Below are 57,671 nucleotides of genomic sequence, written 5' to 3'. Positions count from 1 at the left end.
ACAGTGTGAAGATATGAATACGGCATCGGGTATGCAGTTTCAATTGTAACGGATTCGGATGTGATACCTGTCGGCAGGCAGAGGGAGGAAAGAGTAGAAACGGAGAAAACGTGTAATACGTAAAAAGCGAGAAATTACTGCGAGTTACCGTTGGGCAAGTTTCAGCGGTTTGTTGTGCGAGGTTGGTCGAACCGGGGTGGCCAGAACGAAATGCCGCTCAGAAAGAGCGGCATCTCGCATGTCCTGTTATGAATGTGGTTATTTAACCACCTTCATGCAGCGCACGTTATCGGATGCCATCCAGCAATCCGCGTCCGCAGGACAGGCCATGGAAGTCGGAATCTGCTCTGAGCCCGGAGGGCAGGCGGCCGGCATCGGAGCCGGCGCACAGCAACCTGCGAGGACCAGTGCACAAATAATTCCGGTTAAGTACTTTGCTGGAGTGAAATTCATCCCCTAACTCCTTTCCGTTGATGTCAGTCAATAGCATAGACAATAAAACGTCACCTGTTTGGTGTGCTTTGTAAAAATCTTTTCTACAAACATACCGCCCAATGGAGTGTAATAGGCGCGCGGTTAAAATAGCCGCCAAGGGGCAATTGGGGATAAAACAGCCGCCACTTTGTCACAGGAAAAAGTCTGTATACGTAGCGTCTGGCGCCATTTCAGGATTTTTTTGAGTTTGTATTGGGCGGGCTGTTACTTCAGTAAAGTGAGAAAAAATTTTTTTTCTTGCCGGGGAATAAATTTCTGGCGGGTCAAGCGACGTTTCGTGTGATGCGCAAACAGTACGGGGCGTAAAATTTTTCAACCGAGGGCAAAATCCGGGTTGAATTGTGCGGCTAATTTTTGCTCATCGGCGATGGGGGAGTCTCCGGCAGGGCAGGGTACCTGCCGGAACGGAATAAAAGGGCAGGCAAATGATATCCAGATTACTGCCCGCTGGGTTGTAAAAACTCGCCAAATGCCCGGGCGATGGCCTCTGATCGTTCCGGGTTACGCAGGGTTTCCAGGAGTACATTGCGCAGCTGTGGCAGGAACAGGAGATCTGTCAGCAGCAGGTTGAAAGTTTGTTGAGGCTGACTTTCACTGAGGTTCTGTAACCACAGTTCAGCCAGTTCGGGAATCAGCAGGTCGTCGCAACAGCGGCTGCCGATTGCAGCCAGCACCTCGCCGTTGGCGGCCGCGGGAGACTCCAGCAGCTTCAGCAGAAAGTCCTGCCGCAGGTGGGCCTCGGTACTGTGAGAGATGCCCCGGACGATCGCCGTCAACAGGGCAAGGTCTGCAGGCGCCAGTGACTCCCGGTCGCCCGGTGCGGCATCAATATTTGTTAGTACGGTATCAGCACGCCGGATCAGCGCTCTGGTGAGCGTGCCGTCAACCGGCTCGCCTTCCAGGCACTGGCACAGGCTGATGAGAAACGGTGCGGGGTATTCACCGGTGTGTTTCACCAGGGTGGGTTTTACCTCCTGCCAGCGCACTGCCAGGTCGGCGATGCCCTGTAATGCCAGGTGTTGCCAGGCGGTGTGGTCGGGTTGTTCTGCGAATTTTTGCGCCGCGGGCCAGTGGCTGCTGGGCGGGTGTTTGAGGCGCTGGGCCGCTTTTGCGTGGAATACTGCGCGACGCTCGTCCGGCGGCGTATACGTCAGTCCGCTGTCGTCCAGTGCGCGCTGCAGGCGCGCCGCCGGATCTGAATTCTGCTGGTCGGTGGCACCGGCGATGGGCTTGAGGGCGTCATCCAGTTGTCGCAGGAAGCGGTCGCGGACGGGTAACAGGAGTTTGCCCTGTTCGTCCAATGGCAGGCGCAGGAACCATGCCACGGGTGCTCCATCCGTGTCGGCCTTCGGCCACAGTAACAGTCCGCACCAGGCGTGACGCAGGTAAGGGTGCGGCCAGGGTGTTTCGCCGGCTTCAAACTGTTCGGCGGTTTCGGTATGGATCTCGCGCACCCGGCGGCCGAGATCAAACCAGCGCAGCCGGAAGTTGGCAGCGGCAATCAACCCGGACAGTGTTGTGGGGGCGGGGTTTGAAGGCGTGTCGTTACTTTGCTTGCTCACGGTGCTCGCTCACGGTCATACCGGGGTGTTGGCAGGGAGCGCCGGGCGCTCCCTGTTGTGTTCAGGATGTGGATGAGAAGGTAGAAGGTTATTGCGCGGGAGCCTCTTCCGCTACCGGCAATACGTCCTGTTTGCCCAGCGGCATCTGCTTGAAGTGCAGCCAGCCGTAGGCAATGGCCAGCAGCGGGCACAGCAAATTGAACAGCGCGAAGGGCGCATACGTGAAGGTGGCAATACCGAGGGTCGCGCTCATGTAGGCGCCGCAGGTATTCCAGGGGATCAGCACCGAAGTGATGGTGCCGGAGTCTTCCAGTGTGCGAGACAGGTTCAGCCCGTGCAGGCCTTTGTCTTCGAACGCCTCGCGGAACATGCGCCCGGGAATGATGATGGCCATATATTGGTCGCCGGCCGCGGCATTCATGCCAAAGCAGGTGAATACGGTAGTGGTCACCAGGCCACCGACGGTCTTCACGCCAGACAGTGCCCAGTTGACGATACGATCCAGGAAGCCGGCGCGCTCCATCACCCCGCCGAAAGCCATCGCCGAGATGATCAGCCAGATGGTGTTGAGCATACTGCTCATTCCGCCCTTGGACAGGAGGGAAGCTACCGCTTCATTGCTGGAGGTGGATTTGTAACCATCGAACAGCGCGTGCCAGGCACCTTTCACCAGGCTCAGTGGGCCTTCACCGCCGGCAAGCTGGCGGGTGGCATTGGGCTCGAAGAGTATCGCAATCACGCAGCCCACCAGTGCGCCAATCATCAGCGTCGGGTAGGCGGGGACCTTTTTCCACGCCATGGCGAGCAGCAGCACCAGCGGCAGCAGGCTCACAATGGAAATATGGAACTCGTCCCGCAGGGCGGAAAGCAGTTGTTGGATGTCGCTGGCGGATGCGTGGCCGGTTTTGCTGGTGAGGCCGATGATGGAAAAAATGATCAGTGCGATGACAAATGCGGGAATGGTGGTCCACAGCATATGGCGGATATGCAGGAACAGGTCGTTGGAGGTAACCGCAGCTGCGACGTTGGTGGTATCGGACAGCGGCGACATCTTGTCACCGAAGTAGGCGCCGGAGATGACCGCACCGGCAGTGATAGCCGGATTCAGGCCCAATGCACCGGCGATGCCCATGAGGGCCACGCCCAGGGTGCCGGCGGTGGTCCAGCTGGAGCCGATACTGAGGCCCACCACCGCGCAAATGATACAGCTGGCGGCGTAGAACCACTGGGGCGACAGGATCTGTACGCCGTAATAGATCATTGATGGTACCGTGCCAGCGAGGATCCAGCTGCCGATCAGGGAACCCACCGCCAGCAGGATCAGGATGGCACCGAAGACCAGGCCAATGCCGTGCAGCATCCCGCTTTCCATCTGACTCCAGCTGAAACCGTTTTTCATCCCCATCAGGGCGGCTACGCCGGCACAGAGCAGCAGCGCGATCTGGTTGGGGCCGTAGGACGAGTCTGCGCCGTAGAAGAAGACAGAGAGCGAGAGCAGGGCAATCAGGATCAGGAGAGGGATGAGGGCATCCAGGAGGCTGGGTGTGTGGTGTTCAGTATCAGGTTGACTGGACGCGGTCTGGCTCAAAGCGTTCTCCTGCTTTTCTTGGCGGCGGTGCCGGGGTGACCGGGCGCCTGGAAACGTTGTTATCGTTCTGATGCGGGCGGATAGGCCCGGTAGACGCCCAATCGTTAGCGGGCGGCAAAGCGGTCTATTTTCCGGGCAGCCCAGACAGATGTCTATAGCGATGGCTCGCACTTTGCTAATCGGCACCGTGTTCGGTTGGAATCGCGGTGGCGATCTGTGCTCCACTTCCGGCTTCGCAAGCGGCGAATACTGGCAGTTCGCGGCTGCATCCGGTATGTTCTGCGCCGGTTTTTGTTCGGGGTGTTCGCCCCGGGCCAAAATAAGAACGAGCCAGTGCGCAGCCGCGTTAGTTGGCGCGCCGATGTTGGCAGGTAAATGAGCTCCATGAGTAAAGAGAAATTGGATCCCAGTCAGTTTGATGATATCCGCCCCTACCGGGATGATGAGGTGCGTCCGGTCCTGCGCCGCCTGGTGGAAGACCCGGAGATGTCCCGCATTGTGGCGCATTTCCTGCTGCCCGGTGCTGCGAGCAAACTTGAGCGCCCGCTGGCCTGGCTGGTGCGTCAGTTCGTGCGTTTTGAATTCCGCAAGGCGAAAGACGTGCGCGGGGTGCAGGATGTCATCGCCAAATATACGGAACGCGTAGTCAATCGTACCAGCTGCGGCCTGACCATCTCCGGACTGGATACCCTGCCCAAGGATCGCGCCTGCCTGTTCGTCGCCAATCACCGGGATATCGCCATGGATCCTGCGTTGGCGATCCTCTCAATGTACAAAGAGGGTCACGAAACCTCCCGCATCGCCATCGGCGACAACCTGCTGTCCAAGCAATTCGCCACCGACATCATGAAGCTGAACAAGTGCTTCGTGGTCAAACGCAGCTCCGGCAGCCGCCGGGAAAAGCTGAATGCGGCGATCACCCTTTCCCGCTACATCCACCATTCCATTGTCAATGACAACGAGCACGTGTGGATTGCCCAGCGCGCCGGTCGTGCGAAGGACGGCCTGGATCGCACGAATCCGGCACTGGCGGCGATGTTTGCGATGGCGAAACCGAAGGAGCAGCCGTTTGCGGACTTCTGGCGGGAGCTGCACATCGTACCGTTGTCGATTTCCTATGAGTGGGATCCGTGTGACCGCTACAAGGCCCGGGAACTGTATATCACCGAGCATCAGGACGAGTACGAAAAACAGGCACACGAGGATCTGGCGAGCATCGGCAAGGGGGTGGTGGGCCAGAAGGGCCACGTGCATGCGGCCTTTGGTACGCCGATTGAGGGGGATTTCTCCGATGTGGGCGCGCTGGCGGACGAGATTGATCGCCAGATTATCAGCGACTATGTCCTGCACCCCACCAACCTGATCGCTTATCAGATGATTTATGGCGAGGCACCGGCGCTGCCAGTGGGCTATCCGGCCAAGCCCTGGCACCCGGATGAGCACCAGGAAATTCGTGAGAAGTTCGAACAGCGCATGGCCGCCATCGACGAGCGCTGGCGGGACAAGGCCATCCGTGCCTACGCCAATCCGGTGGTCTCCCGGCTGGCGTTTGAGCAGTAAAACGAATACTCAATGCTTTGACGCCACTGAGCGATGAAAATTGGCTATACCCTGACCAAGCGTGGATAATGCCCGGCTGATTTAACTCTTCTTGCAATTCAGCCGGTTCCCAGTGCTCAGCGACAAAGACAAAGAATCCATTCAAGGCGCCTATCGTCAGTTTCTCAACGGCCGCGAGCTCAAAGCCCGCTATGGCCAGAAGCTGATGATTGCCGCCATCGCCCGCGGTCTCGGCGGCATTGAGCGCAATGGCGCCGGTGAGCGCGATCACGGCAAAACCGATGGCGAGCATATCTGTGTGGTGGAGGCGGGCACCGGTACCGGTAAAACGGTGTCCTATCTGCTGGCCGCCATTCCCCTCGCAATCTCCCACGGCAAGACCCTGGTCGTCTCCACCGCCACCGTCGCCCTGCAGGAACAGATCATCTACAAGGACCTGCCCGAACTGATCCGCCACAGCGGGCTCAAGTTTGATGTCAGCCTCGCCAAGGGGCGCGGCCGCTACCTGTGTCTGTCCAAGCTCGACCAGCTGCTCACCGAGCTGACTTCCAGCGGCGTGGGCACCTCCCTGGCACTTTACGAAGACGAAAAACCCCAGGTGGACGAGGTTGGCATCAAGCTGTATCGGGAAATGGCCGACCAACTGGCCACCGGCAGCTGGGACGGTGACCGCGACAACTGGAAAGACACCATTGAACCCGAAGACTGGAGCCGGGTGACTACCGACCACCGCCAGTGCAGTGGCCGCCGCTGTCCGCACGTTTCCAGCTGCAGCTTCTTTCGCGCCCGCGAGCGCCTAGGCAAGAGCCAGGTGATTGTCGCCAATCACGACCTGCTGTTGGCGGACCTCGCCCTCGGTGGCGGTGCGATCCTGCCAGCACCGGAAGAGTCCATCTATGTGCTGGACGAAGCGCACCATCTGCCGGACAAAGCGCTGAACCACTTTGCCCAGCACAGCCGGGTTGGGGCCACCACCAACTGGCTGGATCAGGCCAACAAGAACCTCGGCCAGCTGTTGAGTGAAATCGGTGATGGCGGCGAGCTGGATCGCGCCGGTGAAGACCTGCCCGGGCTGTTCACCAGCGCTAAACAGAAACTGGAAATGGCCTGGCCATTACTGGAAGACCTGTGCGACTTTGACCAGGACCGCGCTCGTTCCGGCAAGGAGAACGGCGGGCAGGGCTACGGGGGACAAAGCAGTCGACACCGCTTTGAAGGTGGAGAGGTCCCCGAGTCGTTGATGCAACTCGCGGAGCAACTGCGTGAAGATTTTGACGAACTGGAAGCGCTGCTTGGCAAAATGGTGCAATCGGCGCAGCGGATGATGGAAGATGCCCACAGCCCCGTCCCGGTGGTGGATCTGGAGCGCTGGTATCCGATTCTGGGCGGCTGGCACGGTCGCGCCGAAGCCAATCTTGAACTGTGGGCCAACTACTCCCGTGTTGATACCGGATCAGTGCCCCACGCCCGCTGGGTGACCCTGGTGGACTGGGGTGGCTCGTTTGATTTTGAAGTGTGCAGCTCTCCCATCCTTGCCGGCAAGACGCTCGAGTACGGCCTGTGGCGCCGCTGTTACGGCGCTGTCCTCACCTCTGCCACACTGACGGCGTTGGGGCGTTTCGACCGGCTCAAGATGCGCGCGGGCACGCCCGACAACGCCAGCTACGAAGTGGTCCCCAGTCCGTTCGATTTTTCCCGCGCGACGTTGCGGGTACCGAAGGATGCCGTGGAAGCCAACAACGCCGATCTGCACACCAGTGCCGTGATCGACGCACTGCCGGAAATATTGGATGGCGTCGACGGCGGTGCACTGGTGCTGTTTGCCTCTCGCCGGCAGATGGAAACCGTGTACGAATCCCTGCCCGGTACCTGGCGCAACCGGATTCTGATGCAGGGGCAGCAGTCCCGGCAGCAGTTGCTCGACAGCCATCGCCACAGTGTCGATAACGGCGGGCGCAGCGTGTTGTTCGGGCTCGCCAGTTTTGCCGAGGGGCTCGACCTGCCCGGTGATTACTGCCAGCACGTCGTTATCGCCAAGTTGCCGTTCGCGGTGCCGGATGACCCCATCGAGGCCGCACTGGCGGAGTGGATCGAAGTGAAGGGCGGCAATCCGTTTATGCAGATTACCGTACCCGACGCAGCGCTCAAACTGGTTCAGGCCTGCGGGCGCCTGCTGCGTACCGAGTCCGATACCGGCACCATAACGCTGCTGGATCGGCGTATTGTCACCAAGCGCTACGGCAGGGCGATGCTCGACTCCCTGCCGCCATTTCGCCGTGAGATCGGATAAGCGCAGCCCGGCTGCGGGCCGTCATCATATACCGGGCGCGCCCGGATTCTCTGTAACGTATTCTGGAAACTGAACTAAATTGCCATCATGAAGTCGATCTATCCCGAAATCGCCACCCTGTTGCTGGAGCTCGAAGGAGAGTTGCGTCGTCTCGGGGAGTGGCAGGCTGAACCGCCCTCTGCGGAAGCCCTGGCCAGCACCCAGCCGTTTTGCGTAGACACGCTCAGCCTGCCGCAGTGGCTGCAATTTGTTTTTCTGCCGCGTATGCGCCAGCTGGTGGAGTCCGAGCTGCCGTTGCCTGCCAAATGTGGCATCGCACCCATGGCGGAAGAGTTTTTCCGCGGCAGCGATTTGCCGGCGCAGGGATTGGTCAGTAAGTTACTCGCGATCGATGAATGTCTGGAGCGGGGGTACTACTGAAGAACGCGAAGTTCGTCTCCCTGTTGATTGTGGTGGCGCTTGAATGATTGTGACCGGTTGGTAGTATGCAGTCTCTCTAGCGGTCACCCCTGAAGGGGAGAGCCGCTCGAGGTTTCTTTCGCAGGTAGTCCATACTGCCGTCGTAGAATGGATGGTGCAGGCCGGATAAGGTAGTATCCGGCCTTTGTTTTTGGGGCCGAAGGACTGGCCTGCGTCGTGATACCGCCTGAATTTAACCCGATAAACATCGCACAGGGCTGGCGAGTCGGCCCTAAGGTAGTCATAAGAACAATGCGGTTTTTGCCTTTAGTATCCCTGTTGCTGATCACCCAGTGGCTGACCGGCTGCGAGCTTTTTTCGCGCCCTGCGTCACAATCCCCCGCGACGACCGAGCCCGAGACACCGGTGGAGGCGACAGACCCGAGCCAGTGCCCGCCGATAGAGACGGTGGTCTGCGCCGAGCCGGAAGTCAAAGTGGTAGAACGGGTGATTGAGCGCAACTATGAAAAAGTGGTTGAAGTACCGGTTGCGAAAGATCGTATGGTGCTCGGCTCGGAAGAGTCCGTTACCGTTGAGCCCGGCGGCCTCACCCTGCGCGCCCTGATTGACACTGGTGCGGCCACCAGTTCGCTCAGCGTACTGGAAATGGTGCCCTTCGAGCGCGATGGTAACCAGTGGGTCCGCTTCCAGCTCTCTGCGGGAGAAGAGGCCAAACCCGTAAAGATTGAGTTACCCATCAAGCGCCATGTGCGTGTGTCGCGCCCGGGCTTTGATCGTCAACGCCGCCCGGTGGTGGATATGAGCCTTACGGTGGGCGAAGTGACCCATATGGTGGAGGTCAACTTGATTCAGCGGGACGAGTTTGAATTTCCGCTGCTGGTAGGGCGCAATTTCCTCAAAGACGCCGCGGTGGTGGATGTCAGCCGCAAAGGCGTACAGGGCAAACCACAGCTTCCTTCGTTCAGTAAATAAATGCCTTTACGGGCAAGTTCCGGAAAACGGGACTGTGCACTGGCGCACGGAAGCTGATCGGGCAAAAATAGCGAAAAGCTGTACTGATACTTACACGGGGATCGGCGAATGTCGCCACGGGCTCAGGTCTATATTCTCGCCGCGCTGCTCGCTGTCATGGGCGCCGGCCTTACCATCTACAAACATTTTGAACTGGGCTTTCCACTGTTGCCCGGTGAATACCGTACCGTATGGACCATCGAAGCCAAGGTCGGCTTTACTGCCGATGACGGTCCGGTCAAAGTCGCCCTGACGCTGCCTCGCGCCCAGCGCAATATGGAAGTGTTGGGGGAAACTTTCAGCTCCTCCGGCTACGGCTTCAACGTCATTCGTGAAGACGATGAGTACCGCGCGATATGGGCGCGTCGCTCCGCGACCGGTGCCCAATCGCTTTTCTATCAGCTGGATGTGCACCAGACGCCGGGGGCACCGCTCGAGCAGCCCCTGGACCTCAGTACTGAAGTCACCAAGCCATTCCTCGGGGCCCGCGAGCAGGAAGCGGTACGCCTCGCCATCTACTCTCTGGTGGACAACGCCCGCGAACGCTCTTCCGATACCCGCACTTTCACTTCTGAATTGCTGACGGCTCTCAATGACAATCGCAATCAGGATCGCAACCTGATTTTCGGTTATTACAAAGACAAGTCCCTGGTGGATATGGCACTGCTGGTGCTGGCGGTAGCGGACATTCCCGCGCACCGCATTCGCGGTCTCTATCTGGAAGATGATCGCCGTCGGTTGGCTCCGGAAGATCTGCTGGAAATATTCGATGGCAAGCGCTGGGTGGTGTTCGAGCCCACCAGTGCATCACCGGGCGTGCCGAAAAACTTCTTTATCTGGCAGCGCGGTGGCAAAAGCCTGTTGGACGTAGAGGGCGGGCGCAACTCCAAGGTCACCTTCTCGGTCATTTCCAATGACGTGCCGGCGCGCGATGTGGCCATGCTCAGTACCATCGAGGGCAAAGAGGCGCTGGTGGACTTTTCCATCTACAGCCTTCCCATCGAACAGCAGAGCATCTTCAAATTGATCCTGTTGGTACCGGTGGGGGCACTGGTGGTGGTTCTGTTGCGGGTGTTCGTGGGCCTGCGCACTTCCGGCACTTTCATGCCGGTGCTGCTGGCGATTGCGTTTATCGAGACCCAGCTGTTTACCGGTCTCGCCATTTTCGTTTTGATCCTGATCCTGGGTCTGTGGATACGGTTCTACCTCAGCAGGCTTAACCTGCTCCTTGTGGCGAGGATCGCCGCCGTGGTGGTGACGGTGGTGATATTGATGGGGGCCATCAGCGTGGTCAGTTACAAACTCGGTATCGAGCAGGCGCTGACGGTGACCTTCTTCCCCATGATCATTCTTGCCTGGACCATCGAGCGGATGTCCATTGTGTGGGAAGAAGACGGCCCCTATGAAGTGGTGGTGCAGGCCGGAGGCAGTCTGCTGGTGGCGGTGATCGCCTGGTGGGTGATGACCAACCGCTATATCGAGCACTGGACGTTCAACTTCCCCGAGCTGCTGCTGGTATTACTGGGCTTCATCATGATCGTCGGTAACTATACCGGCTACCGTCTCGGAGAGCTGGCGCGGTTCCGCCAGCTGGAGAACTGATGCAGTTACCCTCGTTTCTCCGTGGCGGCCTGGTATCGCCATTTAGGTTGCGCAAGCTCGGCGTGCTGGGAATGAATGCGCGCAACGTGCATTACATTGCCCAATACAACGATCGCGACAAGTACCCGATCGTTGATGACAAGCTCAATACCAAGCGGGCCGCGAAACGCTGTGGTATTTCCGTTCCGGAACTGATCGCCGCCTTTGAAACCCAGCCCAGCCGCAAGCGGGTGATGGAAGTGATCGAACCGCTGGAAAAGTTTGTGATCAAGCCTGCACGGGGTTCCGGTGGCAAAGGGATCCTGGTGATTGTCGGGCGCGATGGCGACGACTATCTCAAGCCTTCCGGCAGCAAAGTGACGGCGTTGGATATCCAGCGCCACGTGAGCAATATCCACAGTGGCCTGTACAGTCTCGGCGGTAAACCGGACCGGGTGATGATTGAAGCCCTGGTAGATTTCGATCCGATTTTCGACAACTACTCCTTTGAAGGTGTGCCGGATATCCGCGTGATTGTATTCCGCGGCTTTCCGGTAATGGCCATGTTGCGCTGCTCCACCCACTCGTCTGACGGCAAGGCGAATCTGCACCAGGGTGCCGTGGGGGTTGGCGTGGACCTCGCCAGCGGCAAAAGCTGTCACGCGGTCCAGCACGGCCTGCGTATTGATAAGCACCCGGATACCGAAAAACCGTTTGCTGACCTGGAAGTGCCGGGTTGGCAGGAACTGGTGCGCCTTGCAGCCAGTTGCTATGAGATGACAGGTCTCGGGTACCTCGGCTGCGATATCGTGCTCGACCGACAGCGCGGCCCCCTGTTGCTGGAAGCCAATGCACGGCCGGGGCTTGCGATCCAGATTGCCAATGGTGTTGGTTTGCGCACCCGTCTCGAGCATATCGAATCGATGGATCTCGAACAGCTGGAAAAGAACGTGGACGAGCGGGTTGCGTATTCCATGGATTATTTCGCTGCGGACGCCACTATTTAATATTCATCCGTTAATATTCGCCCGCAAACATTCACCCATTAAGTTCGCCCGTTCATCGGGCATTTCTCCGGAGCCTTGTATGCGCGCACTACTGCGCACTTGTCTGATCGGTGCCAGCATCCTGATCTCCCCGTACGCCCTCGCGGACGATACCGCCGTCGATGCCCGCGATTCTTCCCGGTTGGAGACCGTGACCGTAACCGAGAGCCGTATGCTGCGCGAAACCGCGTATTCCAGCGTCAGTATTTCCCGTATCGATGAAGACACTGTTCGCCAGCGCGCGGCGGTACACCCCAGTGAGCTGATTACTGCCCCCGGGGTCTGGATCAGTCGCGGCAATGGCCAGGAGCATCTCACTGCCATTCGCTCCCCGGTACTGACCGGCGCCGGGAGTTGTGGTGCCTTTGCGGTGGTGGAGGAGGGCGTACCGGTACGGGGCACCGGCTTTTGCAATGTGAATCAACTGTTCGACAGTAACCTGGCACAGGCCGGCGGGGTGGAGGTACTGCGCGGACCGGGTACCGTGTTATATGGCTCCGATGCCCAGCACGGTGTGATCAATATTCTGAGCCGGGTACCGGAGCGCAACCTCGACAGTCTGGCGCTGGAGGCGGGCGCGAACGATTACCAGCGGATAAAAGTGGCGCACAGCCGCACCGCAGAAACACAGACGGATGCGGCCCGGACGAAAGGTTTCCGTGTCAGCTTTAACGGTGCCCGTGACGGTGGCTACAAGCACGACTCCGGATACGATCAACAGAAGCTGACATTCCGCCATGACTGGCACAGCGGCGAAGTGAGTGCTCAGACACTGGTAAACCTGAGTAACCTCAACCAGGAGACCGCGGGTTATGTGTCCGGCAAAGGCGCGTACAAGGATGCCGCGCGCAAGCGGGAAAACCCCAACCCCGAAGCATTCCGGGATACCCGGTCTGCCCGGGCGCAGACCCGCATCGAGATCGCGACCGGGGAGGACAGTCAGTGGGTGATCACTCCCTACGCGCGCGCGACGGATATGGCTTTCCTGATGCACTTCCTGCCGGGAACGCCGCTGGAAGAAAATGGACAGACAGGTGCTGGCGTGCAAACCGCCCACCACCGTCAATTGAGCGAATCCATATCACTGATCAGTGGTGTAGACCTGGAGTTGACAGATGCCTGGTTACGACAGACCCAGGACGGCGGCTTTTCGTCTTTCCCGGCGGGGAAGCAGTACGATTACAGCGTAACTGCCATGGTTGGCGCCGCTTATTCCAGTGTGGATTGGCAACTCTCCCAGGCAACGGGCGCATCCCTGGGTGCGCGTTTTGAAACCCTGCACTACGACTACGACAACCGGATGCGCAGTGGCGATACCGCGGAAGATGGCAGCATCTGTATCAACGGTTATACCGGTGTCGAGGGGTGTCGCTACACCCGGCCGGAAGATCGCTCGGACCAGTTTGAAAACCTCTCGCTCAACCTCAGCCTGCACCATCAGTTCTCCAGAAGCCTGAGTGGGGTCGCACGGCTCGCCCGTGGATTTCGCGCGCCGCAGGCAACGGAGCTGTACCGTTTGCAGAACGGACAGATGCAGGCGGGGTTGGACTCTGAGGCCGTCGACAGCCTGGAGCTCGGTCTGCGCGGCGGCTCCAGTGCGGTGCGCTGGAACCTCACCGGCTATTACATGGAAAAAGACAATGTCATTTTCCAGTCTTCCGAGCGCCTCAACCTCAGTGACGGGAAGACCCGGCATTACGGGCTGGAATACGAGTTTGGCTGGCTACCGGTGGACAACTGGGAAGTCGCGGTCGGTGGCAACCTCTCCCGTCACCGTTACACCAACAATGTATCTGCGCCCGGCAGTGATTTGCTGATCAAAACGCGCGGCAATGATATCGACACCGCGCCGCGACGTCAGCACAACCTGTCACTCAGCTGGATTCCGGTTGAAGAAACCCGTGTGACAATGCAATGGCAGTCTCTGGGGCGCTATTACACGGATATTGAAAACGCCCACGAGTATCCGGGGCACGACCTGTTGAATCTGAGCTTGCGGCACTCGCTATCAGAAACGGTGGCGGTCGGCCTGCGGGTACGCAATCTAATGAACGTGGATTACGCGGAGCGGGCCGATTACTCGAGCCTGGGTGGTGGCGATCGATATTTTATCGGCGAGCCACGTAGCGTATACGGAAATGTGCGCGTGACGTTCTGATTGAGTCAGAAGCGTGCGTTACTGGTCCTGGCTGTATAGCCCGTCGACCATCAGGGTAATACTGAGGCGCAAATGCCGTTCCAGCTCGGGCAACTGTTCGGCCATCAACTGGTCGATCAATGCCTGCCGTTCCTCTCGGCTCAGCCGTGTATCATCTTCAGGCTCTTCAGGTGTGCCCGGCTCCAGCTCTACAGCAGTCGATGAAGGGGCGCCCTCTGGAGCTGCTTTTTCTACTGTTTCTGTAGGCTTAGGTTCTGTACGCGGGATCCTGCCGCCGGTCAGTCGCGCGCGAATATGCGGCGGCAGGAAAGGGTTTTCACTGGCTGCTGCCCGCTTCTCGGCGTTCGGAGCCGTGGCCGGATCTGGCCTTGCAGCTTGAGATCCCGGTTCTCCCTCCTCTTCACCCTCGTCCTTGCTTCCGCCTTTATTGCCAAACAGCTCCGGTTGAACCTCTTTCCTTGCCTGAAGCGCAACAGGGGTCTGCGTCGGATCGGATTCGCCGGTGTCCTGTGGGGCGTTGGCGGGCTGGGCCGCGGTATCTGTAAGCGTCTCTTCCCCGAGGGTCTGTCCCCGCAGCGGTTGCTGAGGTTCCGGGCCGCGCGGTAGTGCTTGTAGTGGGCGCAACAGCGCCCGGTCGGCATCGCTCAGCTCCGCGCTGAACGCTTCTTCGGGCTCTTCGTCCACCGGTGAAAACAGGATCGGCAGGTCGGCCTCTTCCAGTGGGCGCGGCGGTTGGGTGGGTTGTTGCGGTGGTCGTCCGTCGGCTGGGGGGGCATCGGCAACCTGATCGAGCAGGGGAATGTCCGCTTCCGCCTCTTCACTGCCGAGCAGCTCCCGCAGCGAGTTGAGCTCGTTGAGTAGCTCGTGGGGAGGCTGGCTGCGATGGTGCTTTCTGTTTTTCTTTCGACCGGACATGGCAGCGGGTTCTGTGACGGCTCAGTTGGGAATTTTGTGAGATTGTAACGGATATCCGCGATCGCGAAAGTGACTGTATCGCGTTCTGGAGCGGGCGAGGGAATCCGGGTGCTGGCAGACGATTTCGGCGAGTCGTTCAAAGCGGCTGAACCAGGCGGGAATGTCGCTGCACAGGTTGATGAGCAGGCCGTGGTGTTGGCCGGGGTCTTCGCCGTGGTTGATCTCGATGGCGGCTTGCTGGTCTTTGTCTTGGGGTGCGTGGGGCAGGAAGCTGTCTTCGCGGTAGGTCCACAGCAGGTTGTCGAATTTTTGTGCGTGCTCGTTACTGTCTACGGCAATCAGCACCCGCAGGCCGTTACGGAAGGCTTTTTCCGCGAGGCGACAGGCGAAGTTGTCGATTTCCTCCGGGTTTTCGGAGGGTAGGACATAGAAATCTATTCGGGTCATGAAGTGTTGTTTGTTGCTCGAAAGGCGGGAGTTAAGGCGGCGATACCCGGTACAACCTTGCGAGACCTTCAAAAACAGGATGTTTTTGCAGAGCCCCCATGGATGGGTTCACGGCGTGTCTCGCAAGGTTGTACCGGGTAGCGCCGCCGCCCAAGCATTGGTTCGGTGCTTCGTAACCGGTGCTGGGGCGGTGGATACAGCGGTGACGATTCGCGAGACACGAGCTAGGCGCCCCCCCGTAAACCCATCCCTGGGGGCTCGGCTGCGGCCGGTCCGGCCGCTTCAACGCGGCGCCTTCGGCCCTGCCGCAGACGGTCTCGCGAATCGTCCCCGCTGCCTCCACCTTCGCTCTGGCGTTATCTCTTCGTTGCTACCTGATGTAAATATCGCTTACTTCTTGTTCAGAATGTATTGCATCAACAGCGGTACCGGGCGTCCAGTTGCGCCCTTGGCGGCACCGGAGTTCCAGGCGCTGCCGGCGATGTCCAGGTGCGCCCAGTTGTACTCTTCAGTGAACCGCGCCAGGAAGCAGGCGGCCGTGACGGAGCCCGCTTCGCGGCCACCGATGTTCTGCATGTCGGCGAAGTTGGAGTTCAGCATCGGCTGGTACTCGTCCCACAGCGGCATGCGCCAGGCGCGGTCGCCAGTGGTCTCGCCGGCACCAATCAGGTCTTCCGCCAGCTTGTCCTGATTCGCGTACAGGCCAGTGGCATGGCTGCCCAGGGCAATGACGCAGGCGCCGGTCAGGGTGGCAACGTCGATCACCACGCTGGGCTTGAACTTGCCCGCGTATGTAAGCGCATCGCACAGTACCAGACGGCCCTCGGCGTCGGTGTTGAGGATCTCAATGGTCTTGCCAGACATGGAGGTGACAACGTCACCGGGCTTGCTGGCGCGGCCGCTGGGCATGTTCTCGGCGGCGGCGACGATACCCACCACATTCACCGGGGCTTCCATTGTCACCAGGGCGTTCATTACCCCGAACACGCTGGCAGCACCACACATGTCGAACTTCATCTCATCCATAGCCGCGCCGGGCTTGAGGCTGATACCGCCGGTGTCGAAGGTGATGCCTTTGCCCACCAGGACGATCGGCTTCTGGCTCGTTTTGCCGCCCTTGTAGTTCATGGCGATCATGGCCGCTGGCTCGTCGCTGCCCTTGGCCACGCTCATGAATGCACCCATGCCCATGGATTCCATTTTCTTGTTATCCAGCACGGTGGTGGTGAGCTTGGTATGTTTTTTAGCCAGGGCCTTGGCTTCACTGACGAGGTAGTTGGGCGTGCAGATGTTGCCGGGCAGGTTGCCCAGCTCGCGGGCGACGTTGCTGCCCTGGGCCTGAGCGGCACCCACCGCGGCGCCTTTCTGTGCCGCTTTGAGTTGCTTTTTGTCGATGCCGTGAACAGTGAACTTTGCCAGGGGGTGTTCCTTACTGTCGCTCAGGCAGCGGGTAAACTTGTAGCTGGCCAGGCCTGCGGCAAGGGCGGTCTGTTGTGCCTTCCACTGGATATCGGCGTCAGTGACTGTCAGTTCGGTGAGGTAGCTGCTGGCATCTTTCAGGTCTTTGACCGCGTTGGCACTGGCGGTGGCAAGTTTGCGGAACTCCGCCTGGCTGATCGGGGCATTACTGCTGCGGACCATCAGAACGCGATCTGCGCCGCCTTCAACCTGTGGGATCATCAGGGTGCTGCCGGCGGACTTGCCCAGGTCGCCCCGCTTGAGCAGCTTGCTGAGGCCGCCGTCATTTGCTTTGTCGAGGGCGGCGCCGCTATCGGTGAAGCGGTTTTTGCTGTCGACGGCAACGATGGCACAGGCACTGCGCTGCTTGCAGATATCGGTGACCTTGGCATTGAACTGCATAGTGGTATTTCCTTCCTTTCCCGTGAATGAATCGGGATTTAATGATTTAGGCGCGAGATTGCCGAATCTGATGTATTCGAAGTGTGTTCGCGCTGGCGATTTGTCGGGCTGCCGGCCAGACTTCCGGATCGTGTTGCTGAACTTCCCCGCCGCAACAGCGGTCTGATGGGAGGCCATACGGTAGCAGGGATTGTGCCTGCCCCGGGCAACAATCTTTCAGGGGCCGGTTGCCAACCCAGTGCCTGTTGGCTCATCTCAGGTTTTCCTGGGCAGGTCAACCGAGACAACGCCGGGCTTTTTAGTGATAATGCGCCGCACAAGTTTAACCCGACTGGGACCGGATTGCTTGAATGACCTATCTTCAATCTGGAATCTACGCATTTTCTCACCAATAAATTCAGACGCAATCAGGGAAACTGGTCGTTAAGTGATTATTTTCCGCTATCTCTGTCGCGAACTTTTAGGCGCGACGTTGGCCGTTAGCGCGGTGCTATTGCTGATGGTCGTCAGTGGCCGTTTTGTGAAGTACCTGGCAGATGCGGCTGCGGGCGACATGTCTGCCGGAATTCTGTTTTCCCTGATGGGATACCGCCTGCCGGGTTTTCTCGAGCTGGTGATTCCGCTCGGATTTTTCGTCGGTATTCTGCTGGCCTACGGTCGCCTCTACATCGAAAGTGAAATGACGGTGCTGCACGCCTGTGGTTTCAGTGAGCGTCAGCTGCTGCGCTATACCCTGATCCCCGCAGTGGCGGTGGCATTGCTGGTGGCAGCCATGAGTCTGTTCCTGACGCCTATCGGCATTGAGCGCACGTCCCAGTTATTGACCGCCGACAAGACGCGCAACGAGTTCGATCACCTGGTGCCAAGGAAGTTTATCGCCACCGAAGGGGATCGCGCGGTGTATTACGCCGATTCGCTCAGTGACGACCGCTCCACCATGCACGATGTGTTTCTTGCCGAGCTCGGTTCCTCGCGGGGCGAGACGGAGTCGGACCACCAGATCGTTACCGTGGCGCGGGAAGGGGTGCAGCAGATTGACCCGGAAACGGGGCTGCGCTACCTGGTGCTGCGCGACGGATACCGTTACGAGGGGATCCCCGGCCAGCGCGACTATCGCCAGATGGCCTTCGCCAGTTACGAAGTGCTGTTGGAAATCCCGCGCCTGCGCACCAAAGCCGGTGAGCGGATACAGTCCATGTCTACCGCATCGCTGCTGAAGAGCGATAACCCCCAGGAGCGCGGCAACCTGCATTACCGTTTCAGCCTGCCCGTGCTGGTGCTGGTGGTGGCGATACTCGCGGTACCGCTGAGCCGCACCAACCCCCGGCAGGGACGTTACGCGAAAATGATCCCAGCGGTATTACTGTACATTATTTATCTGGTGGCACTGCAGGGCGTCCGCGGGGCGATTGAGGACGGCAAGATTGAGCAGCCGTGGGCGATCTGGCTTGTGCATCCGCCGTTCCTGATTCTCGGGCTGTTGATGCTCGGCGGACGCCGGCTCCGCAAGCCGCGCAAACGGATGGCGCCGGAGGGAGGTGACGATGTCCAAGCTTGATCGCTATATCGGGCGCGCGGTGCTGTTCGCGATACTCGCCGTATTAATGGTGATTCTCGGTCTGGACGTCATTTCCGCGATCGTCGACGAACTTGGCGACCTGGGCGGTGATTACCAGTTCTCCGATCTGTTGAAATATGTACTGTGGACGCTGCCCAGCCGAATTTATGATCAGCTCGGATTTTCCGCGCTGGTGGGCTGTATGGTGGGGCTGGGTACCCTGGCCAGTACCAGTGAGCTGACGGTAATGCGCGCAGCGGGAGTCTCCATCGGACGCATCACCTGGGCGGTCATGAAACCGGTACTTGCGCTGATCGTATGCGGGCTGCTGTTGGCGGAGCTGGTCATTCCGGTGACCAACCAGCAGGCGGAGAGCCTGAAAGCGGTCGCTCAGGGCGACCTGAAAGCCGTCGGGCTGGAAAAGGGCCTCTGGTTCCAGGACCGGGGCGAGTTTGTGCACTTCAATGCGGCGTTGCCCGGCGGCACCTTGTTTGGGATCACCCGCTATCGGTTCGATAAGGATCACCAGTTGCAGCGGGTGGTGTTTTCCGAACGGGGGCATTTCGATGATGGTCGCTGGGAGCTGCAGAACAGCCGCGAAACCCGCCTGACCCCGGAGCGTGCGACCAGCGATGCGAGCACTACCAGCTATTGGGAATCAGACATTTCACCAGACCTGTTTGAGCTGGTGGTGCCGATGCCTTCGGACCTTTCGCCGCGCAGCCTCTGGTCCTATAGCAATTTCCTTGATCGCAAGGGAGAGGAGTCGGGGCACTACTGGCTGGCGTTCTGGAAGAAGGTCCTGCAACCGCTGACCATTGCGGGGCTGGTGATGATGGCCATTTCCTTCATCTTCGGGCCGCTGCGCGAGGTGACCACCGGGCTGCGGGTATTTACCGGGGTGATTGTGGGCGTGGTATTCCAGACCGTGCAGGATATGCTGGGGCCATCTTCGGTGGTATTCGGCTTTCCACCGTTTATCGCAGTCATCCTGCCGATTCTTGCCAGCTTCCTGCTGGGGTGGGTGCTGCTGAAGCGGGCGCGTTGACGTTTTATCCCTGCTGTAGTGGCGGCGGCGCTAGCGGGTACAACCTCGCGAGACACGCCGTAAACCCATCCGTGGGGGCTCTTCTGCGAGGTGGCCCGGCCGCTCCAGGTATTCACGGCGCCTTCGGCCCCTCTCGCAGAAGGTCTCGCAAGGTTGTACCCGCTAGCGCCGCCTTCGCCCAAAGCTTACAGGGACAATGAGTCACCAGATTTCTTTATTTCTTCTTTCCCTTCTTTGGTAGGACTCTAACCTCTGAATCCGATGCCAGATCGTGCCAGGTGGCGCGATCCTGGCGGAAGTAGCCCCAGAAAAAGCCCAGTCCGAGACATGCCAGTGATGCCGGCGCCACCAGCGCCCGGATCGTGCACTGGTACCAGCTTAGTTGCATGCCATTGTTGTTGGCCACCATCATCCGCCAGGCGCGCATGCCGATGGTCTGCCCTGCCGCCCGCCAGGACCAGAAAAAGTAGCCCGCAGTCACCGCCAGCAGCCCCAGCTGATACAGGGGGCCGCCGACACAGGGGGTGTAATCGAGTGCTTCCGGGTGGCACTGCAGGCTACCGAAGGTGGAGGTGATCAGCATGGCGAGAAACCCGTAGACCATCCACAGTCCGGCAATGATCAGTGCGTCATACACTAGTGCCATCAGGCGACGAGCGGGGCCGGCGATCGGGAGTTGATTGAATGCGGTGGGGGTGGATACGGGCTTGGGCACGGGAATCTCCGCCATTGGCCATTGAAAGTGGCGGAGATTCTATGCGATAGGCAGTGTGAGTTAAAACTCGTACTCGAAGGAGACCTTGAACTTGTCTCCAGAGAGGCGCACGTCGTAGTCCAGCGCGCTGTTGAACTGACCATGGCTCTTGGTGTAACGCAGCAGCGGGTGTTGCTGGTTGCGCTTGTGCTGCTCCATATAGGTTTTAAACCCCATTTTCAGGATTTCGTTCACGGCGCGCCCGCCGGTGATGGTCTCTGTCTCTTCCGGATTGGTATGCAGCTGAAGCCATTGGTGATTCAGGCGGCGGTGGACCATGCCCATGGAGTTGTTGCGCAGGTTTTCGGCGGACTCGTAAAGGGCTTGGTTGTCCATACCGAAGGCGCTATCAATAAAGAAGGCATTGTCGGCCTGGAGGTTGAGGCCGCTGGTGGAGTCGGGAATGAAAATGTCGTCAGCGAGCGCACCGGAGGAAGCGGGAAGCAAAAGAAGACCAAGCACTGCGGAAAAGTGCTTTCGGGTACGAAACTGAGTACTGCGAGTTTCCATGGGTCTACCCTGGGTGTTTAGTCTGTGGCTGGCAGCTGCTTGATCAATATCTGAACAGCTACTGAATTTATTATGGCTCACCCTTTAGTAACTGATGTATCTCATAAATCCGGACACTTTGCCATGTCCAGTCGTGAATTTTGGTTTGTATTTGGTCATATTTCTGTACGCCCCGTCACAGCTGGATATCCACAGTGTTGCCGATAATCTGGAACCCGGGGTGAGGATTCCGCCAATGTTTTTTCATATCAGAACCCTTTGGTCGAACCCGCGCATATAAAAAATTCGTCTAGTTCATCCACTGGTCAGACATTAGAGGGGCGAAATTGGCGAAAGCAGATTGCTAAGTGTTGTGCCAGAAAGCAGAGTAGGGAAGTGCAGAGCGCCGAAAAGCTGAGTGCCAGTGCTTCTTGCATTTTTTGAGGTGCTTTGGGGAGCATTTGTTGACAGCGCTGTCTTTTTCGATATGGTAGAAAACCCGGTCGTCAGAAACCGGTGCATACTGGTGGCCCACCTATTACCTTGAGTTAGTTGTCAGGAGGGCGCTACGGATTGAATACGGATATAACAAGAGAAACTCCATGAATCGGCTCCCCCTGTTTGCCAGTTTGGCCTTGTCTTCCCTGATTGCTGCCTGTGGCAAGCCCTCGCCAGAAGCGAATGCAGCAAGCTCTGCAGAGCGTATCGCAGAACACTTTGCAGTAACCCAGGAAGTGCTCACCAACTTTCAGGGGGTGGATCAACCGTTGCGGTCCCAGTGCAAAGCAGCGGGTGGCAGTGGCGCCGCATGCTTTACTTACCGGATCAGCTTGATCAATGAAGGCCCGGCGATCGCGGCGGATGAGCGCGACTGGAAGCTGTATTTCCATAGCGTGCGCCGTACCTTCAAGCTGCTCAATAGCGAGGCGTTTACCCTCGAGCGGGTCAACGGCGATCTGCACCGCCTCATCCCCAATGAAAAATTTGCCGGTATCGGTGCTGGTGAAACTCTGCCTCTGGAGTTTCTGGCGGAGAGCTGGATCCAGTTCGAATCCGACTTCCAGCCACGCCTGTTTGTAGTCGATGGCGCCGGTGAGGCACATGTGATCGCCAGTACCGATACCGACGATCTGGACGGCATGGTGTTGCCGATCAATAAGAATCACCCGGACAATTGGAAGCGCACCGCTTCTGATGCCAATACCCTGGCCACAGCGGCCAGCCGCCATCAGCGTTATACCGCCGAGACCGATCCCGAAGCGGGAGAAGGGTGGCGCAGTCGCATTATTCCCAAGCCCCTGTCCGTGCAGTCTGTTGCAGACGCACCGGTGGTTCTGGAGGCTGGGCTTTCCATTACCGGCGGCGGCCTGTCAGAGGGCAGTCTGTCGGCAGTGGCGCTGCGCCTTGAACAGCTGGGCCTGGCCGGGGCTGAAGGCGCTTACCCGGTGCAGACTACATTGGCCGCGGATAAATTCAGTGATATGCCCGCCGGTGCCTACCGACTGCGTGTAGGCGTGCAGGGTGCCGAGGTGACCGCCGCCGACGAGCAGGGCGTTTTTTACGGGGTGCAATCACTCCTTGCGCTGGTGGATCTGGAGAGTCGCGCTTTGCCGCAGGTGGAGGTGGAGGACGCCCCGCGCTTTGACCACCGCGGTCTGTTCCTGGATGTGGGGCGCAACTTTCACAGTAAAGAGGTGGTACTGAAACTGCTGGACCAGATGGCCGCCTACAAACTCAACCGTTTTCATTTTCACCTGTCAGACGATGAAGGCTGGCGCCTGGAGATCCCGGGACTGCCGGAGCTGACAGAAATTGGCGCCAAACGCTGTTTTGACTTGGAAGAAAACCGCTGCCTGTTACCGCAGCTGGGTTCCGGCCCTAACACCGATAACAACGGCAGCGGCTTTTTCTCTGTCGACGACTATATAGAGATAGTGCGCTATGCCGCCGATCGCCAGATCGAAGTGGTTCCGGAATTTGATATGCCGGCCCACGCCCGCTCCGCGGTGGTGGCGATGGAAGCGCGCTATCGCAAGTACAAGGATTCCGATCCGGCCAGGGCGGAAGCCTATCGTCTGATTGATCCGGAAGACGATACAAGGTATCTGTCGGTGCAGTTTTATGACGACAGCTATATCAACCCCTGTGTCGACTCCACTTATCATTTTGTGGACAAGCTGATTGGTGAGGTGCAGGCCATGCACCAGGCTGCCGGTCAGCCATTAAAGACCTGGCATTTCGGCGGTGACGAGGCGGTGAATATTCTCGCCGGTGACGGGTTTGAAGTCGGCCCGGGGGAGGATCCGGAAAAGGGCGATGTGACCGCGGATGTGCGCAGCAAGCCCTGGACCAACTCCCCCCAGTGCCAGAAGTTGATCGACGAGGGCATCGTAGAGTCTCTCGATGAGATGGGTGAGCTCTATGCCCGTCGCGTGAGTAAATTGGTGGCGGATGCCGGTATCGGCACCATGGCGGCGTGGAACGATGGTGTGAAGCGGATTGAGAGCGCGCAGCAGGAGCTGGCAACCGAGCGCAGTTATGTGAACTCCTGGGCGCCACTGTTCTGGGGTGGTGGTGATGAGAGCGTGCACTTTGCGGAAACCGGTTTTGATCTGGTGCAGTCGCACTCCGACTACCTCTACTTCGATATGCCGCAGGAAGTACACCCGGAAGAGCGCGGCTATTACTGGGCGTCCCGTTACACCGATACCCGCAAGACCTTCAGCTACGCGCCGTTGAATACTGCGCAGTTGGCGGAAATTTACCCCAACCGCGATGGCAACGGCTGGTCCGCCACCAGTCCGGCAGCGGATTTTGCCGACAGTGTGAAAGGTATTCAGGGGCAGCTGTGGAGCGAGGTGGTACGCACGGACGATGCGGTGGAATACCAGATGTTCCCACGTCTGCTCGCCCTGGCCGAGCGCGCCTGGCACCAGGCCGAGTGGGAGCTGCCCATTGAAGAGGGGCAGACGTTCTCCGCGGAAACCGGGTTCGTCGACAAAGCCGCCTTGGCGAAAGACTGGGCCGAGTTCTCTGCGGCGGTGGGCCGGAAGGAACTGCTTAAACTGGATCGCGCTGGGATCAATTACCGTATTCCGGTACCGGGGGCGATTGTCCGCGGTACGACCGTAGACGCTGCGCTGCCGTTGCCGGGGCTCCCGCTCGAGTATTTCGATGGTGAGCAGTGGCAACCGCTGGATCAGAATGCGGCGCCGCAAGCGGTGCAGTCCCTCCGCGCCCGCAGCGCCGATGGGGCGCGGGCCGGGCGCGCAACCAGCCTGGCGCCGGAGAATACCGTCGGTAGCCGTTAACGGATACTGTCTTTTTCTCGACTTTTAAAGCCCCCGACCTGTTCGGGGGCTTTTTCGTTGTGACGCGAAATTTCTCCGGGGCGATTGCCGGGTTTCGCCTTCTACAATTGCTGCTTCGTAGTAAACTGGTAAAACCTGCCCGGAACACAGCAAAGGAAGGCGCCGATGGCGAAAACCCTGGTATACGACTATGTCATCGTTGGTGGCGGCTCTGCCGGTTGCGTACTGGCGAACCGGCTCAGTGCCGATGAGCACAACCGGGTGTGTCTGCTGGAGGCGGGACCTTCCGACCACAACCTGCTGTTGCAAATGCCGGCAGGGATCGGCTACCTGGTACCGGGCAAGCGTTTTAACCTGCACCATTACACCGAAGCGCAGACAGCGTTGAATAATCGGCGACTGTTCTGGCCGCGGGGCCGGGTGCTCGGCGGTAGCAGTGCCATCAACGCGATGATTTATACCCGGGGCAATGGAGCGGATTACGATGCCTGGAAGCAGGCGGGTAACCCGGGTTGGGGGTGGGATGACATCCTGCCCTATTTTCTGGTGGCGGAGGGGAATCAGCGGGGCAGTGATGCCTTTCACAGTGGCTACGGGCCACTGGCCGTTTCTGACCTGAAATGGAAGTCGCCAGCGGGCCGGGCTTTTGTGCGTGCGGCGCAGGAAGCGGGGCATCGCCTCAATCACGATTTTAACGGTCACCAGCAAAATGGTGTCGGCTTTTACCAGGTCACCCAGAAGCATGGTCGCCGCTGCTCGGCCGCCACAGCCTACCTCTATCCGGTAAAAAATCGCCCCAACCTCAGTATCTTTACCCGCGCGCAGGCCGCGGCGATTGATATGAAGGGAGATCGCGCCGCGGCGGTCCGCTTGCTGGATGGCCGCAGAATCATCGCCAACAAAGAGATCATTCTCAGTGCCGGTGCCATTCAGTCCCCCCAACTTTTGATGCTTTCCGGCATCGGGCCAGAGGGGGAGTTGAGAAAGCTCGGTATTGTGCCCCAGGCACACCTGCCCGGCGTTGGGCAGAACCTGCAGGACCATCTGGATATTACCCAGGTTGTGGCCGCAAAAGGTGCGGTGGGCTTCAATGATGCCTTTGGTGCGAAGCTGAAGGCCGCGCTGCAGATGCCGAACTACCTGCTGTTAAACCGCGGCATGCTCACCAACAATGTCGCCGAAGCCGGTGGTTTTGCCAGTTCCAGCCTGGCGGGGAGTCACCCCGACATCCAGTTTCATTTGAGTGCGGCACCGCTATTCAATCACGGCCTGAAAAAACTGCCGGGCTACGGCTTCTCCCTGCACGCCTGCGCACTGCGTCCGAAAAGTCGCGGAACTATTACCCTCGCGTCCAGCGACCCCAGAGCGATGCCCCAACTACAGCCCAACTATCTCAGCGCACCGGAAGATCTGGAGGTGCTGGTAGAGGGGTACAAAATGGCGCAGGAAATCATCGAGCAACCCGGCATGAAGGAGATTCATAAAAACTGGTGGCTGCCGGAAAAACCGCTGACGAAACGCAAAGCCATTGTCGAGTTTATCCGGCAGTACGCGGAGACCATTTATCATCCGGTGGGCACCTGCAAGATGGGCAATGATGAGCTGTCCGTAGTGGATCATGAGTTGCGGGTCCACGGTGTGGATGGACTGCGGGTAGTGGATGCCTCCATAATGCCGACCCTTGTCAGCGGCAATACCAATGCACCAGTGATTGCCATTGCTGAAAAAGCAGCCGATATGATTCTGCAATCGTCCTCCGTCAAACCAATTCGAGAAGTCAGCCACAGCCCATGATCTGGCAGTGCCCCCATTGCGAGCAGCCCCTACGGCAACAGGAGAACCAGTGGCGGTGCGATACCGGCCACAGTTTTGACCGCGCGCGGGAAGGTTACGTCAACCTCCTGCCCGCCAATCGTAAACGCAGCCGCGAGCCCGGTGATTCTGCAGAAATGTTGCAGGCCCGGCGCCAGTTTCTGGAGGCGGGATATTATCGTCCGCTGGCGGATGCCATTTGCGCGCAGTTGCCCGCGCGGGAAGGTGCCCGATTGCTGGACCTGGGCTGCGGTGAGGGTTACTACGCCCGCCAGTTATCAGTAAAGGGATGGTCTGAGCAGGCCATTACCGGTGTGGATATCGCCAAGTCCGGCGTGCGCCTGGCGGCCAAGCGCATGCCTTCCGCAGAGTTCGGAGTGGCGAGCAGCTTTCATCTACCGCTACTGCCTGAAAGTCACGACGCCGTACTGCGGGTGTTTGCGCCCGGGCCGGCAGCGGAAATTGCGCGGGTGTTGAAGCCCGACGGGGAACTGCTGGATATCACGCCGGGGCCGGAGCACCTGTGGAGTCTGAAGCAGCGGCTTTACCGCGAACCCCGCCCTCACCGCACTCCGGACGATCTGGAAGGGTTTTCACTGATTGCGGAAATGCGGTGCTGTTTTGCACTCCACTTGAAAAGCCGTGAGCACATCGCAGATTTTCTCGCCATGACTCCCTTTGCCTGGACCGCAGCCAGAAAAGGGCAGGATGCCGCGCGTGAGGCGCTGTCAGAGCTTGATAGCCTGCAGTTGGAAGCGGATTTCTTACTGCGGCGCTGGAAAAAGGTTAGCCGTTGAAAGCCGGTCTATCGGTGGATGTAGCTGCCGCGGCAAGTGTTGGATCATTAAAAGCAGAGAGTAAGGAAGTGGCGACACCACGGGATTTTATGTTTATGCAGCGGGCGCTGGCGCTTGCTGAAGAGGGGGCCAAACTCGGCGAGGTGCCCGTGGGTGCCGTGGTGGTGCGCGATGGAGAAGTCATCGGTGAAGGGTTTAATCAACCCATCAGTGCCGCCGACCCCAGTGCACATGCCGAAGTGGTAGCGCTGCGCGATGCGGCCCGGCGCGCGCAGAACTATCGCTTACCCGGGGCCACGCTGTACGTCACTATCGAGCCCTGCACCATGTGCTTTGGTACCCTGATTCACGCCCGCATTGAACGGCTGGTATATGGTGCTGCCGAGCCCCGTGCCGGCGTGGTAGCCAGTCAGTTAAAATTGCCGGATCAGACGTTTTTCAATCACAAGATTCAGGTGGAAGGGGGTGTGTTACAAGATCAGGCGGGGGGGCTGGTAAAAGAGTTTTTTCAGAGAAGGCGCTGACATGCTCATTCCCTTATTGATCAACGGATTTCTCGTCGCCTTTGCGGTGTTGATCCATCACGAAGTGCTAAACGGCCTTTTCAAACTGGGACAAAAGCTCAAGCTGCATCGAAATATGGGGGTTTTGATGGGGGTTTTCGGTGCTCTGATTGGCCATGTCATCGAAATCTGGATGTTCGCGTTTGGCTATTTCTTTATGTACAACTCGCCATATTTCGGCACGCTGACCGGCAATTTCAATGGCAGCCTGACTGACTGCGCCTACTTTTCCTTTACCACCTACACCTCTCTGGGCTTCGGCGATATAGAGCCTCATGGCGATTTGCGCTTTACTGCGGGGCTGGAAGCTTTGACGGGCCTGGTGCTGATCACCTGGACCGCTTCATTCCTGTTCCTGAAAATGCAGCGCTACTGGCATCGCGACGAAGTCAAAAACTGATACCGGGCGCAGGCCGCCCGGTATTGGCACTGGGTTTTAAGTGCAGGGGTAAGCGCTGGGAATAAGCGCGCGGACAATCGACTACTGCTGGATCGCAGCGACAGTCTGCTCTACCACGGCTTTGAGCTGGGTTGCCATGCCCTCATCCACCAGTTTGCCCTCGGCATCAAATACATTCATTGAGCCGGGTACCGCCAGCATGGTGGGCGTAATCCAGGTGCCCAGTGGTTGCAGAATGTCCCGCAGGTGGTTCAGACCGCGCATTCCGCCCAGTCCGCCGGGAGAGGTGGCGAACAGTGCCGCCTTGCGGCCCTTGAAAAGCTCTGCAGGCGCAAACTGCCCGTCCGGGCGGGATACCCAGTCGATCAGGTTTTTCAGTGCCGCGGTCACAGAGCCGTTATATTCGGGGTTGGCGATCAGCAGGCCGTCGGCGGTGGCGAACAGGTCTTTCAGCGCGCGTACGTTTTCCGGCACGCCCTGGGCTTCTACGTCTTCGTCAAACATTGGCAGTGGGTAGTCGCGCAGGTTCACTTCTACTACTTCCGCGCCGGCCGCACGGGCCATCTCGGCGGCGTTGGCTGCCAGGTGGCGGTTGTAGGAGTTCTGGCGCAGACTGCCGGCGAATGCCAGCAGGCGGGGTTTACGTTGTTCGCTCATAAGGGATTACCTCGATATTGCGTTCCGGTCACTCCATGTGCCCGGATTGTGTTTCAGTGGTTGTTTGATCAGTGCTGGCTTGATCAATGCTGTTTGCTTCAATGGAGGGAATTCTGCCGGATCCGGCGCCGGACAAAAATGCAATGTACGCAAACTTATTGTGCAAATTTGCACAGAAGTCCCTTCGCGCCTACAGTGACGCAAACGGTGGGACGGTGAGCCCGAAGCGATAGCCTCGAGGATTGGGAATTGGTGGTAAAAGACTGGAACAACCTGCATTACGCGCTGGCAGTGGCCCGTGCCGGCACCCTGTCTGGTGCGGCTCTGGAACTGGAGGTGTCCCACTCCACGGTTCTGCGGCGGATAGATGCGCTGGAGAAGGCGCTGGATACCCGCCTGTTCCATCGCCACGCGCGGGGATATGTGCCTACAGAGGCAGGGCGTCTGCTGATGAGTGCGGCGGAGAATATGCAGGACCAACTGGATCAGCTGGTAGGGCGGGTCCAGGGGGTAGACGAGCAGCTGAGCGGAACCCTGGTCATCACCACCGTGCCCAATCTGGTGCCCCAGTTGATGCCGATCATGCGCGGCTTCCAGCGGCAGAACCCCCAGGTACGCCTGCAGGTGGTTTCCGAACGGCGGCAGCTGCGCCTGGAGCACGGCGAGGCGCATATCGGCATTCGGCCCGGGGCTCGCCCAACGGCACCGGATTATGTGGTTCAGGCGGGCATTACCATGCAGAACACCCTCTACGCTTCCGAAGGATATATCCGGGAGTGCGGCCTGATGAACAGCCTGGACGATATCGAGGGCCACCGCTTTATTTCCTCGGTTGAAGATATGCCTTTTATCCCCTATATCGATTGGGTCTCGCGTACGGTGCCGGAGACACAGGTGGTCTTCCGCTGTAACGAATTCGGTCCCTTCGAGGAGGCTGCCCGATGCGGAGTGGGCATTGCCGCCATGCATTGCTGGAGCGGAGAGAGCAATCCAGATCTGCGGCGGATGTTGCCGCCGCCGGAAGGCTGGCGCACAGACTTGTGGCTGGTGACACACCGGGACATGCACCGTACTCGCAAGGTACAGTTGTTTCTCGACTGGTTGAAGCAGGCGCTGGCGGAGCTGCCACCGGAAATTGGCATTGTTAGTTGATAGCAATACGTACGAAATCAGGAACCTCGCAATGAATAAACGGAACGTTTCAGCGGAAAAATCTAATGGCAGGTTCACCCTATTGGGCCTGTTGCTTGCCGCATTACTGATCACTGCCTGCGGCAAAAGTGGGGAGCAGCAGGATTCTTCTGCGGACACGACCAGCGAGGGCGATGCTGTGGCCACTGCCCGGCAGGCGGGCGAGGGTGCGGAAGCAAAAAACGGGGAGCCTGATACCGATCAGGCCTCGGATCCGGGCAGTATCCTCGACAGTATTGCGGAACAATACGTGCAACTGGTGCTGGCCTTGGGTAACCATGACAAAAGTTATGTGGACGCCTACTACGGACCTGCGGACTGGAAAGCGTCCGCAGAGCAAGACCCGGCTTCCGCCGCCGAGTTGGCCAACCGGGCCGAGCAGCTACTGGCGCAACTGCCGGAAACCGTTGAGCCGGGAGATGATCTGGAGACGTTGCGCATCCACTACCTGAAAACCCAATTGCGCGCGGTGGCCTATCACGCGCATCACCTGGGGGATGCGGGCTTTCGCGATTTCGACCGCGAGGCAAAAGCGCTCTACGACACCGAGCCCCCGGTGCAGACTTTTGATGAATTTGAACCGGTCTTGGCGCAGCTCGAACAGGAATTGCCCGGAGAAGACCCCCTGTATCTGCGGGTCAAAGCATTCCAGGATCAGTTTGTGATTCCCGAAGACAAGATGCCCGCGGTGTTTGATGCTGCAATTGAGGCCTGTCGCGAACGCACCAAACAGCATGTGGATCTCCCGCAAGCGGAAAGTTTCAAACTGGAGTATGTGCAGGACAAGCCCTGGAGTGGCTACAACTGGTATCAGGGCAATGCCCACAGCCTGATCCAGATCAATACCGAACTGCCGGTGCATATCGATCGCGCCATCGATCTCGGGTGCCACGAAGGCTATCCCGGGCACCACACCTACAATGCGCTGCTGGAGCAGACGCTGGTGGAGGACAAAGGGTGGCGGGAATACAGCGTCTACCCGCTGTTCAGTCCCCAGTCCCTGATTGCCGAGGGCAGTGCGAACTACGGTATCGAGCTGGCCTTTCCCGGTGGTGAGAAAGCCGAGTTTGAAAAAGAAACCCTGTATCCGCTGGCGGGGCTCAATCCCGCACGGGCGGAGAAGTATGACCGTGTGCTGGCGCTGAAGGAAAAGCTCAGTTTTGCCGAAAACATCGTTGCCCGACAGTACATCAATGGCAAAATTGATCGCGACCGCGCCGTAGAACTGTTCCAGCAATATGCGGTGATGAGCCCCGAGAAGGCCAGACAGCAAGTCCGTTTCGTGGACACCTACGGTGCCTACGTGATCAATTACAACTGGGGCAAGCAGTTGGTCAAGAACTACGTGGAAGAGGGCGCGCAGTCTCAGGATGCCCGTTGGCAGCGTTTTGCCAAACTGCTCTCTTCTCCGCGGCTACCATCGTCTCTGAACTGGTAGACTAGTGCGCTCACAGATTGAATCAGGAGTATCCGTGGAAGAGTTTATCGTTGATGTAACCGCCCAGAACGCCCAGCAGGTGCTGATAGAAGAGTCCATGAAACGTCCGGTGGTGGTGGATGTATGGGCTGAATGGTGTGAACCCTGTAAACAGCTGATGCCGGTACTGGAAAAGCTGGCGAATGAATACGCCGGTCAGTTTCTGCTGGCCAAGTTGAACGCGGATACCGAACAGGCGCTCGCTGGCCAGCTGGGGGTGCGCAGCCTGCCCACGGTGATGGTACTGAAAGACGGCCAGCCGGTGGACGGTTTTGCCGGTGCCCAGCCAGAGAAAGAAATTCGCGAGATGTTGGACAAGTATCTGCCCAAGCCCTGGGATCTCAAGCTGCAGCAGGCACAGCAGTTGGTCGCAGACGGCAACCTCGACGAAGCGCTACCGATGCTCCGTCAGGCCTACGGTGAATCCGACGAGCGCGTGGATATTGCCAAGCAATATGCGGCCATTTTGCTGGAGAAAAACCGGGTCAAGGACGCGGAGACCGTTCTGGGCAAGATCCTGATGGCCGATCAGGACAGCGACTATCAGCAGCTGATGGCGCAGCTGGAGCTGAAACAGCAGGCGGCGGACTCTCCGGAGATCAAGGCGCTGCAGGAAGCGGTCAATGCCAACCCGGAGGATACCGAGGCTGCCTATAAACTGGCGGTGCAGTTGACCCAGAGTGAGCGCCATGAAGAGGCGTTGGAGATTCTGCTGAAACTCCTGCGCTCGGATATGGGCTTTGCGGACGGTGCGGCCAAGCAGGCGTACCTGGATATCGTCAAGGCCCTGGGGGCGGGTGATCCGCTGGCGGCCAAGTACCAGCGCAAACTGATGACGTTGATGTTCTGAATATGTTCAAGCTCTGTGTGTTTATTCCCGAGTCTCACTTGGAGCCGGTTAAACAGGCGCTGTTTGATGCCGGCGCGGGGCGCATTGGCGATTACGATCGCTGCTGTTGGCAGGTGAAGGGGCAAGGGCAATTCCGGCCCCTGGACGGCAGTCAGCCGTTTATCGGGCAGACCGGCCAGGTGGAGCAGGTTTCCGAGTACCGGGTGGAGATGGTATGTGCCGACGAAGTCGTGGACGATGTAATCTCGGCCATGCGTGCAGCGCACCCCTTTGAGGAGCCGGCTTTCGACCTGTGGCGGCTGGACGACCGCTGTGGGTAGCGTTAACCCTGTGCGGTCCAGGTTATTTTAGCGGCCTGTGGCGGCAAAGCACTGGGTATCCGTTTTCAAAACCGCTGTGAATACATCCATGTACGCTGCGTCAGCGACGTCCCTGTCGCTGACGCTTTTGAAAACGGATCCCCAGCACTTTACCTTCGCTTCAGCTTCTGAGCTTCGAATAAAATTTCCTCCGCGGTGCTTTGCCACCACTGAGCGGGTTCAAACTTAACAAGGGGTCAGATCAGAGCTTCCGCTCAATAACCCCTCGGTGTAGTTTAAATATTCCTTCCTTGCGATCAGCAAAGTAATGTTGGATGGTCTCCGTCATGATCGGAAAGGCCATATCGTCCCAGGGGATTTCGTCTTCGTGGAACAATTCCACTTCCAGCGATTCCGGGCCGGGGCCGAAGTCGGTATCCGTGAGTTCGCCGCGGTAAATCAGATACACCTGATTGATATGCGGAATATCGTAAACGCAATACAGGTCATCGGTGCGGACCCGCGCCAGGGCCTCTTCCCAGCACTCGCGTAGCGCGCCCTCCTCGCTGCTCTCCCCATTTTCCATAAACCCCGCGGGCAGGGTCCACAGCCCCAAACGCGGCTCGATGGCGCGCTTGCACAACAGGATCTGATCTCCAAGATAGGGCACCACGCCCACAATTACCCGCGGGTTCACATAGTGGATGGCGCCACAGTCGTGGCACAGGTGTCTGGGGCGGTCGTCGCCCATCGGGATTTCAAACGCGACCGTATGGCCACAATGGCTACAGAATTTCATCGCGCCAGTATACGCGCAGTCGTCAAATGCGTCAGCTTTGCTCGGGATCGCCGGGTGAGGCAGATACTTGAGACGCGGGTAAGCGTACCAGTTTGAAGCCGGTGAATCCGTAGAGCACACTGAGCAGCGGACTGGCGATATTGAACAGGCAAAATGGAAGATACAGTAGCGTCGGTACGCCGAGCACGGCCGCCATGAAAGCGCCGCAGGAATTCCACGGCACCAACGGAGAGGTCACGGTTCCGCAATCCGCTGCCAACCGGGACAGGTTTTGCGGCGCAAGGCCGCGCTTTTGGAATTCGGCGCGATAGATGCGCGTCGGCAGCACCAATGCTATGTACTGGTCTCCGGCGACGATGTTCAATCCGAATGCGCTGGCAAATACCGTCAGGAAAAGTCCGCCTATGGATTTTGCACGGTATATCAAGGGATTGATCAGCCTTGTGATCAGTCCGAATTCGTCCAACAGCGCACCGAAGGTTACCGCGCCCATAATCAACCACAGTGTATTCAGCATGCTGGCCATCCCACCGCGAGACAGCAGCCGGTCGACATCGGCTATGCCGGATTCCATCGAAAAGCCACCGGCCATCGCCTGCCACACCGCTTTTACGCCACCGGCAACATTGAGGCTTTCCTGACCGATAAAACCGGCGTATACCGCGGGCTGCAGGAATGCACCCAGTACACCGGCAAAGATTGCCGACAGCAGGAGCGATAGGGATGCCGGGTATTTGCGGATGGACATGAAAACCAACAACCCTAGAGGCAGCAGATTCCAGGCGGTGATCCGATAGATGCCGTTGAGTGAATCCAGTTCCACGACTTTTTGCAGCTCGGTTTGCCCCTCGATATCAACCCGACCGAGGCCGAGTAGTGTGAAGATCGCGGCGGCCAATAAGAATGCGGGTACGGATGTCCAGGCCTGGTTGCGGATATGTGTGTATACATCCACCTTGACCATCTGCGCGGAGAGGATTGTCGTTTCCGAAAGTGGTGAGAGTTTGTCACCAAGGTAGGCCCCAGAGATCACAGCACCCGCCGTGATCGCTGTAGAGACTTCCAGCATGGTGGCGATGCCCACGAGGCCGACGCCGATGGTGCCGGCGGTGGTCCATGAACTGCCGATGGACATGGCGATAGCGCCGCAGATCGCCGCACTGGCGACGTAATACCAGGTGGGGGAAAGGGCCTGGATACCGTAGTAAACCAACGTTGGAATAGTGCCGGACAGGTTCCAGGTGCCGATCAGGGCGCCTACTGCCAGCAGTATGAAGATGGCACCGGTAATGGAAGCCAGTGCCCCCTGTCCCGCCTGTTGAATGGCGGACCAGGAGTGACCATTTTTCATCGCAATCAGTGCCGCGACCATGCAGCAGACGATCATTGCTGTCTGAATCGGCCCGCTCAGCGCGTCCATGCCGAAAATCATCAGAGAGCTGCCGATCAGCAGCGCCAGTGTCAGCAGTGGGATCAGTGCATCGGAAAGCGAAGGTTCCCTGGTCATTCTGGATTGGTCGCGTTCAGACATCGCGATGCTATCTCTTCACGGGGCCAGTATTGACCGCGCTAGCGCACAAGCAAGGGCTTTGGTGCACTGACTCTTTCAGAAGTCCACCGGGTCGCGAACAATGGGGCAGGTCATGCAATGACCACCGCCACGGCCGCGACCGAGTTCGGCGCCCACGATGGTGATGACTTCGATACCCTCTTTACGCAGCTGGGTATTGGTGTAGGTATTGCGATCGTAGGCAAACACCACCCCGGGCTTGGCGGCAACCAGATTGTTGCCACTATCCCACTGCTGGCGCTCGGAGGCGTAGTGATCCCCGCCGGTCTCCACCACGCGAATCTTTTTCAGGTTCAGTGCTTTGGCGACAACATCGACAAATGGCTTTTCTTCCATGGTGATGTGGAGATCCTCTCCCTTGTCGCCCGGACGAAGAACCAGCGTATGTACTTGATCCATAATCTCCGGATACAGGGTGACCACATCGCGATCGGCAAAAGTAAATACTGTGTCCAGGTGCATGGCGGATCGAAGCTTCGGCATCGCGGCGACAATGACTTTTTCCGCAGCGCCTTTTTCGAACAGAGCCGCGGCAAGCTGGGAAATCCCCTGTCGGGAAGTGCGCTCGCTCATACCAATCAGTATTGTGCCGTTGCCCACCGGCATCACATCGCCACCTTCTACCGTGGCGAGCCCATAGTTGGTATCCGGGTCGCCCCACCAGACCTCGAACTTCTCGCCGGTGAAGCTTGGATGGAATTTGTAGATTGCGGTGGTGAGGAAGGTCTCTTCCTTGCGGGCCGGCCAGTAAAGGGGATTCAGGGTGACCCCGCCGTAAAGCCAGCAGGTTGTATCGCGCGTGTAGAGGGTATTTGGTAGTGGCGGCAACAAATACTCTGTTGCGCCGTGGGCTTCGCGGGCGAGCTCCATAAAGTCTGACTTGGAGAAATTGTCCGGCAAATCGATCACAGACAAACCGCCAATCAAATATTCCGCCAGATGCCGCGGCTCCAGACTCTCCAGATATGCCCGCGTGTCTGCCATCAGTCCCGGCCCAACATTATTTGGTGTAACCTTTCGGTCCAGAAGCCACTTGCGTGCTTCTGGAATCGCCACCGTTTCGGCGAGGAGGTTGTGCATTTCCACCACTTCGATATCGAAGTCACGCATTTTGGTCATGAAGTCAAAGTGGTCGCGCTTGGCATTCTGTACCCAGAGCACATCGTCAAACAACAAGTCATCGCAATTGGTTGGGGTCAGGCGAGTATGTGCGAGGCTGGGGGCACAAACCATCACCTTGTGTAGTTGTCCAACCTCGGAATGTACACCCAGGGTGGCCCCGGATTTTGACCTGGTTTTAGCCATAACAGCTCTCTCTAAAGCGCTTTGCAACTAAAGAACGATGGCACCTGTGATCAGTGAATAGATACCGATGATGGCGCCGATAACAATCAGGGAGAAAAGAATCAGTTCCCGGGCAGTGAACGTCCGCAGGTTCAGCTCGCGACGGGCGAAGATAAACAGCAGTGTGCCCGGTGCGAAAAGAATGCAGGAAAGCAGTACGTGATCGAGGCCACCGGCAATAATCATAAAAATGGTATACAGGGTAGCAACAATGCCGACGGTCAGTTCGCGAGTGCGTAACCGGGCCGGGTCGGATTCATACGTCTCCTTGGTGAATGCCAGTTTGAGCCCGTATCCAGCAACCAGGAGATATGGAATCAGGGTCATAGAACTTGTGAGTTCCAGTGTAAGATCAAATGCATATTGAGCAAAAATGGTCAGTATCAGGAATATCTGCACCAGGATGTTGGTGAGCCAGAGTGCCGTAGAGGGCACGCCATTCTGGTTCTCACGACCGAATACCTTGGGAACCAGATCGTATTTGGAGGCGGTAAACAACGCCTCGGCACACAACAGTGTCCAAGCGAGATATGCCCCCAGTACAGACACAATCAACCCCGCGCTGACAAAAACTGCCCCCCAGGTGCCGACAATCGCCTGTAGCACTCCGGCCATAGAGGGTTGGCGCATTTCGGCAACCTCTGGACGCAACAGAACACCGTAAGGCAGCAGCGTGACAAGAATCATCAGGCACAGAACGCCGAGAAACCCCATGACTGTGGCCCAGCCTACATCGGCCCTATTTTTCGCGTAGCGGGAAAATACACTTGCCCCTTCAACACCGATAAAAACAAACACGGTTACCAACATAGTGCGGCGAACCTGGCTCATGACATCACTGAAGTTGTAGTTACCGCCACCCCAGAAGTTATCTACAAAAAGGTCCTTCTTGAAGGCAACGGCCACAATAATGATGAACAGAATAATGGGAACCAGCTTTGCCACGGTCACCACTTTGTTTATCACGGCCGCCTGTTTGACACCACGTAATATCATAAAGTGAATGGACCACAATATGACAGAGGAGACCGCCACAGCGGGAATGGTGTTGCCCTCACCAAATAGGGGAACTGCAGCGCCGAGGGTGGATTTGATCAGTACGAAGTAGGTGGTATTGCCTAGGCAGCTCCCGGCCCAAAAGCCGAATGCAGCCATGAAACCGATATAGTTACCAAACCCGTCTTGGGCATACGTAAAAATACCGGCATCCAGATCCGGCTTGCGGATAGCAAGAGATTGAAAGACAAACGCCAGCATCAGCATACCGGTGCCGGCAATCGCCCACGCGATCAGCGCCCCAAATGGGCCAGTGGCATTGGCGAAGGTGGTGGGCAAGGAGAAAATTCCGGCGCCGACCATTGAGCCGACCACCATCCCCATCATAGTTGTGCGGGTTAAATTGCGCTCAGTCGTCATCGACATTCACCGGTGAAAAGCATTACTTCCAGTGTAGACGTGCGTTTCAACCATGCAGATGCCGATTTGTTAGCTAATAACGCTATATCTTTCGATAAAATAATTCGAAATATGCTTAAGGGCACCTCTACCCATGAACTCTGTTCTTATCAACTGTGCTCACAGGAGCTTTTCCTGCTGCATGCGGAGTTGCCGGAGAGCAACGATCGCATATACCCCATAGAGACCAAGCATGGATACCGTATATGCAATTGCAGCACCTGTTGCCTCCAATCTCGGTACCAGCATTACCAGAAGGGTAATTTGGAGGACTGCGCTTGCCGTCACGGTGGAAAACACAACTCTATATTGCCTTCTGTATTTCAAATATATGGGAGCTGTGGCGAGAAGCACCGTGGTAGAGCTCGTGATGACCAGTAGCCGAAAAGACGTGGAACCTTCTGCGACAAACTCCGGGTGGAACAGAGCAAGTATCTTTTCTGTAAACAGCATGGTCAGTAAAACAAAGCCCACCAATACCGGGAGTAGCCACTGCAAACGCTGTATGCGTAGGCGGTTAAGAGCCTGGTAGTCTCCCATCTCCATCAGTACGGACAACTCTCTCGCATATATACGGTTGGTGGATACCGCCAATACTGAAGCCAAGGTTGCCGTAGACATCGCCGCAGCATAGGCACCAACGGCTGCGGCAGAGGGCTGTAGCCAGTCCAGTACCAGCACCGCAACTTGAGCGATTACGCCCATGGAGAGGCGGTACAGCCAGAATGGCAGGGTTTCCATTCTCCAGGAGATCGTACTTAGTTCGCTCGAGTTTGATTCATAACCATCTGATTCATAAACACTTGATTCAAAAGCGCTTGATGCGGCGGTAGCTTTCCCTTTGGGATGAGGCCAAGCTTTTCTAACCCTGCTGGCTGAGAGAAAAAAGCCGATACACCAAGCGATTGCCCAGCAGGCGATTCCCTTGGCCCCACTCAGATCGGCAGGAGAGATAATTAAGAGCGCTATCAGTAGTAGTGCCAATGCGGGCACGATCAGTAACGTCACCGCGGCAGCTCTGACACAATCGCCGGTGGCGCTGAGTACGGCGCATTGGTAATACGTCAGTACGCCAACTGGTAACGCTAACAAGCTCAAATGTACCGCTCTCAGAGTCTGAGGTGAAAAATCACGAATCTCATGCGCCCAGAACAACGCCAGTAGGGCCACCAGAATTGAGCCGCCTGCCAGGCGGCTGAGAGCGAATCGCATAAAGTCGCTTGATCGATCCCACTGCCGTTTCTCAAATTTTGCCGGAAGGAAGCGAAGAGTGTATTTATCCACCCCCTGAGCAGCGATGGCCTGTAAAAACAGAAAAAGAGCGGCGGCAACGACGTAGTCCTCGTAGGCGGTCACCGCGAGATTTCGCGCCAGTATCAGGTTGATAGAAAATACGATTGACTGTCCGATAATGGCGATCGCGACAATTTTTCGTATTTCTTTAAAATGTGCTTTTCGGGATAGACTCACTGTCAATTCCGGCGTGAATACGAGACTCTTTGCCCGTACATAATAGAAACAATGCGCAAAAGTTGAGCGTTTTCCATCCCGCGCGGTGAAACTACTGAAATTCTTCATTATCTCTACCGTTTTGACGCCCTAAAGAACACAGCGACAGTTCGTCCAATGTGCACCATCTATAGTTGAGACATGAGTAGTGGCGCAACTGGCTGTGTGTATTCGCGGATGTTGAAGTTAATTGGTCTGGCGTATTTTGTTGGAGCATCTGTGTTGCTTTTTGTGGGTGGCTGTGCCGATAAAAAGCAGGAAGCGCCTGCATCCAAGCCACCTCCGGTGGAAGTACTCGCGGTGCGCGCACATCAAGTGGTGCCGCGTTATGAATATGTCGGTCGCGTAGAGTCTACCGATGAGGTGCAAGTGCGCTCGCGCGTAGAGGGGTATATAGATAGCCGGAATTTTGTTGAGGGGCAGCTGGTAAGGCAGGGCGAGCTGCTTTATGTCATCGACCCCAAACCCTTTGTGGCAACGCTGGAAAATCAGCGTGCCAATCTTGCCCAGGCGCGTTCTGCGCTGACCATCGCCGAGCGCAACTATCGCCGCGGCCTTGAACTTGTAAGTACGGGGGCGATCAGTCAGGTGCAGATGGACGAGCTGACAGGCACCTTCGAGTCGGCCCAATCCCAGGTTGAGGCGATGGAAGCCAATGTGGAGTCCGCACAGTTAAACCTGAATTTCACAGAGATCCGCGCATCCCTGACCGGTATTATCGGTCGCAACCGGTTCACCAATGGCTCTCTGGTGGGGCCTAGCTCCGAGCCACTCACTTCCATTGTCCGTATGGATCCCATTTTCGTGAATTTCGAGGTGCCGGAAAACCGGCTCTTTGCGGTGCAGGAAGAAGCCGAGCGCCGCCGTCAGAGTGGGCAGGCGCCGGTGCATCGCGAGGTTCGGATCAAACAACCGAATGATGAGCTTTATCCGTACCCCGGGCTGATTGTATTTGTGGATAACCAGATCGATCCCGCCACGGGTTCCGCGTTGGTGCGCGCACGCTTCCCGAATCCGGAACGCCTGCTGGTGCAGGGGCAGTTTGTGAGAGTAGAGATCAGCGTTTTTTCCGGAAAAGACGCTATCAAGCCGCTGATTCCGCAAGCGTCGGTGCAGGAAGATATGCAGGGACGGTTTGTCTACGTGATTGATGACAAGAATATTGCCCACAAGCGTTACCTGGAATTGGGGCAGAGAGAGGGGGAGCTCTGGGCCGTAAAGGACGGTCTGAAAGCCGGAGAACGGCTGGTGGTTAACGGGTTACAGCGGGTGACGGCAGGTAAACCGGTGACGCCTCAGAACTCTGCTTTGGATCCTTATAAAGGTCTGAAAACTCTCAAGCCACCACAACAGACCAGCCCGGTTGAACAACTCCGCGAAGGCGAGGTGACGCCAGAGGAGCGCGCGGAATCCGGCGCCGCCGGTACCGATGGTGCAACCGAACTGCGCGAGATTGATTCTGGTATGGAAGGTGGGCGTGGACCATCTCGGGACTCGACAGATCCGAATCGGGACAGGGAGCCGGATGCGTATTTTGACGGTAAATAGCCCGCGTCATTGGCTTGAGCGGAGAGCAGGGGGCGGCGGATGATCAGTGCCCCGTTTATCCGTCGGCCACGCTTCGCTATGGTCATTTCCATACTGATCACCCTGGCTGGCGTTCTGGCTTTGCCTTTGCTGCCCATTGCGCAGTTTCCCGACATCAGCCCGCCCACGGTGGTGGTGAGTGCCTCCTATTCCGGCGCCAGTGCCGAAGTGATGCGCGACAGTGTCGCGGTGCCGATTGAATCCCAGGTGAACGGCGTGGAAGGCATGCAGTACATGTCTTCCACCAGCAGCAGTGATGGCACCTACAGCCTTACCGTCACCTTCGAGAGTGGTTACGACGGGGATATCGCACAGGTCAATGTGCAGAACCGGGTGCAACAGGCCACACCGAGCCTGCCTGAAGAGGTGACACGCAGTGGCGTCACGGTGGAGAAGAAATCCAATACCATCCTGCTGGTAGTGAACCTGCTGTCGCCGGAAAACAAGTTCGATACCCTGTTTCTGGCCAACTACGCGGAAATCTTTATCCGCGATGAACTGGCGCGTATTAATGGCATCAGCGATGTGCAGATTCTCGGTGCGCAAGATTATTCCATGCGCCTGTGGCTCAATCCGGACCGGATGGCTGCGCTCGATGTTACCGCCGGCGATGTGATCGCTGCGGTGCGGTCGCAGAATATGCAGGTGGCGGCCGGCAGTATTGGTGCACCGCCCATTCAGAAAGAGCAGCAGTTTCAGTACAGCATTATCGCCCGGGGCCGCCTCGAAAGCGTCGAGGAGTTCTCCAACATCAGTATCCGCTCCAAGCCGGATGGCGCTATCGTGCGACTGAGCGATGTCGCGCGGGTAGAGCTGGGTAGCTTGAGTTATAGCGCCTTTGGTGAGCTGGACAACAAACCTTCGGCGGTGATTGCGGTGTATCAGTCGCCGGATGCGAACGCCCTCAACGTGGCGGACGCAGTGCGCGCCAAAGTGGCGACGCTTTCGCAGCGTTTTCCCGATGGGCTGGAATCTGAAATCCTTTACGACACCACCAGTTTTGTTCGTGCCTCAATCGAGGAAGTGGTAGAGACGCTGGTGATCGCGCTATTGCTGGTGATCATCGTGGTATTCGTGTTCCTGCAGGACTGGCGCGCCACCCTGATTCCGGCCATTGCCATTCCGGTCTCCCTGATCGGCACCTTTGCAGTGATGTATGCGCTGGGGATGACGATCAATACAGTGACGCTATTCGCGCTGATCCTCGCCATTGGGATCGTGGTGGATGATGCGATCATTGTGGTGGAGAACACTCAGCGTTTGCTCGGGGAAGGATTGCCGCCTAAAGAAGCGGCGATGGAATCCATGCGCGAGGTCACCGGACCGGTCATTGCCACCACCGCGGTCCTTTTTTCTGTCTTTGTACCGGTGATGCTGATGCCCGGGCTGACAGGAAAAATGTACCAGCAGTTTGCGCTGACCATTGCGATTGCAGTTTTTATTTCCGGCATCAACGCGTTAACGCTGAGCCCTTCGCTGAGTGCTCTACTCCTGCGTCCCACGGAAGGGGAGGGCGAGCATGGAGAAAAGTTGACCGGGGTATTTGGTTTTTTCAACCGGTTTTTACGCCGGGCCACCAACCTGTATATGGGGATTGTACGCTTTGCGGTTCGGCGACCATTGGTGGGGCTGTGCACCATCATTGGCGCCGGCGCACTGTGTGCCTGGCTGTTTGTCACCGTGCCCACGGGTTTTATTCCCGATGAAGACCAAGGCTTTTTCATGATGAACGTGCAGCTGCCCGACGGCGCATCCCTGAAACGTACTGCACCATTGGTGGAAAACCTGAGCGATGAAATTCGCAAATTGGACGGTGTCGCGCATGTGATGGCGGTACCGGGGTTCAGTCTGCTATCTGGCAGCCTTGCGTCCAATACTGCGTTGATGATCGTGATATTGAAGCCGTGGGAAGAGCGCGATACGCCAGCATTGAATCAGTTTGCGATCCTGAAAAAGGTCCAGCAGATGGGCGCGCAAGTGCCGGAGGCTCAGGTACAGGCCTTTCCGGTACCGGCCCTGCCGGGGCTGGGCACTATTGGCGGCTTCGAGTTTGTGCTGGAAGACCTTCAGGGGCGGGATATTCAGAACCTGGCGGCGGTGCTTTACGAGCTGCTGGGGCAGGCCAATCAACGACCGGAAATTGCTCAGGCTTTTACTACTTACCAGGCGGCGACACCGCAGCTGCAACTGGAGGTGGATAAAGACAAGGCGCACATTCTCGGTTTACAGCTTTCAGACGTTTATCTGACGCTGCAGACTTACCTTGGCGGTTTCTATATCAATGATTTTAACCGCTACGGCAAGATGTTCCGGGTGATGGCGCAGGCGGATGCGCAGTACCGGGATAGCGAGGAAGATCTGAACGGATTTTTCGTGCGTGCCAACAGCGGTGGCCTGGTGCCGGTCAGTTCGGTGGCGGAAGTGGTGCCCATCGTCGGCCCACAGACGGTGCAGCGCTATAATCTCTACAATAGCATCAATGTGAACGGCAATCCCGCGGCCGGCTTTTCCAGTGGTGAGGCAATGCGGGCGATGGAAACGCTCGGGGAGCAACTGCCGGAAGGGTATAGCTACTCCTGGACCGGCTCCAGCCTGGAGGAAATCAGTGCGGGGAATCTTGCCCCCATTCTGTTTTCTCTCGCGGTACTGTTTGCCTATCTGTTTCTGGTAGCACAGTACGAGAGCTGGTCGATCCCGGTCGCGGTACTGTTGGCCATTCCCATTGCCATCGGCGGCGGACTGTTTGCCTGCTGGCTGGTTGGCCACGACAGCAACCTCTACACCCAGATTGGGCTGGTGCTATTGATCGCAATGGCGGCCAAGACGGCAATCCTGATGGTGGAGTTCGCCATCATGCAGCGGGATCAGGGAAAATCCGTGGAGGAGGCGGCGCTGCAGGCCACGCGCCTGCGTTTTCGCGCGGTGTTGATGACGTCTCTGGCTTTCGTGCTGGGGATCTTTCCGCTGGTGATTGCGACCGGCGCCGGTGCGGCCAGCCGGGTGTCCCTGGGCCTTGCGGTCTTTGGTGGCATGCTTGCTGCAAGCCTTTTCTCTACATTCCTGGTTCCAATCTACTACGCCCTGTTGCAGTCACTGCGGGAGAAAGTGAAAGGCGGTCACACGCCGATGGATAAAGGAGAGGGCGAAGTACAGAGTTCTGCCCGGCATTAGTGATCCATACGGAATATTACTACTGTCGGATTAAACGGCCGCTGGTCAATCGCGTCTGTCGCGGTATAGTGGTGTTGTTCCTAATGCTGTAGCTGAAAACAATCAATGCTGGACATCATCGAGCGCAAATTTACCCGGATGAAAGACGAGCTGGCGGCCCGTGTGCCGCGGGGCCCGGATCTGCACGGCCATGCGGCGGTCCTATTGGCCCTGACCGATGAGCCAGACCCGCAGGTCATTCTCACTTTGCGCTCTCAGCAACTCTCCAGTCACTCTGGCGAAGTCTCTTTCCCCGGTGGTCGCTGGGACGAAACCGACCCCTCGCTGCAGTACACCGCCCTACGGGAAACCCATGAGGAGATCGGCCTGCCGGCAGAAGAAGTGAGGATTCTCGGTCCCTTGTGGACGCGTTCCACCCGTTGGCATATTCAGGTAACGCCCTGGTTGGGAATTGTGTCGGCCGATGCCGTACTGACGCCCAACCCCGGCGAGCTGGATGCCATTTTCCACGTCCCCCTTTCTTTCTTTCTCGAAGATCCGCGGGTGCGTACCGACCGGGTTACTATCGATAAAACCCGCGTCTATCTGCCCGCCTATGAGTACGAAGGGTATGAAATCTGGGGGTTTACCGCTGGCGTACTGACGGAATTCCTGGTGCGGGTACTGGATGCCCCCATCGGCCGGCGGGACGATGTGCCCCTGCGGGCACTGAACTGATCCCGGCTCTGCGGCTATAATCGCCGCCACATTTTCTGACCTCCTGTACTTTTAATGCCCCGACCAAAATCTGCCGTAGCCCTGGACGAAGTGCACTGGGGCGCCCTCAAGAGCCTGATTCCGTACCTATTGGAATTCAAGCGCCATGTAATACTGGCGCTGTTGTGTCTGGTCGGGGCCAAGGTCGCCAGTGTGGGCTTGCCCTTCCTGCTCAAGCACATTGTCGATGACCTGGATAGTGCCGGCGGTGCGGCAGCGGCCATTGCACTGCCGCTGGGCCTGCTGCTGGCCTATGGATTTGTGCGTTTTTCTTCGGTGCTGTTTGGCGAATTGCGCGACACGATTTTCGGGCGGGTGACCGAGCGCGCCCAGCGCCGGGTGGGGCTCGCGGTGTTCCGGCATCTGCACAAGCTGGATATGGACTACCACCTCAACCGTCGCACTGGTGGTCTGTCGCGGGACATCGAGCGGGGCAATGCCGGTATCGGGTTCCTGATGCGATTTATGGTGTTCAACATCGTGCCCACGCTGTTGGAAATCCTGATGGTGGTGGGGATCTTGTGGGGCAAGTACAGCATCGGCTTTGCCGCCGTGGTGCTCGGGGCCGTGGCGATCTACATCGGCTTCTCCGTGGTGGCCACGGAGTGGCGGACCCGCTTTGTGCGGGAGTTGAACCAGGCGGAATCCCAGAGCAGCAGCCGTGCGGTCGATAGCCTGCTGAACTATGAAACCGTCAAATATTTCGGCAACGAGCACCACGAAGCCAGCCATTACGATACCGAGTTGGCCGCGTGGGAAACGGCTCGCCGTCGCAACCGCCTGTCTCTGTTCGGCTTGAATGCCGGTCAGGCCGTGATCATTGCCGCGGCCATGTGTGGCGCGATGATTCTGGCCGCGGTACACGTCACCCGCGGTGATATGACCATCGGCGACTTCGTACTGATCAATGCCTTCATGATGCAGATTTTCATCCCGCTGAACTTCCTCGGTTTTGTTTACCGGGAGATGAAGGGCTCCCTGGCCAATATCGAGAAAATGTTCGCGATTCTCGATGTGAAACCAGCCATTGAAGACCGAAGTAACGCAGCCCCGCTGGAAGTTAGCCAGGGCGGCATCGAATTTCGGGATGTGCGCTTTGGGTATGGCCCGGACCGGGAAATCCTCAAGGGGGTCAGCTTTACCGTGGCACCCAGGCAGAAAGTGGCTATTGTAGGCGCCAGTGGTGCCGGCAAGTCCACGCTGTTCAAGCTACTGTTCCGGTTTTACGATGCAACGGCCGGTCAAATCCTGATCGACGGGCAGGATGTCAGTGACGTCAGTCAGGACTCCCTGCGCCGCGCAATCGGCGTGGTGCCCCAGGACACGGTACTGTTCAATCAGTCGATCCTGGAAAACGTGCGCTATGGGAATGTAGACGCGGATGACGACGCGGTAATGGCGGCCATCCGACACGCACAGCTGGACAATTTTATCGCCCAGCTGCCAGAAGGGGCGCACACAATGGTTGGTGAGCGCGGGCTCAAGCTCTCCGGAGGAGAGAAACAACGGGTGGCGATTGCCAGGGCGCTGCTCAAACACCCGCCGATTATGGTGTTTGACGAGGCGACCTCGTCCCTGGACAGCCACTCCGAGCAGGGGATTCTACAGGCGTTGCAGGAGCTGTCACGCGAGCAAACCACGCTGGTGATTGCCCACCGACTCTCCACGGTGGTGGATGCAGACGCTATTCTGGTGATGCAAGACGGCAGAGTGGTAGAGCAGGGCACCCACGAGGCACTGCTTGGCGCGGATGCGGTCTATGCTTCGCTGTGGCGTATGCAACAGCGGGAGCGCCGGATCGATGACGTCACACTGTCGCCCTAGTGGTCCATGCGGAAAGTTCGGTAACTAAGGAGCACAGCCAAAGTGTTCAGATCAAGGCGAGAAAGCACAGGAATAGTGGTTCTATTTCAAGCTTTCTCAACGCAGAGCTGGACGCTTTGGCGAAGCGAACAGTTACACAACTTTCCGTATGGACCACTAGCTCTGTCCGGGGCTAGATGAGATAGCTGAGTGCCGCCAAAACGCGAAGTGCCAGGTACGGTTGGCGTAAAATCTTCCCCAAATTCTGCCATATGACATCTAAACCACTTTTTCGGTAGTGGATGACAGGTAAATGTTCCGTGTACCGATAGGCAATTCGCCGCACCTTGGACTTTTTCCCCGGCCGGTTTTAATGTGCCCCTTCTTATGTGCCTGACTGTGCGGCTTTCAAAGAACCTTGCAGGCGGGCTGGTTATAAAAGCTACAGTAATACCTAAAGTAATAACCTACAGGCAGGACTCTGAATGAAACCCTCCATCTTTACGGCTTCCGCCCTGGCGCTCGCTATTCTCAGTGGTTGCGCTGCTGATGAAAAAAACACCAATGACAGCGACGTCGCCACTGATCCCAAGAGGACCGAGACCGAAGCGGTACAAGAGACCGCCGGTTCCTACTCTGTAGCGCCTGGCGTGGACCCGGCGCGATTCGATATCTATGCCCCGGTAGAACTGAACGCTGACCTTTCCAGCCTCTCTGACAACCAGCGCGAAATGATCGGCCTGCTGATTGATGCCAGCAAGATCATGGACAAGCTGTTCTGGCTGCAGTCATACGGCCCCGCCCAGGAACTGCTGAGCGGTATTGCCGACAACAGCGCGCGCAAGTTCGCCGACATCAATTACGGCCCCTGGGATCGCCTCAACGACAACAAGCCATTCATCGAAGGCTACAGCGACAAGCCACTGGGCGCCGAGTTCTACCCGGAAGACATGACCAAGCAAGAGTTCGAGGCCTGGAAAGAGCCCGGCAAGGCGGGTCTTTACTCCCTGGTTCGTCGGGATGAAAACGGCCAGCTAACACTGCTCCCCTATAGCGAAGCCTATAAAGCCGAACTCACCCAGGCTGCCGACCTGCTGCGCCAGGCCGCAGACCTCGCGGAAAGTCCGGAGTTTGCCAGTTACCTGAAGCTGCGCGCCGACGCGCTGCAAAATGACCAGTTCCGCGATAGTGATATGGCGTGGATGGACATGAAAGACAACCGCATTGATGTGGTGATCGGTCCGATTGAAAACTACGAAGATCAACTGTTTGCCTACCGCACCGCCTATGAGTCTTACGTACTGCTGAAGGACATGGCCTGGAGCGAAAAACTGGCCAAGTTCGCCGCTTTCCTGCCGGAGCTACAGCGCGGATTGCCGGTGGAAGACAAGTACAAATCAGAAACCCCGGGGACCGACTCGGATCTGAATGCCTACGACGTGCTCTACTACGCGGGCCACAGCAATGCCGGCTCCAAGACCATCGCCATCAACCTGCCGAACGATGAAGAAGTGCAGCTGAAAAAGGGTACTCGTCGTTTACAGCTGAAAAATGCCATGCGCGCCAAGTTCGACCAGATCATGCTGCCCATCAGCGGTGTACTGATCGCCGAAGACCAGCGCAAGCACATCACCTTCGATGCCTTCTTCGCCAACACCATGTTCCACGAAGTGGCCCACGGCCTCGGTATCAAGAAAACCGTTACCGATGGCGCCAACGTACGCCAGGCCCTGAAAGAAACCTCCTCCGCACTGGAAGAGGGCAAGGCGGATATCCTCGGCCTCTACATGATCACCAAACTGCACGAGAAAGGTGAGCTCGAAGAAGGCGAACTGATGGATAACTATGTCACCTTCCTCGCCGGCATCTTCCGCAGCGTCCGCTTTGGTGCAGCCAGTGCCCACGGCAAAGCCAACATGATGCGCTTCAACTTCTTTAAAGAAGAAGGTGCATTCAGCCGCGACGAAGCCACCGGCCAGTACAGCGTAGACTTCGATAAAATGCAGGCAGCGATGACCAAGCTCTCCAACCTGATCCTCACTATTCAGGGCGATGGCAACTACCCCAAAGCCAAAGAACTGCTCGACAACATGGGCGTAGTCAGCAGCGAATTGCAAGCCGACCTCGACCGCCTGGCTGAAGCCAATATCCCGGTCGACGTAACGTTTATCCAGGGTAAGGAAGTACTGGGGCTCAAATAACCCGTACCATCGCCTGTCATTCCTGAAAGTACCGGAATGAACCTGTAGCCCGAGAGCCACGACCGGCAACATAAATGGCCGTGGTTCTCGGGCTTTTTCATGCGTGTAACGTATTTCATCCGTTTCCCAGGCAGGTAAGTTGTCTGTCTGGGAAACGGTGATAGATCGTACGAGGGAATGACAGGTGATCAAAACGTAACCCGTGGCGGGGGTTTATATGGGATCGCTTACTGGGAGAGAGTGGTTTCTGGTCAGATTCCAAGCGCTATTTCGATCGTTGCGACTGTTATTTCAAGGTAGATGATTAATTCGTTATAAAATCTATTAAAATCAAAGGCTTAAGGAAATTGCACGAAATCGGGATAGTGGTCGCCCCGCCTGTTTAGTAGTCACAAGCTCATTTTGAAATAGAACCCAACCCCTTGACCGTAAAGGGCTTTCCCCGCATTCTGAGCTAATTCTGGAGCTGTGATAGAAACGGCGAAATAGTAGCCTTTGGGGCTACGATATAAATGTTAAAAGGGCACATCACCAGAGGATGAGCCATGGGGATTGATGAAGAGAAAATCGATGAGGCCGTATTGGCTTTGCTATACCTGACTTTGCATGATGGTGGTCGGGCTTGGAAATCCTTTGATTGGGATGCCATGAATAGGCTTCATAAAAAGGGTCTCATTGAGAACCCGGTTGGTAAGGCTAAATCTGTCCTGTTCACTGAGGAAGGCCTCAAAGAGTCAGAGCGTCTGTTCCAAAAACTTTTCGCCAAAGACTCGTGAGCTTGAGCTGCAGGTCTTTTAACCAAGCGATCAACCGGACGCCAAAAGCGTGCCGCTTTTGGTTCCCTCCGCTGCGCTCCGGCGCCGGTTACCATCAGCGTTATATGTCAGTCAACACTCAGAGGAAGAGGAAATAGAGATCATGAAGAAGTCCAGTATCGCAGTATCAGTCGCAATTATAGGCATGCTTACCACAGTTGCCTTCAGGCTGGTAGCGAAAGTTTCGCGCTTGGATTGAGTTCAGACTATTGGGGTGGGTTTTTCGGCAGTGCAGGTATCGGCTTAATGCTTGTGCTTTTGTTTGCGCTTTTTAGGAAGCCAAAAAATGGCTAAGTGCCAGGCCATATAACAAGCAGCGGCAGAGCGACAGCCAACGCTACGCACCTTTTGTGTTACTCGCTGGCGCTCAAACATTAACACAAAATGCGCTCCGCGCTGGCTGCGCCTGCGCTGGGCGTTACACGTATTAAGGAAATGGCATGATTATAGTTTATGGAATCAAGGAACAGCTAAATCCAATAAAGGCCAAGCTGTCGGATGTCATTCATGGCTGCATGCAGTCTGTTCTAGGTATGCCGGAAGATAAGCGTGCGCATAGATTTGTCCCCTTGGAACGAGAGGATTTCTATTACCCTGGTGGCAGAAGCGACGCCTATACAGTCATTGAAATCAACATGATGTCCGGCCGGAAGCCGGAAACGCAAAAGGCTCTTATCAAGTCACTGTTCCAAGAGCTTGAGTCGAAGCTAGCCTTAGCGCCAATTGACGTTGAAATTACGATCAAGGAGCAGCAGCCGCATCAGTGGGGATTTCGCGGGATGACAGGGGATGAAGCGAATGACCTCAAGTATAAAGTCAACGTGTAACAAAGCCATTAAATTCGCTCCCTGCGGTCGCCGGACCTCGTTTCACTCGGCCGTTTATGGCGGGCGTTATTGAGGCGGGTTCAGCACAAGAAGGTTGGTATGGGGCAGCAGATGCTAAGGAGTACTTTTTAAGAACCCGGTAGCAATCTGGGCGGGTGGTTAAAGTACGAGGCTTCGTTCCTGGTGCCGCCGTTAAGGCTACAGGTTTGGGAAATCGCTGAGCAGCAATCTTGGATTGCCCGTAAGATAAACGTTTATTGAAAGGTGAGAAAAGCACAGATATCTTTTCTCTTTCTATCGAGCGGTGGCCCTCCGCTGCGCTACGGGCAGAGTGCCCTTAGCAAGATCGGGCACCGCCTGCAATAACCAGGCCATGTTGCGGACGGCCTACACAACGCGCTTCGCGCTAAATACGTTACGGCCGCCGCAGATGGCGGCGTTATGGTGCCGGGCCGTAAAAATGGTTGTCTGTGCCAACGTGTAATTTACAGCTCTGTTTTGGCACGCAGCATCCGGTTTTCTGCCGTGATAAAATCAAGCAGTTTCGTTCCTGGTGCTTTCGTTCAAGTTCGTAGGAATCGCGGTAAATCCGCTACAGTGACGTGGAGTGCCAATAAGAGAATAATTGGTTGGGGAAAGCTGGAAGTTCTTTCCTCGTTTTTAAGGAGCTTCGGCGCATTCGGTGCCCGTAGGTATTTCGGAGCGCGTCAGCCATAACCAGTCGCTGCAACCGACATCTTACTTTGGGCACTTTGTTGCGCAGTCGCTACGCTCCTATTTTCGCGCAACAAAGCGCCCAAAGTAAGCTGCGGCTGAGCGCGGCGTTATACGCTCGCTTGGAAAATTCGATATGTTAATAGTAAAGATCCTTAGTTGCGCTGATGATGTAAAAAATATGGAGCAAACTTTAAAGGACGATGGGCTTATTGGCGTTTCGGGAGGGAGAATTTCTGTTCGTCGTAAGTTGGGCGAGGTGATTGAGGAGATAAATTGTTTAAAACATGAAGATGAAGAAGGGTATGTCTGTTTAACCTACAATCACCCTGAAACAGAGCTCGGGTACGCTTGGGACGCCTCTAAGTATTCCCATGAGGAGGCGAAATCAATGGTGTTGGAAGCCTATGACGCAAAATGCGTATAACAAGTCGCTCCAGTACGCCCAGGCTGACGCCTGGGCCGGACGTCCTACGCTATGCGCTTCGCGCATAAACAGCGTAGGCCGCCGCTGAGCTCAGGCGTTAGTTGCCCATGAAATTTAAGATCTTCGCAAGAAATGAAGTAATTGGAGAAACACTGTTGGAGAATGGAGATCCTCCAATGGGTGTGGCTTTTGGCGCGCTAATTCCCAATGAAAACTACTTCAAGTATCAAGAGTACTTCTGCAAACATGATTTTGAGAAAATTTCAGATCTGGAATTGGCTGTAGTCTCAGAATCTGGGCTAAATCTCAACCCAATAGGCGAGGTTGGAATAGAAGATTACTCAAAAGAAATGGGAGAGTTTTCAGCTCAAGTCAATGCTCTCGGAATTGAGGGGGAAGTTTACAATCAGCTGTTTCCCCATCATGTTGCGGCCTATGAAGCACAGTTCAAGTAAGAAGCAACTAACAATCGCAGGCAGTTTGCTCCGGCCCTTCGGGCCTCCGCGGGACGTCCAACGCTATGCACATTTTGTGCGGTCGCTGCGCTCCTAGTTTCGCACAAAATGTGCATAGCATTGGCCGCCCCTGCTGCGGGCGTTAAGTGTCTATGAGCGTTGACAATCTAAAAGAATTTTTCGTCCTGGTTTTAGTGGTGGCGATTGTCGCTCCACTTTTCGTGCGGAAGTTAGCGCTAGATATTCTCCGATTTTTCTATGAAGACGACTATCCCGGAAATTACTGGCTTGATTACGTGGAAAATGGAGAGTATCGGAAATCTAAGCATGCTTTTGAAAAGGTTGTTATTGAAGTATATTTATTTCTAGACAAAGTGCTGCTAGCGAAAATAAAGAGTATTCCTATATTGGTCGTCATTTTTACAGGGTTCTTTTGTTTCTGGGTAATCTACAAAATATTGAACACTTAACAAACGCAGGCAGTTTGCTACGGCCCTTCGGGCCTCCGCGGGACGCTGATCTTACCCACGAGAAGTAGACAGTTTTTCAGGCGCAATTTTCAAAATATGCTCCCTCAAATTCGTTCGGACTGACCTGATCATTAGCCGAATGTCTACGCACCGTGTTATAAAACATTTCTATATATTCAAACACACAGGAAAGAGCTTCTTGCTTATTGGCCAGCTCTTCCGCGAAGATAGACTCGACCTTCATCCTGCCGAAGAATGACTCCATTGCTGCATTGTCCCAGCAGTTACCTTTTCGGCTCATGCTTGGTTGAATACCCTCATTGAGGAGCAAGCTTTGGTACTCTCCTGACCGGTATTGAACGCCCCGATCCGAATGCAGTATCAGCCCTGGCTTCACTTTACGGCTAGCAACTGCCATTTCAAACGCATCCATTATCAACTGGTTGGTCATGGTCGTATCAAGTGACCAGCCAATGATCTTGCGTGAGAATAGATCCATGATAACCGCCAGATAGACAAATCCCTTCTCTATTTTGATGTAGGTGATATCAGACACCCACTTTTCATTTGGTTTACTGGCAGTAAAATCTCTCGCCAATAGGTTATCACTCACGTGATTGGTGGCATTGGGGCCAGGAAAGTACTTGTAGCCCTTGCCATTTCTAGCCTTCAGGCCATTCTTAGCTAGCAGCTGTGCGACATGATTGGTGCTACAAGGGATACCAACCGCATTCAGCTCAACAACCAGACGAGGAGCACCATAGCGTTCCTTAAACTGTTTGAACGTTGTCACCACCGCTTTCTCGACCAAAAGCTTTCTCTGCGTTCGCTGGCAGGGCTCTCGATTACGCCACTTGTAATAGCCGGACCGGCTCACAGATAGCCAGCGACACATCTTAACGATCGAGCACTCGTCCTTGAGCGAATCAATATAGGCGTACTTCACCACTTCTCTTTGGAGAAGTACGCCGTCGCCTTTTTTAAGAACTCATTCTCTTCTTTTAGGTCCGAGACCTGCCGTCGAAGCTTTCGGATTTCTTCACTTTCTTCCATGCTGTAATCCACTCCATTCAAACTGTTGAACTGCTTTTCAGACAACCGCTTATACTGCCGCCGCCAGTTATAAATCTGGCCTGGATGAATCCCGAGCTCTTTGGCGACCTCGACGGCACTCCTGTTTGGATCATCAGAACGACGAACTGCTTCCCTTCTGAAATCCTCGGGATAATGACCGTACTTGTTCTTCGCCTTCTTCTTCATGGTTAGACCCTCGTTAGGTAGTAGTGAGGTGTCTACTTTCCGTGGGTAACTTGGACGCCCAACGCTATGCACATTTTGTGCGGGTCGCTGCGCTCCCAGTTTCGCACAAAATGTGCATAGCATTGGTCGCCCCTGCTGCGGGCGTTATGCATGAGGGATCATGGAAATACCAGAAAGCATGAAAGACGAATTGGCGGCATGGAATAGTGGGAAAGGAATTGACCTTGAGTCATGGGTAGGCTGTGAAGGCAACTTTAAGCTCGCTGTAGGTTACGCATCCATATTTTGGCCAAATTTCGTCGAGTTCGAGGACTACATATTCACGGAGGGATTCTCCAAAGACTCTGTCCGAGGGTTCGAGTCGCAGAAAGGTAGTACGCCAAAGTCCGTAGAGTGGGTGATCAACCATCTGCATATAGCAGATATCCAGCACTACGGCTGCACCGACATTGCGAAGGACAAGCTGCTCGTCATCGGCAAGACTCTCAAGGAAATCTATGAGCTGAAACTCAGAGCGCTCTTTCCTGAAAAGCCGTGCATAGTGGAGTTCTACGTACCAGACAATGAAGATGACCTGATGGACTATCAGATATCTTTCTGGCAGGCCAAGCACGAGGCAGATGATGCATAACAATCGCAGGCACTGGGACAAAATTTCCGCTGCGCTCCAATTTTGCCCGTGCTGCGGGCGTTAGGCAGAATCAAGGAATGATTTTATGAGCGAAATTCTAGAAGCGGAAGTAATGAAGGAAGAGGAAAATCTTCGCGTAGCAATGCTTTCTTCAGATGTAAATAGCCTCAATAAATATTTGGCTGAAAACCTAATTTTCACTAATCACTTCGGCCAACGCTTGAATAAAAGTATGGATCTAGAGGCGCATGAAAGTGGCTCACTTAAGATAACATCGATAGAATTAAGCGATCAAAAGATATTGCTAAGTGGCCAAAATACAGCTGTTGTATCCGTTAAAGCAAATATAGAAGGTACATATTCAGGTAAGCCAGCTGGCGGGAACTTTACATTTACTCGCGTTTGGTCAAAGGATACTGGGCAATGGCAGGTTATAGCAGCGCACTCTGGCACCGCTGCCTAACAAAGCGCAGCAAAGGGACGGCTTACTTTATGCACGTCTTGCGCTGGTCGCTGCGCTCCCATTTTCGCGCAAAACGCGCATAAAGTAAGCCGCCCCTGTGCGCGGCGTTAGCACTCAAAACGAACCATGAACTACATACAGGAAAACACATCGGAAGTTGATTTCTATACGAGCATGACTGATGTGGCTCGTTGGCTTGAAATCGATCTAAAAAATTATGATTGGCATATCTCCGATATAGAAGGAGCTTGGCCAGAGCTGGATGATCCCTCATGGGTGCTTGGTGAAGAGCTAACCGCAAAGCTTAAAGAATTTGACTATCAGTTTGTTTGGTCTGTACTTTCAGCATTTCCAAAAGGAACTGAGCCATTTACCACAGACAAACCATTTGCAGATGGAAATCCCGAGTTCTGGGAAGGGGAGCCAGAAAAACAGCTTCAAGATTCCCAGTTTGAAATTGTATGCTGGGATAGTAGTGCAACCCTATTCATCGGATTACCCAATGCTTTAGGAAAAAAGCTTGTGGCTAATGCTCCGGGCATCAAAGACTTAAACAAAGAAAATAGGCAGCGTCAGTGCTAACAAAGCAATGCAGCCGACGGCTTACTTTGTGCACTTTTTGCACGGTCGCTGCGCTCCCATTTTCGTGCAAAAAGCGCACAAAGTAAGCCGCGACTGATTGCGGCGTTATGGTGCCGGGCCGTAAAAATGGTTGTCTGTGCCAACGTGTAATTTACAGCTCTGTTTTGGCACGCAGCATCCGGTTTTCTGCCGTGATAAAATCAAGCAGTTTCGTTCCTGGTGCTTTCGTTCAAGTTCGTAGGAATCGCGGTAAATCCGCTACAGTGACGTGGAGTGCCAATAAGAGAATAATTGGTTGGGGAAAGCTGGAAGTTCTTTCCTCGTTTTTAAGGAGCTTCGGCGCATTCGGTGCCCGTAGGTATTTCGGAGCGCGTCAGCCATAACCAGTCGCTGCAACCGACATCTTACTTTGGGCACTTTGTTGCGCAGTCGCTACGCTCCTATTTTCGCGCAACAAAGCGCCCAAAGTAAGCTGCGGCTGAGCGCGGCGTTAGTGTACAGCATGAAAATTATCATCGTATGTTTATCATTATTTTTTGCGGAAGTTGCAATGAGTTCGTCTAGCTCAGAACCACCTGTCGGTATGAGCAAAGAAATCTGGGAAAAGCATCTTGAAAGACAAGCCAAGGCTGAAAAAGATCGCCGAGATAAGTTCCAGAAAGTGTTAAAAGATAATCCTCCTGAGCCCCCTTGGATAAAGTATCCCGAATATTCTAGTAACGATATATTCTGGCGTATGGGTGAGGGTGAAACGTACCTTATGGAGTATGTCTGGCCTTACTTAAGATACGCTTCAGAGGTGGAACTCAAAAGCTATAAGGAAAAGTATCCAGAGCCAAATAGTTGGTCTGGCTGGTACGGAGAGTGAAAACACTAACAATCGCAGGCAGTTTGCTCCAGCCCTTCGGGCTTCCGCGGGACGCCCAACGCTGTGCACTTATTGTGCGGGTCGCTGCGCTCCCATTTTCGCACAATAAGTGCACAGCATTGGTCGCCCCTGCTGCGGGCGTTAACTTTTCCCATGAAATGGAGTTCATCATGTTCCCACAAGAGTTTTACATTCTTCCAGAAGAGCTATTTCGTCTTTGAAATTCCTCCTCCCCTAAGCTGGGGAATATCAGACCAAGAGATATAGATACAATGGACGTCAACGGCATTACGGTAATTATTGCCAACGGAAAAGGCATCAGCGTTTTTGATCTTGAGGGTATTAAGAAGTCGCCGATGACTGGTTGGGTGTGGCGCTTTTCTCCAAACACACGCCCACCCATCGGGTAGAAAATGGTTCAAGATAAGCCTCACCACTATTGTATTTCACCTGTTCAAAATATGCCCTTGGATAAATACAAAGGCTTACTTGAGGAGATGGCTCTTTCTGCAACAAGAGTCTTTAAGAAAGAAGGTCAAGCCGTATGAAAAAATTTGAATTTTCTCTTGTTGAGTCCGAAGTAAAGATTGTTCTAGAGGCGCTGTGTGAGCTAGAGTCAAGAATGTCAAAAATTTGTGAAACATCTAATGATGAAGATGAAATAGCAGATATTGGTAATGACTTAATTGAGGTAAGGCTGCTTTTAGATCCGCTAAGAGAAAAAGCAATAGAGAAGTATGGCGAGAACATCGTCAACTTCTCCCGCGAGGCCCTGTAAAGTTAACAAGCAGCGGCAGAGCGACAGCCAACGCTACGCACCTTTTGTGTTACTCGCTGGCGCTCAAACATTAACACAAAATGCGCTCCGCGCTGGCTGCGCCTGCGCTGGGCGTTAAATGTCAGGTTAGCATGGAAGATTTTCCCGAATTATACGAACTCATAGGTCTTTTTGCGGCAGAGCCGGAGCTTACTGATCGAGATGTGCCTTGGTTTTATAACCGGCTTACCTATCGAACCGAACGTGGCGATAACAAAATCTATTGTGCGATTGAACCAGGGTACGGACAAGTAGTCCTTATATGGGAAAAGGCGGGGGTTCTTGTAGCTTCACTCAATCTGGAAGGTATAGTTGGGCTAAAGGTAATATCGGAACGGGGTACCGAAAAAATGGTCGCTACATTCCGCCCGTCAACAAAATTGCTAGATTTTGAGTTTCAACTTAAACCCACAATAAACTTGAAGTGGGGAAATCAACTCAATGAGTAATACATTTAACAAACGCAGGCAGTTTGCTACGGCCCTTCAGGCCTTCGCGGGACGCCCAACGCTGTGCACATTGTGTGCGGGTCGCTGCGCTCCCAGTTTCGCACAAAATGTGCACAGCATTGGTCGCCCCTGCTGCGGGCGTTATGGTTCCGGGCCGTAAAAATAGTTGTCTGTGCCAGCGTGTAATTTAGAGCACTGTTTTGGCACGCAGTATTTGGCTTTTTGCCATGATAAAATCATACAGTTTCGTTCCTAGTGCTTCCGTTTAAGTTCATGGGAACCGCGGCAACTCTGCGGCAGCAACGTGGGGTGCCAATAAGAGAGTAATTGGTTGGGGGAAGTCGGAAGTTCTTTCCTCGTTTTTAAGGAGCTTCGGCGCATTCAGTGCCAGTAGGTACTTCGGAGCGCGTCAGCCATAACCAGGCGCTGCAACCGACATCTTACTTTGGGCACTTTGTTGCGCAGTCGCTACGCTCCTATTTTCGCGCAACAATGCGCCCAAAGTAAGCTGCGGCTGAGCGCGGCGTTATGGTGCCGAGCCGTAAAATTAGTTGTCTTT

The 57,671-nt window shown here is 56.2% G+C and carries 48 protein-coding genes; 33 read left to right on the top strand and 15 right to left on the bottom strand.

Translation table 11 applies throughout. The features are described from left to right. Nucleotides 1-932 precede the first annotated feature (932 nt). Entirely contained in the window at nucleotides 933-2,057 is a 1,125-nt protein-coding gene (locus tag LPW13_RS10050) for a DUF3549 family protein (RefSeq protein ID WP_230435077.1), read from the bottom strand. 88 nt (nucleotides 2,058-2,145) lie between these two features. Further along, nucleotides 2,146-3,645, bottom strand: a complete 1,500-nt coding sequence (gene nhaC, locus LPW13_RS10045; RefSeq protein ID WP_230435075.1) for a Na+/H+ antiporter NhaC — start codon at nucleotides 3,643-3,645, stop codon at nucleotides 2,146-2,148. A gap of 384 nt (nucleotides 3,646-4,029) precedes the next feature. Here nhaC (LPW13_RS10045) and LPW13_RS10040 point away from each other — a divergent pair, with 384 nt between their 5' ends. From LPW13_RS10040 to LPW13_RS10010, 7 genes are all read left to right on the top strand, one after another. Further along, entirely contained in the window at nucleotides 4,030-5,205 is a 1,176-nt protein-coding gene (locus tag LPW13_RS10040; RefSeq protein WP_230435073.1) for a 1-acyl-sn-glycerol-3-phosphate acyltransferase, read from the top strand. 112 nt (nucleotides 5,206-5,317) lie between these two features. Continuing rightward, nucleotides 5,318-7,495 carry an ATP-dependent DNA helicase DinG gene (gene dinG, locus LPW13_RS10035; RefSeq protein ID WP_230435071.1) on the top strand — a complete coding sequence of 726 codons (2,178 nt, stop codon included), beginning with the start codon at nucleotides 5,318-5,320 and terminating at the stop codon, nucleotides 7,493-7,495. Between the two features lie 87 nt (nucleotides 7,496-7,582). After that, complete coding sequence (locus LPW13_RS10030; protein ID WP_230435069.1) at nucleotides 7,583-7,915, top strand: YqcC family protein; 333 nt, start codon at nucleotides 7,583-7,585, stop codon at nucleotides 7,913-7,915. 300 nt (nucleotides 7,916-8,215) lie between these two features. Then, a complete protein-coding gene (locus tag LPW13_RS10025; RefSeq protein ID WP_230435067.1) occupies nucleotides 8,216-8,887 on the top strand; it encodes an ATP-dependent zinc protease family protein in 672 nt (223 codons plus the stop codon). Nucleotides 8,888-8,995: 108 nt separating this feature from the next. Then, a complete protein-coding gene (locus LPW13_RS10020; RefSeq protein ID WP_230435065.1) occupies nucleotides 8,996-10,528 on the top strand; it encodes an inactive transglutaminase family protein in 1,533 nt (510 codons plus the stop codon). Further along, nucleotides 10,528-11,514 (top strand): alpha-L-glutamate ligase-like protein, encoded by a 987-nt coding sequence (locus tag LPW13_RS10015; RefSeq protein WP_230435064.1) that lies wholly within the window; start codon nucleotides 10,528-10,530, stop codon nucleotides 11,512-11,514. Before LPW13_RS10020 ends, LPW13_RS10015 begins: the two co-directional genes overlap by 1 nt. Nucleotides 11,515-11,593: 79 nt before the next feature. After that, nucleotides 11,594-13,711: a TonB-dependent receptor gene (locus LPW13_RS10010; protein ID WP_230435062.1), complete on the top strand. Its 2,118-nt coding sequence runs from the start codon at nucleotides 11,594-11,596 to the stop codon at nucleotides 13,709-13,711. 18 nt (nucleotides 13,712-13,729) lie between these two features. On the opposite strand, the gene LPW13_RS10005 is transcribed toward LPW13_RS10010, so the two are convergent. The 3 genes from LPW13_RS10005 to LPW13_RS09995 form a co-directional block, all read right to left on the bottom strand. Further along, nucleotides 13,730-14,626, bottom strand: coding sequence for a hypothetical protein (locus LPW13_RS10005; protein WP_230435060.1), 897 nt, complete (start codon nucleotides 14,624-14,626; stop codon nucleotides 13,730-13,732). Between the two features lie 21 nt (nucleotides 14,627-14,647). Next, on the bottom strand, nucleotides 14,648-15,073 hold the full coding sequence (locus LPW13_RS10000) for a DNA polymerase III subunit chi (protein ID WP_230435058.1): 426 nt from the start codon (nucleotides 15,071-15,073) through the stop codon (nucleotides 14,648-14,650). Between the two features lie 390 nt (nucleotides 15,074-15,463). Continuing rightward, nucleotides 15,464-16,933: a leucyl aminopeptidase gene (locus tag LPW13_RS09995; RefSeq protein WP_230435056.1), complete on the bottom strand. Its 1,470-nt coding sequence runs from the start codon at nucleotides 16,931-16,933 to the stop codon at nucleotides 15,464-15,466. Nucleotides 16,934-17,360: 427 nt separating this feature from the next. Between LPW13_RS09995 and lptF the strand changes: the two genes are divergently transcribed. Further along, on the top strand, nucleotides 17,361-18,491 hold the full coding sequence (lptF, locus tag LPW13_RS09990; protein ID WP_230435055.1) for an LPS export ABC transporter permease LptF: 1,131 nt from the start codon (nucleotides 17,361-17,363) through the stop codon (nucleotides 18,489-18,491). After that, nucleotides 18,478-19,539 carry an LPS export ABC transporter permease LptG gene (lptG, locus tag LPW13_RS09985; protein ID WP_230435053.1) on the top strand — a complete coding sequence of 354 codons (1,062 nt, stop codon included), beginning with the start codon at nucleotides 18,478-18,480 and terminating at the stop codon, nucleotides 19,537-19,539. The genes lptF and lptG overlap by 14 nt, the downstream gene beginning before the upstream one ends. A gap of 214 nt (nucleotides 19,540-19,753) precedes the next feature. Here the strand turns inward: lptG and LPW13_RS09980 are convergent, their stop codons facing one another. Then, the gene (locus LPW13_RS09980; protein WP_230435051.1) at nucleotides 19,754-20,254 is read right to left on the bottom strand and encodes an RDD family protein; all 501 of its coding nucleotides are present in this window, start codon (nucleotides 20,252-20,254) and stop codon (nucleotides 19,754-19,756) included. 60 nt (nucleotides 20,255-20,314) lie between these two features. Next, nucleotides 20,315-20,803: a hypothetical protein gene (locus LPW13_RS09975; protein WP_230435049.1), complete on the bottom strand. Its 489-nt coding sequence runs from the start codon at nucleotides 20,801-20,803 to the stop codon at nucleotides 20,315-20,317. Between the two features lie 581 nt (nucleotides 20,804-21,384). Between LPW13_RS09975 and LPW13_RS09970 the strand changes: the two genes are divergently transcribed. The 5 genes from LPW13_RS09970 (at nucleotide 21,385) to LPW13_RS09950 (ending at nucleotide 27,665) form a co-directional block, all read left to right on the top strand. Further along, a complete protein-coding gene (locus LPW13_RS09970; RefSeq protein ID WP_230435048.1) occupies nucleotides 21,385-24,093 on the top strand; it encodes a family 20 glycosylhydrolase in 2,709 nt (902 codons plus the stop codon). A 165-nt stretch (nucleotides 24,094-24,258) separates the two neighbouring features. Then, complete coding sequence (locus tag LPW13_RS09965) at nucleotides 24,259-25,887, top strand: GMC family oxidoreductase (protein WP_230435046.1); 1,629 nt, start codon at nucleotides 24,259-24,261, stop codon at nucleotides 25,885-25,887. Continuing rightward, the gene (locus LPW13_RS09960; protein ID WP_230435044.1) at nucleotides 25,884-26,702 is read left to right on the top strand and encodes a putative RNA methyltransferase; all 819 of its coding nucleotides are present in this window, start codon (nucleotides 25,884-25,886) and stop codon (nucleotides 26,700-26,702) included. The genes LPW13_RS09965 and LPW13_RS09960 overlap by 4 nt, the downstream gene beginning before the upstream one ends. Continuing rightward, the gene (tadA, locus tag LPW13_RS09955) at nucleotides 26,699-27,226 is read left to right on the top strand and encodes a tRNA adenosine(34) deaminase TadA (protein ID WP_452309195.1); all 528 of its coding nucleotides are present in this window, start codon (nucleotides 26,699-26,701) and stop codon (nucleotides 27,224-27,226) included. Before LPW13_RS09960 ends, tadA begins: the two co-directional genes overlap by 4 nt. A gap of 1 nt (nucleotide 27,227) precedes the next feature. Then, nucleotides 27,228-27,665 carry a potassium channel family protein gene (locus LPW13_RS09950; RefSeq protein WP_230435042.1) on the top strand — a complete coding sequence of 146 codons (438 nt, stop codon included), beginning with the start codon at nucleotides 27,228-27,230 and terminating at the stop codon, nucleotides 27,663-27,665. Nucleotides 27,666-27,746: 81 nt separating this feature from the next. On the opposite strand, the gene LPW13_RS09945 is transcribed toward LPW13_RS09950, so the two are convergent. Then, nucleotides 27,747-28,322: an NADPH-dependent FMN reductase gene (locus tag LPW13_RS09945; protein ID WP_230435040.1), complete on the bottom strand. Its 576-nt coding sequence runs from the start codon at nucleotides 28,320-28,322 to the stop codon at nucleotides 27,747-27,749. A gap of 252 nt (nucleotides 28,323-28,574) precedes the next feature. On the opposite strand from LPW13_RS09945, the gene LPW13_RS09940 reads away from it, so the two are divergent. Genes LPW13_RS09940 through LPW13_RS09925 form a run of 4 tightly spaced genes read left to right on the top strand, consistent with a single transcriptional unit; the run spans nucleotide 28,575 to nucleotide 32,160 of the window. Then, the gene (locus LPW13_RS09940) at nucleotides 28,575-29,474 is read left to right on the top strand and encodes a LysR family transcriptional regulator (protein WP_230439181.1); all 900 of its coding nucleotides are present in this window, start codon (nucleotides 28,575-28,577) and stop codon (nucleotides 29,472-29,474) included. A 31-nt stretch (nucleotides 29,475-29,505) separates the two neighbouring features. Further along, nucleotides 29,506-30,951, top strand: a complete 1,446-nt coding sequence (locus LPW13_RS09935) for a hypothetical protein (RefSeq protein WP_230435039.1) — start codon at nucleotides 29,506-29,508, stop codon at nucleotides 30,949-30,951. A 34-nt stretch (nucleotides 30,952-30,985) separates the two neighbouring features. Next, nucleotides 30,986-31,840, top strand: a complete 855-nt coding sequence (gene trxA / locus LPW13_RS09930; RefSeq protein WP_230435037.1) for a thioredoxin — start codon at nucleotides 30,986-30,988, stop codon at nucleotides 31,838-31,840. Between the two features lie 2 nt (nucleotides 31,841-31,842). Then, entirely contained in the window at nucleotides 31,843-32,160 is a 318-nt protein-coding gene (locus tag LPW13_RS09925) for a Nif3-like dinuclear metal center hexameric protein (protein ID WP_230435035.1), read from the top strand. 241 nt (nucleotides 32,161-32,401) lie between these two features. Here the strand turns inward: LPW13_RS09925 and LPW13_RS09920 are convergent, their stop codons facing one another. The 5 genes from LPW13_RS09920 to LPW13_RS09900 form a co-directional block, all read right to left on the bottom strand. Beyond that, nucleotides 32,402-32,938: an NUDIX hydrolase gene (locus LPW13_RS09920; RefSeq protein ID WP_230435034.1), complete on the bottom strand. Its 537-nt coding sequence runs from the start codon at nucleotides 32,936-32,938 to the stop codon at nucleotides 32,402-32,404. Between the two features lie 31 nt (nucleotides 32,939-32,969). Then, the gene (gene nhaC / locus LPW13_RS09915) at nucleotides 32,970-34,469 is read right to left on the bottom strand and encodes a Na+/H+ antiporter NhaC (protein WP_230435032.1); all 1,500 of its coding nucleotides are present in this window, start codon (nucleotides 34,467-34,469) and stop codon (nucleotides 32,970-32,972) included. Between the two features lie 75 nt (nucleotides 34,470-34,544). Next, a complete protein-coding gene (arcA, locus tag LPW13_RS09910) occupies nucleotides 34,545-35,813 on the bottom strand; it encodes an arginine deiminase (RefSeq protein WP_230435030.1) in 1,269 nt (422 codons plus the stop codon). A gap of 27 nt (nucleotides 35,814-35,840) precedes the next feature. Continuing rightward, nucleotides 35,841-37,268, bottom strand: a complete 1,428-nt coding sequence (locus tag LPW13_RS09905; protein ID WP_230435028.1) for a basic amino acid/polyamine antiporter — start codon at nucleotides 37,266-37,268, stop codon at nucleotides 35,841-35,843. Between the two features lie 159 nt (nucleotides 37,269-37,427). Further along, nucleotides 37,428-38,885 (bottom strand): lipopolysaccharide biosynthesis protein, encoded by a 1,458-nt coding sequence (locus tag LPW13_RS09900; RefSeq protein WP_230435026.1) that lies wholly within the window; start codon nucleotides 38,883-38,885, stop codon nucleotides 37,428-37,430. Nucleotides 38,886-39,035: 150 nt separating this feature from the next. On the opposite strand from LPW13_RS09900, the gene LPW13_RS09895 reads away from it, so the two are divergent. The 9 genes from LPW13_RS09895 to LPW13_RS09855 all read left to right on the top strand — a co-directional run bounded on the left by LPW13_RS09895 (nucleotide 39,036) and on the right by LPW13_RS09855 (nucleotide 51,572). Continuing rightward, nucleotides 39,036-40,364: an efflux RND transporter periplasmic adaptor subunit gene (locus LPW13_RS09895; RefSeq protein ID WP_230435025.1), complete on the top strand. Its 1,329-nt coding sequence runs from the start codon at nucleotides 39,036-39,038 to the stop codon at nucleotides 40,362-40,364. A gap of 39 nt (nucleotides 40,365-40,403) precedes the next feature. Beyond that, nucleotides 40,404-43,574: an efflux RND transporter permease subunit gene (locus LPW13_RS09890; protein ID WP_230435024.1), complete on the top strand. Its 3,171-nt coding sequence runs from the start codon at nucleotides 40,404-40,406 to the stop codon at nucleotides 43,572-43,574. Between the two features lie 105 nt (nucleotides 43,575-43,679). Next, nucleotides 43,680-44,291 (top strand): NUDIX hydrolase, encoded by a 612-nt coding sequence (locus LPW13_RS09885; RefSeq protein ID WP_230435023.1) that lies wholly within the window; start codon nucleotides 43,680-43,682, stop codon nucleotides 44,289-44,291. 54 nt (nucleotides 44,292-44,345) lie between these two features. Next, the gene (locus LPW13_RS09880; RefSeq protein WP_230435022.1) at nucleotides 44,346-46,154 is read left to right on the top strand and encodes an ABCB family ABC transporter ATP-binding protein/permease; all 1,809 of its coding nucleotides are present in this window, start codon (nucleotides 44,346-44,348) and stop codon (nucleotides 46,152-46,154) included. A gap of 464 nt (nucleotides 46,155-46,618) precedes the next feature. Further along, nucleotides 46,619-48,334 (top strand): dipeptidyl-peptidase 3 family protein, encoded by a 1,716-nt coding sequence (locus LPW13_RS09875; RefSeq protein WP_230435021.1) that lies wholly within the window; start codon nucleotides 46,619-46,621, stop codon nucleotides 48,332-48,334. A 545-nt stretch (nucleotides 48,335-48,879) separates the two neighbouring features. Further along, complete coding sequence (locus LPW13_RS09870; protein WP_230435020.1) at nucleotides 48,880-49,110, top strand: DUF6429 family protein; 231 nt, start codon at nucleotides 48,880-48,882, stop codon at nucleotides 49,108-49,110. A 479-nt stretch (nucleotides 49,111-49,589) separates the two neighbouring features. Continuing rightward, a complete protein-coding gene (locus LPW13_RS09865) occupies nucleotides 49,590-49,976 on the top strand; it encodes a tautomerase family protein (protein ID WP_230435019.1) in 387 nt (128 codons plus the stop codon). Nucleotides 49,977-50,826: 850 nt separating this feature from the next. Next, complete coding sequence (locus LPW13_RS09860; RefSeq protein WP_230435017.1) at nucleotides 50,827-51,117, top strand: hypothetical protein; 291 nt, start codon at nucleotides 50,827-50,829, stop codon at nucleotides 51,115-51,117. Nucleotides 51,118-51,224: 107 nt separating this feature from the next. Continuing rightward, nucleotides 51,225-51,572 (top strand): hypothetical protein, encoded by a 348-nt coding sequence (locus tag LPW13_RS09855; protein ID WP_230435015.1) that lies wholly within the window; start codon nucleotides 51,225-51,227, stop codon nucleotides 51,570-51,572. A 546-nt stretch (nucleotides 51,573-52,118) separates the two neighbouring features. Here LPW13_RS09855 and LPW13_RS09850 read toward each other — a convergent pair. Continuing rightward, the gene (locus LPW13_RS09850; RefSeq protein WP_230435013.1) at nucleotides 52,119-52,988 is read right to left on the bottom strand and encodes an IS3 family transposase; all 870 of its coding nucleotides are present in this window, start codon (nucleotides 52,986-52,988) and stop codon (nucleotides 52,119-52,121) included. Next, nucleotides 52,985-53,302 (bottom strand): transposase, encoded by a 318-nt coding sequence (locus LPW13_RS09845; RefSeq protein WP_230435012.1) that lies wholly within the window; start codon nucleotides 53,300-53,302, stop codon nucleotides 52,985-52,987. The genes LPW13_RS09850 and LPW13_RS09845 overlap by 4 nt, the downstream gene beginning before the upstream one ends. 160 nt (nucleotides 53,303-53,462) lie before the next feature. Between LPW13_RS09845 and LPW13_RS09840 the strand changes: the two genes are divergently transcribed. The 6 genes from LPW13_RS09840 (at nucleotide 53,463) to LPW13_RS09815 (ending at nucleotide 57,112) form a co-directional block, all read left to right on the top strand. Next, a complete protein-coding gene (locus LPW13_RS09840; protein WP_230435011.1) occupies nucleotides 53,463-53,933 on the top strand; it encodes a hypothetical protein in 471 nt (156 codons plus the stop codon). An 85-nt stretch (nucleotides 53,934-54,018) separates the two neighbouring features. Then, on the top strand, nucleotides 54,019-54,396 hold the full coding sequence (locus LPW13_RS09835; RefSeq protein WP_230435010.1) for a nuclear transport factor 2 family protein: 378 nt from the start codon (nucleotides 54,019-54,021) through the stop codon (nucleotides 54,394-54,396). Nucleotides 54,397-54,522: 126 nt separating this feature from the next. Further along, a complete protein-coding gene (locus LPW13_RS09830) occupies nucleotides 54,523-54,978 on the top strand; it encodes a hypothetical protein (RefSeq protein ID WP_230435008.1) in 456 nt (151 codons plus the stop codon). A 502-nt stretch (nucleotides 54,979-55,480) separates the two neighbouring features. Next, nucleotides 55,481-55,846, top strand: a complete 366-nt coding sequence (locus tag LPW13_RS09825; protein ID WP_230435006.1) for a hypothetical protein — start codon at nucleotides 55,481-55,483, stop codon at nucleotides 55,844-55,846. Between the two features lie 544 nt (nucleotides 55,847-56,390). Continuing rightward, a complete protein-coding gene (locus LPW13_RS09820; protein WP_230435004.1) occupies nucleotides 56,391-56,624 on the top strand; it encodes a hypothetical protein in 234 nt (77 codons plus the stop codon). A 131-nt stretch (nucleotides 56,625-56,755) separates the two neighbouring features. After that, entirely contained in the window at nucleotides 56,756-57,112 is a 357-nt protein-coding gene (locus LPW13_RS09815; RefSeq protein ID WP_138237322.1) for a hypothetical protein, read from the top strand. The last annotated feature ends 559 nt before the right edge of the window (nucleotides 57,113-57,671 follow it).

Origin of the sequence: Microbulbifer celer, assembly GCF_020991125.1 — a bacterium.
Taxonomy (GTDB): Bacteria; Pseudomonadota; Gammaproteobacteria; order Pseudomonadales; family Cellvibrionaceae; genus Microbulbifer; species Microbulbifer celer.
Note: the sequence above shows the minus strand (reverse complement) of the source record. Positions and strands in the feature narration are given on the sequence as shown.

Coding starts and splice junctions, on each gene's coding strand:
- LPW13_RS10040 (WP_230435073.1), top strand. CDS start 4,030: ATGAGTAAAGAGAAATTGGATCCCAGTCAGTTTGATGATATCCGCCCC.
- LPW13_RS10030 (WP_230435069.1), top strand. CDS start 7,583: ATGAAGTCGATCTATCCCGAAATCGCCACCCTGTTGCTGGAGCTCGAA.
- LPW13_RS10020 (WP_230435065.1), top strand. CDS start 8,996: ATGTCGCCACGGGCTCAGGTCTATATTCTCGCCGCGCTGCTCGCTGTC.
- LPW13_RS10015 (WP_230435064.1), top strand. CDS start 10,528: ATGCAGTTACCCTCGTTTCTCCGTGGCGGCCTGGTATCGCCATTTAGG.
- LPW13_RS10010 (WP_230435062.1), top strand. CDS start 11,594: ATGCGCGCACTACTGCGCACTTGTCTGATCGGTGCCAGCATCCTGATC.
- LPW13_RS10005 (WP_230435060.1), bottom strand. CDS start 14,626: ATGTCCGGTCGAAAGAAAAACAGAAAGCACCATCGCAGCCAGCCTCCC.
- LPW13_RS10000 (WP_230435058.1), bottom strand. CDS start 15,073: ATGACCCGAATAGATTTCTATGTCCTACCCTCCGAAAACCCGGAGGAA.
- LPW13_RS09995 (WP_230435056.1), bottom strand. CDS start 16,933: ATGCAGTTCAATGCCAAGGTCACCGATATCTGCAAGCAGCGCAGTGCC.
- lptG (WP_230435053.1), top strand. CDS start 18,478: ATGTCCAAGCTTGATCGCTATATCGGGCGCGCGGTGCTGTTCGCGATA.
- LPW13_RS09975 (WP_230435049.1), bottom strand. CDS start 20,803: ATGGAAACTCGCAGTACTCAGTTTCGTACCCGAAAGCACTTTTCCGCA.
- LPW13_RS09970 (WP_230435048.1), top strand. CDS start 21,385: ATGAATCGGCTCCCCCTGTTTGCCAGTTTGGCCTTGTCTTCCCTGATT.
- LPW13_RS09965 (WP_230435046.1), top strand. CDS start 24,259: ATGGCGAAAACCCTGGTATACGACTATGTCATCGTTGGTGGCGGCTCT.
- LPW13_RS09960 (WP_230435044.1), top strand. CDS start 25,884: ATGATCTGGCAGTGCCCCCATTGCGAGCAGCCCCTACGGCAACAGGAG.
- LPW13_RS09950 (WP_230435042.1), top strand. CDS start 27,228: ATGCTCATTCCCTTATTGATCAACGGATTTCTCGTCGCCTTTGCGGTG.
- LPW13_RS09945 (WP_230435040.1), bottom strand. CDS start 28,322: ATGAGCGAACAACGTAAACCCCGCCTGCTGGCATTCGCCGGCAGTCTG.
- LPW13_RS09935 (WP_230435039.1), top strand. CDS start 29,506: ATGAATAAACGGAACGTTTCAGCGGAAAAATCTAATGGCAGGTTCACC.
- LPW13_RS09925 (WP_230435035.1), top strand. CDS start 31,843: ATGTTCAAGCTCTGTGTGTTTATTCCCGAGTCTCACTTGGAGCCGGTT.
- LPW13_RS09920 (WP_230435034.1), bottom strand. CDS start 32,938: ATGAAATTCTGTAGCCATTGTGGCCATACGGTCGCGTTTGAAATCCCG.
- nhaC (WP_230435032.1), bottom strand. CDS start 34,469: ATGTCTGAACGCGACCAATCCAGAATGACCAGGGAACCTTCGCTTTCC.
- arcA (WP_230435030.1), bottom strand. CDS start 35,813: ATGGCTAAAACCAGGTCAAAATCCGGGGCCACCCTGGGTGTACATTCC.
- LPW13_RS09905 (WP_230435028.1), bottom strand. CDS start 37,268: ATGACGACTGAGCGCAATTTAACCCGCACAACTATGATGGGGATGGTG.
- LPW13_RS09900 (WP_230435026.1), bottom strand. CDS start 38,885: ATGAAGAATTTCAGTAGTTTCACCGCGCGGGATGGAAAACGCTCAACT.
- LPW13_RS09890 (WP_230435024.1), top strand. CDS start 40,404: ATGATCAGTGCCCCGTTTATCCGTCGGCCACGCTTCGCTATGGTCATT.
- LPW13_RS09885 (WP_230435023.1), top strand. CDS start 43,680: ATGCTGGACATCATCGAGCGCAAATTTACCCGGATGAAAGACGAGCTG.
- LPW13_RS09880 (WP_230435022.1), top strand. CDS start 44,346: ATGCCCCGACCAAAATCTGCCGTAGCCCTGGACGAAGTGCACTGGGGC.
- LPW13_RS09875 (WP_230435021.1), top strand. CDS start 46,619: ATGAAACCCTCCATCTTTACGGCTTCCGCCCTGGCGCTCGCTATTCTC.
- LPW13_RS09870 (WP_230435020.1), top strand. CDS start 48,880: ATGGGGATTGATGAAGAGAAAATCGATGAGGCCGTATTGGCTTTGCTA.
- LPW13_RS09865 (WP_230435019.1), top strand. CDS start 49,590: ATGATTATAGTTTATGGAATCAAGGAACAGCTAAATCCAATAAAGGCC.
- LPW13_RS09860 (WP_230435017.1), top strand. CDS start 50,827: ATGTTAATAGTAAAGATCCTTAGTTGCGCTGATGATGTAAAAAATATG.
- LPW13_RS09855 (WP_230435015.1), top strand. CDS start 51,225: ATGAAATTTAAGATCTTCGCAAGAAATGAAGTAATTGGAGAAACACTG.
- LPW13_RS09845 (WP_230435012.1), bottom strand. CDS start 53,302: ATGAAGAAGAAGGCGAAGAACAAGTACGGTCATTATCCCGAGGATTTC.
- LPW13_RS09840 (WP_230435011.1), top strand. CDS start 53,463: ATGGAAATACCAGAAAGCATGAAAGACGAATTGGCGGCATGGAATAGT.
- LPW13_RS09835 (WP_230435010.1), top strand. CDS start 54,019: ATGAGCGAAATTCTAGAAGCGGAAGTAATGAAGGAAGAGGAAAATCTT.
- LPW13_RS09830 (WP_230435008.1), top strand. CDS start 54,523: ATGAACTACATACAGGAAAACACATCGGAAGTTGATTTCTATACGAGC.
- LPW13_RS09825 (WP_230435006.1), top strand. CDS start 55,481: ATGAAAATTATCATCGTATGTTTATCATTATTTTTTGCGGAAGTTGCA.
- LPW13_RS09820 (WP_230435004.1), top strand. CDS start 56,391: ATGAAAAAATTTGAATTTTCTCTTGTTGAGTCCGAAGTAAAGATTGTT.
- LPW13_RS09815 (WP_138237322.1), top strand. CDS start 56,756: ATGGAAGATTTTCCCGAATTATACGAACTCATAGGTCTTTTTGCGGCA.